This window comes from Brevibacillus sp. RS1.1, from assembly GCF_013284365.1.
Taxonomy (GTDB): Bacteria; Bacillota; Bacilli; order Brevibacillales; family Brevibacillaceae; genus Brevibacillus; species Brevibacillus brevis_D.
Genome location: NZ_JABSVA010000006.1, coordinates 173,014 through 230,684 on the forward strand (window position 1 = coordinate 173,014; position 57,671 = coordinate 230,684).

Sequence of the window (57,671 nt, forward strand, 5' to 3'; positions counted from 1 at the left end):
ATGCTCAAAGGTCAAGAATTAACAGCATTATTGGCAGTTGCACTGGCAGGTGCTGCACTCGCTTTTCTACGCTTCAATTTCTATCCGGCGAAAATTTTTATGGGTGATGCGGGATCGATGTTTTTGGGATTCGCTCTCGGCGTGATCTCGTTGGAAGGAACAATGAAAGGGGCTACGATCATTTCATTAGTCGTGACTGTCCTGGCAGTAGGCTTGCCCGTCGTAGACACCGTGCAGGTCATCATCAGTAGGCTTTTGGCAGGCTCCCCCATGTACCAAGCGGATCGCCGACATGTTCATCATCGGCTCATGTCCCGGGGGTTGTCAACGAAGCAGACGGTCATCATTTTGTATATGGTGAGCTTGCTGTTCTCCGTCATGGCAGTGTTTTTGTTTTACAGTCAATAATCAAATGGGGTCAAAGAAAAAGAAACGATTACGCCCTGTCTTTTTGGCCTGATAAAGTGCTTTGTCTGCATTGCTCAATAGTTGTTCAGCTTCGCTTGCAGATGCCGGATAGAGGGCAATGCCTATGCTTGTCGAAAACGGTATAGTCCGGTCCTCGATCACCCACGGCTCTTGCGTCGCCAGCAGGATACGATTCGCAATTTTTTCAACCTGACGTTCAGAGTGAATGCCGGTCAGGACGATGACAAACTCGTCTCCACCCAGACGTGCGACGATATCGCCATCTCGAACAGATGACTTGAGGCGTGTAGCGAGCATTTGCAAAAACAAATCGCCTGTGTCGTGACCCCATGTATCGTTGATTTCTTTAAAGCGGTCACAGTCCAAATAGAGGGCAGCGACCATCTCCTCTTTTGATTGGGCAGCACGTAGAGCTTGCTGGAGCTTTTCGGAGAGGAGGCGCCTGTTCGGCAATCCCGTAAGCACATCATGATACGCCATGTAGGCCAGCTGTGACTCCAGGTTTGTGCGCTCAGTAACATCGCGGGTAATGGAAAAGACATGCGTGCATACACCATTGCTATCGTAGACAGGAGAAAGAATAGATTCGCCAATGATGTCGCCATTTGCAGTAAAATGGATCGGACTCCCGCTTTTTACTGCTTGTGTGTACATGTGCTGTAATAAGCTGGCTTTTTCATGAGGATACACGTCGTCAAACGTTTTTCCGTAAGCTTCCTCGCTCAATAGGGCGACGTGCATAGCGGATGGATTCATCAAAACATAGCGAAACAGATACTCCCCGTCCGCATCTTGTTCGACAGCCATGAGAAAGAACATGTCCGACATATGATCGAATAGACTGGTTAGGATATCACCATGCTGACTGATAAGTGTAGTAATATCGAATTTCTTCACCATAACCGATATCTCCTGATAAGTGGCTTCTAAGAATGATTATAGTATAGCAAGACTGCCGAAGAAAATGATGAACCTCTGGTAATAGTGCGGGGTTTACTGGCTGTTAGCAGAAGTGGTAAAGTAAGGGTATTGTTGTTTTACGAAGGAGCATATTTTCTTATGGGCAAAAAGCTGCTCCCAGGTCTCATCCATCGCTTGCCACAAAACGCGATGTCACGGACTATGGGCAAAATTACCGCTACTCCCTTTAGTCGATTAGCCATTCAACGATACATAAAGCACTATCAAATTGATACGTCGATCATAGAAAAGCCGGCGTCAGAATACCGTACGCTGAAGGAGTTCTTCTCCCGACGCCTGAAGCCCGCAGCCAGACCGATTGCACCTGGCCCAGATACCATCGTCAGCCCGGTAGATGGAACCGTTTCGCAGCTGGGGGATATTTGCGAAGGTACCTTGATTCAAGCAAAGGGAAAAGATTTCAGTGTGAGTGAGCTGTTGGGCGGTTCGGAGGAAGAGGCCAAGCGTTACTACGGTGGTAAATTTATCACCATTTATTTGAGTCCAAGGGATTACCACCGGATTCATATGCCAGTAACGGGCGATTTGAGCAGTTACTGCTATTTGCCTGGCAGACTCTATCCCGTCAACAAGCTCGGGATTGAAAACGTAGACCGTTTGTTTGCTCGCAATGAACGCTTGGTAACTCACATCAAAACAGATAGCTTGGGCGATATGGCTTTGGTAAAAGTAGGAGCCTTGTTTGTAGGCAGCGTGAAGGTCTGCTACAACACAGCTACGACGAACATCAAGCACGGTCGCCAAACCCACGAGAAGATTGCTGGGACACCTCGTTATGAAAAAGGCTCAGAGCTGGGCTGGTTCGAATTTGGATCCACCGTCATTTTGCTGTTGGAGTCCAACGAGCTCGAATGGGCAACAGGCGTTGAAAAAGGGAAGTCTCTCCTGATGGGGCAGGCGCTCGCGACAAAGAAGGCGGAATAACGTACGAGAAGAAGAGTTCACAGTCCAGGGCAAATGCCTTGGACTTTTTTTCTTAGTTTTCTAATAGATGTAGCTGCGGTGGGGAGAAGAATATTTCCAGTCTAGGCTCAGTGCTCCGTCCCTCTGAGGGATGGGACTGTCCGCTCCGAAGGGATTCGCGGGGAAACGCAAAAGTGGTAGCCGCTACGTCGTATGGGCACGGTTGCGTTTCTTTTGCCCGCGAATCCCTTCTCCGCTCGGTAGGACTCCACAAGTCGCTACGTCTGGAAATATTCTTCTCTGGCGTAACTTCTTACATTCTTCAATCTTTTAAGTCGTGAACTGGAAAGCTCGTAGAGGAAACAGGAGAAAACAGCGAAGATCTTAGGGACACCGCCCGAGGCGCAATGAAAAAAGAGAAACAAGCCCTTAGCGTCCACCTCTGAGATCCCCCTTGAAAGGACGACTTTGGACGCGGGTTTCGCTTTTTTTCATGGAGCCGGGCAGTCAATCCCCAGCGGGTGGCCCTAGAAGCTGAGCGTTTTCTCCTGTTTCCTCCCCAGCACTACAGCAACAGCTCAAGCTCTCTAAATATGTAGCTGCGGTGGGGAGAAGAATATTTCCAGTCTAGGCTCAGTGCTCCGTCCCGCTGAGGGATGGGACTGGCCGCTCCGAAGGAATTCGCGGGGAAACGCAAAAGTGGTAGCCGCTACGTCGCATGGGCACGGTTGCGTTTCTTTTGCCCGCGAATCCCTTCTCCGCTTGGTAGGACTCCACAAGTCGCTACGTCTGGAAATATTCTTCTCTGGCGTAACTACTCACATTCTTTCATCTTTATAAAGCATTAAAAATAAAGCTTTAAAAAATCGAATTACAAGGAAAGCTCGTAGAGGAAACAGGAGAAAACAGCGAAGATCTTAGGGACACCGCCCGAGGCGCAATGAAAAAAAGAGAAACAAGCCCTTAGCGTTCACCTCTGAGATACCCCTTGAATAGACGACTTTGGACGCGTGTTTCGCTTTTTTTCATGGAGCCGGGCAGTCAATCCCCCAGCGGGTGGACCTAGAAGCTAAGCGTTTTCTCCTGTTTCCTCCCCAGCACTACAGCAAGACAAAGTCTTTCTTGGCGAATAATCGATCAATATTTTTTTGCCGAAAACATTATTTGTTTTTCCTGACGAAATCCTCGTGAAAATTGACTGAACCCGCTCTTTTCAAGTAAGATCAAAGTTATGTGATACGATTCGGAGGTGGAAAGAATGAGTGCCATTACTCGCAAAGAAGTGGAACACGTAGCTAATTTGGCCCGTTTGCAGCTCACTGAGGAAGAAGCGGAGCGGTACACAAAAGACCTGAATGCCATTCTCGATTTTGCAGCCAAGCTGAATGAGCTCGATACATCCAATATTGAGCCAACCAGCCATGCGACAGACGTGAAAAACGTCATGCGCGAAGACGTAAACAGACCGTCCCTGCCGCGTGAGGACGTGCTGAAAAACGCACCGGATCACGAAGACGGACAGTTTAAAGTACCGGCTGTATTCGAATAACCTACTGGATAACGAGAAGGGAGGAACCCACTGTGTCGCTGTTTGACAAGCGATTGTCTGAGATACATAGCGCTCTGCGCGCAAAAGAGATTTCGGTAACGGATCTGGTGCAGGCTTCCATCGCTAGCATCAAGGAGCATGACGGAGAAATCAAATCCGTCCTGCATGTAGATGAAGAGGGAGCCTTGGCTCATGCCCGTCAATTGGACGAGCGTCTGGTTAAGGGAAATGAGGAGCTGGGTCTTCTCTACGGCTTGCCAGCCGGACTGAAAGACAACCTGGTTACAAAAGACATTCGCACGACTTGCGCGAGTAAATTTTTGGCGAACTACGATCCTGTCCATGACGGGACGGTTTCCAAAAAGGTGAAGGATGCCGACTCGGTTATCGTTGCGAAGCTGAACATGGACGAGTTTGCGATGGGCGGCTCCAACGAAAATTCCGGCTTTTTCCCAGCGAAAAACCCGTGGAACACCGACTACGTTCCGGGGGGCTCTTCTGGTGGCTCAGCGGCGGCAATGGCTGCACGTCATTTTTACTACACACTTGGCTCTGATACAGGTGGCTCCATCCGTCAGCCAGCTGCTTTTTGTGGCGTTGTCGGCTTGAAGCCTACATATGGACGCGTCTCCCGTTTCGGGCTGGTTGCGTTTGCGTCCTCGCTGGATCAAATCGGGCCTGTGACGAAAAACGTTGAGGATTCCGCCTATGTGCTGCAAGCGATTGCGGGACATGATGAATACGACTCTACCTCTGCCAATGTGGACGTACCGAATTACTTGTCCGCATTGACTGGAGATGTAAAAGGTCTGCGTATCGGGGTACCGAAAGAGTTGATCGGAGAAGGGATTGACCCTGAGGTTCGCGATGCTGTTTTGGCAGCATTGAAGCAGCTGGAGAGCATGGGTGCTACATGGAGCGAGGTTTCCATGCCGCACACGGAATATGCAGTGCCAGCTTACTACCTCTTGTCTTCTTCTGAAGCTTCGTCCAACCTGGCTCGTTTTGACGGCGTTCGATATGGTGTGCGTGCAGACAATGCGGCTAACCTGATCGAGCTGTACAAGGAATCCCGCAGCCAAGGTTTTGGCTCAGAAGTGAAGCGTCGCATCATGCTCGGAACCTACGCGCTCTCGTCTGGTTATTACGATGCTTACTACAAAAAGGCGCAGCAGGTGCGTACCCTGATCATCCAGGACTTCAACAGCATTTTTGCTGACTACGATGTCATCCTGCACCCAACGACGCCTTCTACGGCTTTCAAAGTAGGCGAAAACGTAGATGATCCGGTGAAAATGTATCTGGAGGATATTTGTACCGTTCCTGTAAACCTGGCTGGTTTGCCAGCTATCAGTGTGCCGTGCGGATTCTCCAAAAACGGTTTGCCAATCGGTTTGCAGATCGTAGGTCGTGCATTTGACGAATCCACCGTATTGCGCGTAGCCCATGCGTATGAGCAAACCGCAGGCTTCTACGGACGCAAACCGGAATGGGTGAGGGGGTAAGAGCATGAGCAAATACGAAACCGTCATCGGCTTGGAGGTTCACGCCGAGCTATCGACCAACAGTAAAATCTTTTGCGGCTGCCCGACTGAGTTTGGTGCACCGCCGAATACACATACATGCCCGATCTGCTTGGGACATCCAGGTGTACTGCCTGTAACGAACAAGCAAGCGGTAGAGTTCGCGATGAAAGCAGCTCTCGCCCTCAACTGCGAGATTTCCCGCGAGACCAAGTTCGACCGCAAGAACTACTTTTATCCGGATTCCCCAAAAGCGTACCAAATCTCGCAGTTTGACCAGCCGATCGGCTACAATGGCTGGATCGACATCGAAGTAAACGGTGAGACGAAGCGCATTGGGATCACTCGTCTGCATCTGGAAGAGGATGCGGGCAAGCTGACGCACAGTGATTTTGGCGGAGAATCTCTCGTAGACTTCAACCGCGTCGGGGTACCGCTCGTCGAGATCGTTTCCGAGCCAGACATCCGCACACCGGAGGAAGCTCGTGCGTATTTGGAAAAGCTGAAAGCGATCATCCAGTACACCGAAGTATCTGACGTTCGCATGGAACAAGGCTCCCTGCGCTGCGACGCCAACGTATCGATTCGTCCGTATGGTCAAGAAGAATTCGGAACCAAGGCCGAGCTGAAAAACATGAACTCCTTCCGCAACGTGCAAATGGGCTTGGAGTACGAGGTACTACGTCAAACAGAGGTAGTTTCTTCCGGTGGCAAGGTCGTTCAGGAAACGCGACGTTGGGATGAAGCGAACAAGAAGACGTTGACGATGCGTTCCAAAGAGGAAGCGCACGACTATCGTTACTTCCCAGACCCGGATCTGGTTCGCATGCAGATTTCCGAGGAGTGGATTGAAGCGGTTCGCGCAACCATTCCAGAGCTGCCAGATGCTCGTCAGGCACGCTATGTGAACGAGTTTGGTTTGTCTAAGGATGATGCAGGAGTCATTACGATCTCCAAGGAGACGGCTGATTTCTTTGATGAGACTGTGAAAACAGGAGCAGAGCCGAAGTCAGTAGCAAACTGGCTGATGGTTGACCTGTTGGCACACCTCAACGCCAACAATCTGGTGTTTGCTGATGTGAAAATGACACCAAAAGGCTTGGGTGAGATGATCAAGCTGATCGAGGACGGAACCATTTCCTCCAAAATCGCCAAAACCGTCTTCAAAGAGATGGTGGAGACCGGCAAAGAGCCGAAGCAGATCGTCGAAGAAAAAGGACTCGTCCAAATCAGCGATGAAGGCGCTCTGCGTCAAGTCGTCGTCGATGCGGTCAATTCCAACCCACAAGCCGTGGCAGACTTCAAGTCCGGAAACGAAAAAGCAGCTGCTTTCTTCGTTGGACAGGTCATGAAGCAAACCAAAGGGAAGGCAAACCCGGGAATGGTTAACAAGTTGATTCAGGAAGTATTGAACAGCCTGTAGGGCAAAACATACGACAGCACTTTCTCTGTAAGGGGAGGGTGCTGTTTTTTTGTGTTTTGATCTATGCTAAATAGTGGGAAAAAAGTAAGATAGAATGCATAGCTATCATCATAATTGATTAGGAGAAATGTTCATGACACAAAAATGGAAAAGTGCGACGGCTGCTTTTGCAGTGACAACCATGCTGTTGGGAATAGGTTCCCAGGCTTTTGCTGCAAGTCCGGAAATGATTTTGAAAAATGCTGAAAACCCATCCAAAGAACAAGTCAAGCTGCCTGCTCGTGCGGTAGAGATTGTCGCTGCACTGGAGAAGCTGGAGCCTGCTTTAAAAGCTCTGACGCTCCGAGAGGTCGTTATTTCTGATTACGATGAAAATCAAGTGGATTTGTATATAAGCCATCCTGACGATACCGAAATGAGTGCATATCTGCTTTTTGATCGCCAGAGCGGTGAATTACTTGGTTACGAGGCTTCCCCATTCATTTGGGAAGAGAATGAAAAAGTAACGGACGAAGCAATCGTGCAAAAAGCTGAGAAAGCTGTGCAAGAGTTGTTCGGAGAAAAGAAGCGAAAAATGACAGATGCGCCTCAATTGTCGAAAACGGTATACGATGAAGAAGAGTTGTTTATATACCCGAATGTGTACTTTCCGATTCTGCTAAATGGTCTGGAAATAGACGAAGCGCGCTACGGTATCGAGGTGGAAATGGATTCAGGCGGGCATTTGTTGGGCCTATCTTTTCAACCGCTAGATTTGACGGGGATACAGGTGGCTGATCCGAAAAAAGCTGTTACAAAAGAAGAGATTCGGAAGCAAATATTTACGCCCGAACGCCTTCGTTATGGCTATGTATGGGAAGGAACAGATGGGAAACCCGGTATCGAATATACCATGAGAACGGCGCCTGTATTTGATGCATTGACGGGAAAGCAGATCGAAATGGAATGGGGAGCAGATGAAGGGGATGGAAAACTCCATACATCTGATATCAAGGACATTTCCTTGAAACCCCAAGGGAAACCATTCATTGCAAAAGACGCAACCGATCAGCAGATTTTAGAGAATTTGTTTGAGGTTGATACCAAGAAGCTGTATACAACCTATCGAAAAGACGAACAGCAGGGTGAAATCACTTATGACTGGTCGAACCCTATCGATTTTAATCGGGCCTCTATTATGGTGAACAAAGTGACTGGCGATATCGGTGGATACGTAAATTTGGCACATATCGAAAATCTCTCAGTGCCTCTAACAAAAGAGCAATCCTTGCAAAAGGCGATTACGTTCCTTGAGCCTCATGCTAAAAAAGCCGAGTGGCAAGTCGAAATGTATGAGGAAATCAAGAAAGAGGACAAGAAATCCGTCGAGCAGTATGGCTTTTTATTTTTCGAAAAACAAAATGGGATACCGCTCATGGAATATTCCTACGGAGTAGCAATTGATCCAAATAAGGGACAAGTCGTTGAATTCGTGGCATCAGTTCCAGCAGAGGATCGTAAATATCCTGTGCTCAAACCATCTGTAACAGCCCAACAGGCAGCAGATATTGTTTCCAAACAGGTACCGGTCAAGTTGACCTATATCTGGCCGAGGTCAGGAGAGAAGAATGCACCCATTCTCGTTTACAAACTCGATACCAGCAAAGGCTGGCCAACTGTAGATGCTGTAAACGGATCGTTTAAATGGGGAGAGTACGAGGATTAAGAAAGAAGGAGGAGATTTTATGAAACGAAATGGAAAACGCACAGCAATCGCATTGACAATAGCAATGATGTTGCCAGGAACAAGTGGAACAGCCCTGGCTGCAAGTCCTGAAATCCATCCTAGCCACATTGCAATTGTTACAAAAAGCGAGGAAAAGCTCCCAGAGCGGGCCACTCAGATCGTAGCTGCTTTAGAAAAACTGGAGCCTGCATTGAAAACGTTGACGAAACGAACGATTGTGAAAAGTGAGATGGATGAAAATCTGTTAAACCTCAATCTGGAAAGTCCCGAATCCAATGACATGAGTGCCATTGTTGTCTTTGACAGAAAAACAGGTGAGTTGATCATGTACAGCGCCAGTTTGCATATTTGGAAGCAAGGGGAAATTGCGACAGACGAGATTATTTTGCAACGGGCAGAAAAAGCAGTGCTCGAGTTATTAGGGGCAGACAAAAGAAAACAAGCAGGCTCGCCTACATTATCCAAAGCTGTTAACAAGGAAGACCCTGAAGATTTAACTGATAACTCCAGAATATACCGCTCCGTTTATTATCCAGTTGAACTAAATGGGCTGGAGATATTGGGGAATAGGATGGGCATATATGTGTCGACGGATTATGCTGGTCATATCTTGGGTGTATCCAGTGAGCTACTTGATTTGAAAGAGACCAAGGTCCCAGATCCGAAAACGGCACTGACACCAGAAGCTGTCAAAAAGCAGTTTTTCACTCCTGATCGTCTTGAATTGGGCTATGTGCTGGAAGGGAAAGATGCCAAGCCGGGCATGCAATACTTATGGATGAATAACGCTTACATCGATGCCGTGACAGGAAAGCAGATTGACTTCACTCATGGAACTGAATTAGCCGGGAATGGAAAAAGAAATCCTGACAACCTGAAGAATATTACGCTATCGCCAAAAGGAGAGCCGCTTATTGTCAAAAGCAGGGCAGATGGAGAAAAAGTCGTCGCGGGCTTGTTTGACGTGGATACGAAGGTGATGTTCACAGAATACTACACAGGAGAAGTTGATGGTGAGATCATATATTCCTGGAGCGATGAGTTTGGGTATGGAGACGTGTCCATTTCGGTGGATGCTTCTACGGGAGCGGTCACTAGTGCGGATATTTTTATGGAAACAAAAAGCTTGCCTGTTCCCTTATCGAAAGAAGAAGCCTTGAAAAAAGCAATTTCCTTCATCGAGCCATATGCCGCTAAATCCTCTACTGAATGGCAGGTTGAGATATTTGATCCATATAAACAGCCGAAATTGGCTGATTGGATGATCGCCTTGAATGAAGGAGAGGGTGAAGAGGAGGAGGACACAGGAACAGGAACGTATACCTTCATTTTTTATGAATTGCACGATGGGTTGCCTGTGTTCGACCGTTACTATTGGATGAAGGTTGATATAGAGAGTGGACAAGTATTTAGTTTCATTGTGAATTTGCCGGAAAAAGAGGGTACTCTTCCCATCCTGAAGCCATCCGTAACGCAGCAACAAGCTGCTGAAATCGTAGCCAAAAATCTCCCTGTAAAGCTGTCCTACTTCTGGCCAACCTACAAAGGCAAACAAGCTCCTTTTCTCACCCTTGTCTATACGGTTGACAAGAGCAAGAGCTGGCCTTACGTAGATGCTGTAAAAGGCACACTTGAATGGGGCGAATACGAGGAATAATTCGAACGAAAAAGAACGCAGCTTTTCTGACTGCGTTCTTTTTTCTATCCCTTTTATGTGGATGCCTGATTTGCAGTGAGTCCCGCCTGTATTTGTTCCAGTACCGATACGGCAGCACGTTCATTTCGCTCAATCGCCTGCAACAACGCAATAGCCTGCTTGCCCTTCTCCGCATCATTCGGCTCGCCCCCAGCCGGGAATGGGAAGAGCTTGCTTAACGTGTCAAAGCCATCGGCAATCGCCCCGTACAAGCCAGCTGCTTCTTTCATCAGCGGACGAACCTCATCAAATACAGAATCTGTCCACGTATCGGCGATTTCGGTCCAGAAAAGAGAGGCGTAGCGACGTGCATCCCCGTTCACCACGGTCGTATACGCGTTGCCATTTGGCTCTACCGTTCCCTTTTCATAGGCCTCCTGCCAAGCAGCATAGGCGGCTAGACCATTGACACAGCTCGGGTCCTGCGGCTCTTCTCCACGATAATGAACGAGTGAAGATTGGAGAGCATTTGCGAGCATAGTACGTTGATCGATCGGAATCGCACGGTCGATGGCAAGGACAAATAACTCCTCGACGATACCCCGCCCCAAGTTTTCATAGGGAATGGTACTGTCGTTTCGGCAGTTGTCCCCTGCGTAAAACACTCTTTTTTCATCATCATAGCCGTAGATCAATCCGAACTCCGGCATGAACAGATCCCAAGCAAGCACAGGATGCCCTTTGTCGATGGAGCGGTGAACCAGCTCCAATGCTTCTGGCAAGAGGACAGACAGCTGGCGCTTCTGGCGTGCTTCCTGACTGAGTAGCGAAGGTTCTACTTGATTGGCATTCATGCTTGGTTCGCAGGAAAGGTGATAAGAGGTGACGGCACGAGATTCAAAGCCCATGTTTTTCAAACCCTGCTGCAAGACTCGCTGGAAGTGAAACATCGTCGGGCCAGCAATATGAATATTTTCAGGAACGATCGTCAAGCGAAAGGCATGGCCGCTCAGGCCAAGTATCATCGGCAAAGACATTTTTCGTTCGGTCGATTCTACCATTCCGTATAGTGCCGCTGCGCAAGTAACCCAAGTAGGCATCGTGAATGCTTCTGGTTTATTCAATACTGCTTGTTTCATACTCCCCGCAACCTTTCTCGTCTTCATGTATTGATCAACAACGACACGAGTTTTTTCCTGAATCAGTTTTTTGCGAGAACGCGATAGCACTTGGTAGACATTCGCCTGGGACATCTGGAACATGTGGGCGATCTCATGAGGGGCCAAATGATCAAAAAAATGAGATTCCACAATGCGTCTCTCCCGAGGATTGAGGCAGTACAGCAGGCTCCTGATCGTCTCAAACAGCTCACGCCGCACCATGACCTCTTCGGGATTGGTGTTCTGCGCAGAGTGTGACCAAGACCGTCCCAGCCTGTGCAGAATACTGTCGAGGTCCTCCCAGTCAGTCGGTTCCTGCTCATGCGTTTGTTTGCCCATACTCGAGAAGACTGTTTCCCTTTTTTGCGGCCCCTTCGAAAGCCGTGTGTACGCCTGATTGCGCACAATCCGATGTAGCCAAGGAAGGAAACGTCGGCTGTCCACAAGCGTTCCCAGGTGCAAAAAAGCGCGAATGAGAGCATCCTGAACGATGTCTTCGGCGAGAAAGGCTTCTTGTGTGTACGACCGAGCATAGCCGTATACTTTGGAGCGATGACGCCTGACCAGCTCGCTAAACGCCTCCTGATCTCCGGCTTTTGCCTGCTCTACCAGAGTCTCGTCTTCTATCTGGGGGTGTTCCTCATGAGTCTTGGGCCTGATTATCAAGTGATCCATCGCAAAAACTCCTCGTGATTTGTTGATTTACTGTGTAGACTTCGGGTTCACGGATTTTCTGACACGGGATGCGAAAAAATTTCGGAGTTTTTTAAATCGTTCTGTCTAGTGTATCAGACAAATAAAGGCAGTGGTTTTTCCAATGGCAGATGACAAAGCAATTTGTAACAATTTCCACTCTCCCCTATAATGAACGTACAGGAAGAAAAAGGAGGATGGGAGTACATGAAGCTCATTTCTGTTGCAGGAGAAAGCGTGGCACCTGGAAAGGGTGGTTCACCGTCTGATACATTTGATCGTTCCATTGCTACGTGGCAAGAAAACGGTCAAGAAAAAACAATAACAGTCACCTACGTACGTTATTTTGGCAAAGTGCTCGCTGAACGGGGCATTTACGATCAAGAGGCAGAAGGTGTTCCTGTCAGCCATTTGGTAGCGACGCTGTTTTTAGAAAAGCACCCTGAGGCAAAAGAAACTCGTCATTATATTAACGATACGGAGGCTTTCGTCGCGCTGTTTGAAGGCTTTTCCCTGACCAAGTGGAAAGAGCGTTATCCTCTGTAGGATACGAGAGTTACCGTTTTTAAAGTCGAAAGATTCTGATTCGCCTAAGACACATACGGGTAACTTTTGAAAGGGCATGCTAAGGGCAACCAATTATTGGAGGGAATTAGCATGTTTTCTATTTGGTTGCCACTGGTGATGACGTCTTCTGCACTTGTGTTTGGTGCAATACCTTCGCATGTCCCTGCGACTATGATTTCCTCTGCGGCGTGGATGGTTGCTGTGCAGGAGTTTGACGCGTTTTTGCAGGACTGGAAAAAAGGGCAGACGCTTGCGAACCTGCGTCACCCGCTTTTTGACCTCACGGGAGTGTCAGCGGTGTCAGGAATGATGGAGATCATCCGTTTTTCGGGAGAGGCCCACGGGCAAAAGGGAGAAATCACTCTTTCGTTTTACACACTGGAAGGCGACAAGGTCTTTTCGCCCCCAGGCTCCGTGTCTGTCGCGCGAGTCGATGAGAAGCGGCGGGAATTTCAGGTCACTGGCGCCATCCCCCGGGTTTTGCGCGGGCGGACGGGTGTCGTACAGGTGACGTTTGCAGGAGAAAAGCGGGCGTCGTACTTACTGAAGGTACGATTCTAGTGAAAATACGGGAGAGGAGGGGCTGCTGTTGATTGAGGTCAAGGATGTTAGCAAGCGATTTAAGGAAATCGCAGCGGTCCAGCATGTATCGTTTCGGGTCGAGGCAGGCGAGGTTTACGGACTTCTCGGCGAAAACGGTGCGGGTAAGACAACGACGATGCGCATGATGGCGACGGTTTTGAGCCCGACCGAGGGAGATATCGAGATTAGCGGGTTTTCCGTTCGGCAGCAACCGCTTGAAGTGCGCCGCAGAATCGGCATTTTGTTCGGGGGAGATGTGGGTCTCTACAGCCGTTTGACAGCGCGGGAAAATATCGCGTATTTTGGTCGTCTATACGGTTTGGAGCAAGCGAGGCTTGAGGAGCGGATTGGGAGTCTGAGCCGGATGCTTGAGATGGACGCTTTTTTAGACAGGCGAGTGGGTGCCTTTTCTCGGGGAATGAAGCAAAAGGTAGCGATTGCCCGGACGCTCGTTCACGATCCCGATGTCATTTTGTTGGATGAACCGACGACAGGACTGGATGTAACGGCTGCCACAATCTTTCGAAGAATGGTCGGAAAGCTGCAAGAAGAGGGGAAGACGATTCTGTTTTCCAGTCACAACATGGGCGAGATTAACAAGCTGTGCAAAAGAGTTGCGCTCATGCACAAGGGCAAGCTGCGGTTCGCTGGGGGCTTGGATGCTTTACGTGAGGAGTTTGGGACAAAGGATCTGGACGACATTTTCATGGCTGTCGTGGAAGGGAGCGAGGGCTGATGGGCTGGCATGTCGTTTGGACCGTATTGAAAAAAGAGCTGATGGACTTGTTTCGCGATCGCAAGGCGTGGATGGGGACGCTCCTGGTGCCATTGCTCGTCATTCCGTTCGTCTTCTTTTTACTGGGGACGTCGTATAGCAATGTAGAAAAAGAAGCGAGGGAGTACATCCCGTTAGCCGTTCAAGGATCATCTTCGTTGATTACTGTTTTGCAAAAGAATCCTGCCGTTCAAATCCTGGAGCCGTCCGATCCGAAACAAGCACTGCAAGCAGGTCAGCTGCGCGCTATTTTGACGATTCCGGCTGGCTTCGATGAAGAGATCGCGGCGGGAAAAACAGCACAGTTATCGGTTGCTTATGACTCGACCAATCAAAAATCTGTCTATGCCCGTACGCTGATCGAGCAGACAGTAGAGGCTTACAGCAAGGAAGTCGTAGCGAAAAGGTTGAACCAAGCTGGCTTGTCTGAGCAGACGATTCAGCCGATTGTCTCCACCTTTCAAAATACAGCCTCTGAGGAAAGGAAGTCAGGAGGGATGCTGGCTGGCATTATTCCGTTGATGTTGGTAGTCTCACTCGCATCCGCAGGAATGGCCGCAGCGAATGATCTCGTCGCTGGTGAGAAAGAGCGGGGAACGCTCGAATCGCTGTTGACGGCGCCGATTGCAGCCCAGCACATCCTCACGGCAAAGCTGTTGGCTGTCATGACGATGAGTACCATGGGGGCAGTAGCATCGCTAATTTCTGTCACCTTGGCCATGCGTCTGGGACCGATGGCGACGGAAGGAGAGCATTTTACACTCGCGTTCTTCTCGCCTGTCACTTTGTTGGTGCTGATCGTGACTATTTTGTTGTTGGCGGCGCTTTTTGCAGGGTTGGAGCTAGTTTTGAGTACGATTGCCAAGTCTTTTAAAGAAGGACAGACGTACATGAGTGCTGTCCTGTTTTTGGCGATGGTTCCCTCGTACATGCTGATGCCAGTCAGTCCGGTCGACATCCCTGCACATTATTACGTGATGCCTGTGTTCAACGGCGTCGCATTGTCCAAGGAAGTGTTTTACGGCAAGGTCGACCCGATGCATGCGCTTCTGGGGATTGGCTCCCTGCTTGTCTATGTCGTTTTTACTATTTTTCTCGCGTCGCGCATATTCCGCAGAGAAGGAGCGGGGTTAAAGCACTGAACACGGAAATGAACCTGTCCTGTTGCTTCTTTTGTCGCTGTCATTTCGAGAAAGCTGGTGAAATGTTGTGAATCCGCGGTATGTCGGTGTGTTATATATTTTCGGATCGGCGGCTGGCTTTGGCGTCATGTCTATTTTTGCTGTGTACGCCTACGAAGCGGGTGTGTCAGTTTCTACGCTCTTGTTTTTGCGGTTTTTATTGGCGACTGCCCTGTTTTTTGGTTTGTTGCTCTGGCGCAAGGAGTCACTTCGCTTGGACAAAAGACAGGTGCTCGCGATGTTTTGTCTCGGCGGGATTTTGTACACGCTGCAATCCCTTAGCTTTTTCTCGGCGGTACAGTACATCCCGACCTCAATGGCTGCCTTGCTGCTGTATACATTTCCGGTGTTTGTTGCCATATTGAGCTACTTCGTCGAGAAAGAGCGGCTGACGAAAAAGACTGTCATCGCCATGCTGATTACACTTGTCGGACTTGGACTGGTGCTCGGCTTGTCATTTGGCGGGATTCAGCCGATTGGCGTATCGTTGGCTCTTGCTGCGGCGCTGTTTTATTCCGTTTATATTGTGGTGGGGAATCGGGTGGTAAAAGGTGTTTCGTCCTATGTAACATCTGCGTACATCGCCCTGTTTGCTACCATTTCTACCTTTTTCATTGCGCTAAAAGACGGAGGGGTCGATCTGACTTTTGCGGTGCAAGGGTGGTGGGCGCTTTTGGGGATCGTCGTTTTTTCCACGGTAGTCGCCATCAGTTTTTTCTTCCGCGGCTTGCAACTGATCGGGTCAACCAAAGCGTCCGTGCTAAGCACGCTGGAGCCTGTTGTCACGTTTGGGTTTTCGGCGTTGTTGTTTGGCGAATCGTTTAGCTTGCTTCAATTGTTGGGGGGATGTGCAGTGCTTGTCGGTGCTGCGCTGATTGTTTCGGGGAAAGGCGGGGAGCCAGAGCTGGCACCCAGGCAGGCTTCTTCATAAAGCTATACCAAAAAGACGCTCTTGCTGTGAGGCTTCACGTGCAGGAGCGTCTATTCATTTTATGTGACCCGATCAGGATTCGTGCAGCTGTGAGCGGATTAACCAGCCCGCACCGTACACACCCGCATCATTGCCGAGTTTGGCCGGAACGACCTCTGTGGACTCGACGACATAGCTGAATGGAACGAAGCGTTTGAATGATTCGCGGATTCGGGAAAAGAGGAAGTCACCTGCTGCAGCCACGCCTCCACCGATCATAAACTTCGCCGGATTGAGAACATTCGCCAAATGAGAGAGCGCGAGACCGAGATAGAGCGCCACTTGATCGATAATCGCGAGAGCTGCTGTGTCTCCTGCTACGGCTGCCTCGAGGACATCCTTGGCGGCAATTTTTCCTTTGGCGGCTAGTACAGCGGCAAGCGCCGGGCTTGATCCATTGGTAGCCGCAAAGTGCCCTTCACGAATGATGGCAGTCGCCGACGTATATGTTTCGAGACAACCTGTTTTGCCGCAATTGCAAGGGGCGCCGCTATCTGGAGTCATCGTGATGTGACCGATTTCGCCGCCCACACCATTGATGCCATGGATGACCTTTCCATTCAAAATGACGCCTCCACCTACACCAGTGCCGAGTGTAATGAGAACGAGGTCTTGTGCACCTTGGCCTGCACCTTGCCACATTTCCCCGAGGGCTGCGACATTGGCATCGTTGTCTACCGCGACTGGCAGACCTGTAAGGGCTTCCAATTTTTCCTTCAATAAAACGGGTTGGCGCCAGTGAAGATTCACCGCTTGGAAGACGATTCCCTTCTTGCCATCGACGGGTCCGGGTACGCCTACACCGATTCCGCAGACTTGTGAAAGAGAATAGGCATGCTGCGTAAGAAGATCATGAGACATGTCTACGATTTTTTGCAAAATGCCATCCTCGCCGTCCGCAACTGGCGTCGGTTCTTGCATTTTTGTAACCAGCTCGCCGTCTGGCGTAATCAAAGCCATCTTGATTGCAGTGCCACCCACATCTACTCCCACGATGATCTTCTTCACAAGCGTCTCCCCTATCCCTTGTTTTCCATCTTTTTCTATCTTATCACGCTATATGGAGCATAGCGATTCCCAAAAATGGCTATACAGGATATGATGGAAGAGAGTACCCCCGTGAGCGAGGGAAGGAAGAAGGGATCTGCCTTGAAACGAGCCAGATTAATCTACAATCCAAGCTCCGGCCGGGAGATCGTGCGTCGGCGATTGCCGGAAATCCTCGATTTAATGGAGTCGGCCGGATATGAAACTTCATGCTATGCGACCAAAGGGGAAGATGATGCGACAGAAGAAGCTGCTCGTGCAGTAGCTCGCGGTTTTGACGTCATCCTGGCCGCTGGTGGAGATGGAACCATATATGAAGTAGTCAATGGGATGGCAGAGCATAAAGCACGCCCATCTCTTGGAATAATCCCCTGCGGAACGAGCAACGATTTTGCCCGGGCGGTCGGTATACCGAAATCGATCACGCGTGCAACAGAGATTGTCGCCAAGGGCAAGAAGAAACGCATTGACCTAGGACGAATTAATAACCGCTATTTTATGAATATCGCAGGTGGCGGCTCGCTGACGAATTTGACCTACGAGGTCCCAAGCAAGCTGAAAACGCTAATCGGCCAAATGGCGTATTACGTCAAAGGTTTGGAGAAGCTGCCGTCGCTGCACCCGATCCGTGTTCGTTTGGAGAGCCGCAGAGAGGTGCTGTTGGATGAAGAAATCATGGTGTTCCTCATCGCCAATAGCCGATCCGTAGGCGGCTTCGACAGGCTCGCCCCAGATGCGGACTTGTCAGACGGCAAGCTGGATGTCATCGTCGTGAAAAAGATGAATATTGCGGAGTTTATCCGTCTGGCGACACAGGCAGTTCGCGGCGAGCACTTAAAGGACCCGAACATCCTGTATTTCCAGGCAGATTATATCAAAGCCACCTCGCCGGGCGGAGAGAAGGTTCAGCTCAATCTGGACGGTGAGCTGGGCGGACAGCTGCCTTGCGTGGTGGAAGCATTGCCGGGGCATATCGAGTTGTTCGTCCCGTAAGAAGATAGTAAAATGAATAGCAATAGCCGTGGGGGATGCCGCTTTTCGCTGTGCATCCCTGCATGTTTCCAGGAGCGAAAACGAAAACCTATAGAGCAAGATAAAAGGAGCAATAGATAGTGGCGAAGACAACAAAGAAGCGGCGCGGTCCGCACCCGACAGCCAAAGTGGAGCTGGACGTCCCTGTACGTGTCGGACAAACCGTGGAAGTGGAGATAACCGGACTGAACCACGAAGGAGCAGGAGTCGGCCGGATTGAAGGATATACGCTGTTCGTGGATGGCGCACTTGCAGGAGAGCGAGTTCATGCGCGTGTCGATCATGTGAAGAAAAACTTCGGCTTTGCCAAGATGACAGAAGTAGTAGAAGCAAGTACCCATCGCTTCCAGCCGCCCTGCCCGCTGTACGACCGTTGCGGAGGCTGTTCGTTGCAGCATCTCGCATACGAGGAGCAGCTGCGACACAAGCAGCAAATCGTGCGGGACAACCTGCGGCGCATTGGCGGTTTCCAAGTTGAAGGGGAAGGGGCCATTACCGTACATCCAACACTCGGCATGAGCGATCCATGGCGCTACCGCAACAAAGCACAGGTACCAATCGGCGAGGAAAACGGGGCGTTGGTCGGCGGTTTTTACGCGGAGAAATCCCACTCGATCATCGACATGAACGAATGTCTCATCCAGCATCAGGTGAATGATGAAGCAGTGGCAGTCGTGAAGCAGTCGGCGACCAAGCTGAATATCACGGCCTATGACGAGGTGCGCCATTCAGGTTTGCTGCGTCATGTGGTTGTAAAGGTTGGCGTCAAGACGGGGGAAGTCATGGTCGTGCTCGTAACGACGGAGGAGCAGATTCCGCAACGAGATGAGCTGGTGGAAGCGATTCGTGCACAAGTCGCAGGCGTGACGAGTATCGTGCAGAACATCAACCCGGACAAGACCAATGTTATTTTTGGCAAAAAGACCGTGACGCTATGGGGCAGCGATGTGATTTACGATTATATCGGCCCGATCAAGTTTGCCATTTCGGCGCGTTCGTTTTATCAGGTGAATCCTGCTCAGACCGAGGTACTGTACAACAAGACGTTGGAGTACGCGGGTGCGACTGGTACGGAGACGGTGATTGATGCGTATTGCGGTATCGGGACGATTTCGCTGTTTTTGGCGCAGAAGTCCAAGCATGTGTATGGGGTAGAGATTGTGCCGGAAGCGATTGCGGATGCGAATCGGAATGCGCAGTTGAATGGCGTGGAGAATGCGACGTTTGAGGCAGGGCCTGCGGAGGTTGTCATTCCTGCTTGGAAAGAGAAGGGCATACGGGCGGATGTGATTGTCGTCGACCCGCCGCGCAAAGGCTGTGATGAGGCGTTGTTGACGACGATTTTGGAGATGCAGCCGGAGAGAGTGGTTTATGTTTCTTGTAATCCTTCTACGTTGGCGAGGGATTTGAAGGTGCTTTCTGAAAAGTACGAGGTGAAGGAAGTGCAGCCGGTGGATATGTTTCCGCATACGGGGCACGTTGAAAGCGTTGCGTTGTTGGTATATAAGGGTTTTTAGAGGATGAAATACTCAATTGGGGACGCAGTGGGGACGAAAAAACGGCACTTTGGATAATCCAGGTGTCGTTCTTTTTATGCGTTCGCCTTTCGATTTTTAAAGGGTATGATGTTATCGTATTTGTTAGCGGCTTCTTTATCAGCTGATTGTAGTGCGTGACCATATACGTTCATCGTTGTGGTAATACTAGCGTGCCCAAGACGTTCGGATATGATTTTGGCATGAACGCCTTGACTTATTAGCAAAGTAGCAGCCGTATGTCTAAGGTCGTGGAAACGGATATAGCGAAGGCCATGCTTTTTCAGGAATGATCGAAAGTGTAGATAAGGTGTTTCTGGATAGAAAGGTTTTCCGTCTGGGTTGCAAAACACAAAGAAGTGATTCCCACCTTTCCAGGCGTCCCCTATTTTATCTAATTGATCGTGTATGTGCTTCTTGTACTCTTTTAATTCCTCAACCATAGAGTCGGATAGCGAAAGTGTTCGCTTGGACTTTTCTGTTTTCGGTTCGGTAATGATAGGTTCGCCATTCTTGAACATAGAAATAGTCTGTTCAACTTTTAGTGTACCTTTGTCAAGGTTGATATGCTTCCATTCAAGACCTACAAGTTCACCACGTCGTAGCCCGGTCGTTATTGCTAGGGTAATCATAATACGCCAGTGGATTGGCTCATTTTCCAGTGCTTGAAATAGCGTATTAATTTCTTCTGTTTCGTAAACTTCTATTTCCTTATGCTTTACTTTTGGTTTTGTAACATCGTTAAACGGATTATCTTTTTTACTAATTAGTTTCATCTTTACGGCATAGGATATGACATTTTTTAATACTCGGTATAAATAGTACACTGTACCAGAAGAAAGGCGGCCCTCTTTTCCATCGTGACGCCGCCCTTCTTCACTTATGTCATGAAGGAAATTTTCGATATGGTACGTTGTTATTTGATCAAGACGCATATGCCCAAATACAGGTAGGATACGGTTTTTCAGAAATCGCAGGTAGATATCTAAAGTTCGCGGGCTAATTGTCTTTGATCCATGTTTCTTTCGCCACTCCTCTACAAAATCTTCGAATTTCATCTTCTCCGGTGATATATATTCTCCAACTTCTACCTCAGTTTGAAACTCTGCAAGTAGCTTTCTAGCCTCCCTTATCCCCTCAGCCTTCACAGTTTTCGTCTTCTTAATTCGCTTGCCGCTGGCGTCGTAACCCGCTTCTACAATTAGTCGGTAAGAGTTTTTTCCACGTTTCTCAATACTCGCCATTTATTGTGGCCTCCTTTGAAATGATGTTATTTGTAATCTGGAAACATAATCGCAAGCATGTCTAGTATGCGCTGCCGCTCCTTATCGGTTAGTGCTTTTTCTTTGTAGGTGATGAATGGGAAATTTAGAAAGTCAATTAAATCAAGAGGTGGGTTTTGTCCAAAGTCTTCTAATGCTTTTAATTCATGTTCAGCTTGTTCCAATTCATTTGTTGCTTTTTCGTATGCATCGTTTGCAGCCAAAAGATTATGGCTAGCTTTTTCATACTCCGAATACGTAGCCTTTATTTCGTCCATTGTTTTAGCTGTTTCCTCCAGTTCAGAAGGAAGAATTCCGGCTTGTTTCAACAATTGCGGATAACCCACACCTAATGGTTCGGCCATCTTTTTTAGTAATTCTGGGGACGGGATTCCTTTCTTGCCATTTTCAATTTGAGACAAATATGGGTTGGAATAACCAATTATTTCTCCTAGTTGTGAGAGGGTCAGTTCCTGGGCAGTTCTTAATGATTTCAGATATGAACCAAATTCAGCAGCGTTCAATAAAAACACTCTCCTTTCTTGCAGATATTATATACATACTTGCTAATAGCAAACAAGATAGAAATATTTACTTGCTAACAGCAAGAATAGAGTGTAAAGTTTGCTTATAGCAAGAGAAGCAAAAAAGAGGGGTGCCTACGTGAAAATCAAGATAAAGGACTATACCTATCTCAATGAGTTGATAGTCAAAAAAGGGTTTAATAAAACCGATTTCAGTAAACAAATTCCACTCTCTCAACCTATGACAATTCAAATCTGCAATGGTGACCGGAATCCTAGCCCGCGTACAGCGAAAAGGATTTCGGAAGTGTTAGAGGTTAATTTTGACGACGTGTTTGTGATCGAGAAATCACATAAGAAAAAGTGTAAGGAAGAAAGAATAAATGGAGAAAAGTGAGGTGGATACTGGTGGAGCGTTTAACTGTCAAAGAGGCTGCTGTATACATCAGGATTTCTGAGTATACGTTACGGGAAGCAGTTCGGAAGAAACAAATACCCCATTACCGGATAGGAAGCCGAATTTTGTTTCGAAAAGCGGCTCTGGATGAATGGATTGAACAGCAAGAAAAGGCTAACTGCAAGGCGACATAGCATATCAAAACTATCCAGCATTTTGAAGGAGGACTGACAGGTGAATCTGGTGACAATCAAACAAGCGGCTGAACGACTGGATAAGGCAAAGCAAGCTGCCGAAAAAGTGAAAAGAGAAACCCGGGCAGAAACCGAAAAAAGGCGTCTAATAAGACAACAAATTCGGACAATGGGGGTTGATCCAGACAGATTGGATGAAGCTATCAAGCAGTTGGAACAAGAGCTAGAAGAATCACTAGCCCAAGGCGCTTAGTGTATAGTCAATTGAAAGGAGTTTTTGGGGAATTCGAACAGAACAAACCCTCAAGGTATAACGGGGTACGTTTCCCGGCCGTGTTGGAGGGCTAGATAAGGCAAATAGGCGGGCTTTCTACCGTGAGCTGTGTGTATGCACTGTAGGAAGCCCATTTTTAATTTTTCGGGTAAATAATAGTCAAGCCCCTGTTCAACGCAAAAATCGGCAATTCTAGTCCGTCCGGTGAAATGGTAGACATGTGGTACAGGAATAGTTTACAGGCTGGAGAACTGTGCAAGAGGCGCTACAAGAGGCGAAATCTGAAAAACGGAGTAAATAGAAGCTACAGCGAGAAAGTCAAAGGTCAAATCACTAGTAAAGTATGTCTCATAAAATGCCCGAATTTGCCTGAATACGGCTTAATTCAGGAATAAGAACGTTTGTTCTGTGCATATATTTTTTCGACCAAAACGGTAGGGGGTACTAAAGAAACTAAAATCCATTGGTGCAAGAGAAACGCAAAAGTACCCCCCTTTCAAAATTGCAGGTGTCATTATATTTATCTCTTCTAGTAGTAATATACTTATTACTACTAATTATTAATAATACTATATATAATTTATATTTATTGAATATTATTATATATTATATATAGTGTTTTTGGGATTCAGGTACTTACAAAAAAAGGAATTCATAAACCCAGCTTTTAGTCCTCAAAAGGCTCCTTGACAGCTGAAGTGTCGCATGATAGCTTGAACATAAACAGTTTAATAAGTGGTCGGTTTCATCGTTACGACCCTGCTAAAAGAAACGATCGGCGGAGAGGTGTGCAAAGGCTCCCCAGCATTTAGGAAGCGGCTTTAGAAAGGCTTCCAGTGCTGGGGAGCCTTTTTATTTTTGGGGTAAAGGAGCGGTACACATGGAAAGTATCTCCAAGAAAAAGAAGAACCGACGGGAATATCTGAGAGAATATGCTCGTCAGTGGCGTAAGGCAAATCCAGAAAAGGAACGGGCAAACCAGGAGCGTTACAGGCGTCGGCGTTTAGAAAGGCAGCAACTGGAGGAATGCATTCCAGATGCTTCTTCTTGAGGGAGAAGACCGAGGCTATTCCGGCGGTATACCCTAAATTTACGGAACGAAACTATGAATAACGAAAGGCAGAATCGCTAATGGATACTGGATTACCTATTTTCAAAGACGGCAGACTTGATACTAAATCATTACGGGCTATGGGCGCTGCCTATAAACAATTTCGAAAAGTAATGGATAAACAGCTAGAAGAAGCAAGCGCATTTTTTGACGATGAGCGTTTATACGCATGGGATGAGTTACAAGCAGAAGGTCTTCTTTCATTGGTTCATAACGTTCAAGTGAACCCGGATTACTGGCTTGCGAGGCGCTGGGCTGAACGTGTAAGAAAGAACAACTATGAAATAGCCAGCATTATTGACTTTATCGAATATTGTTTAGACCGGGTAATGGTGTGTTATGAGAAAAAATCAATACAGATTATGGCTCTAAATATCACCACCTGGGCTGGGTACGTAGATGACCTTATTCGTGCCTGGAAACAGGCGAGCGCTTAAATATTTACGACTATTGATTATTTGGGAGGGAGGAACTATAGGTGGATGAATTGGTCGAAAAACAGAAGTTTCATGCTCTGGCTGATGAAAAAAATTATATTGGAGAGCGACGTGGGAGGAAAGCGCTATTGTGCGGGGCGCGTCGAAAAAGAGTAGATGCGAGGTGTCGGCAGTATGCAGGTGCTGGAACCTCCCATCCAGGGTATGGACGGTACAAGTTTTGCGGTGGAAATAATACTGGGCCGAAGACCGCAGCAGGAAAGAGCACAGCTGCGCAAAATAGCCGGGTGCATGGTCTGTACGCTTCCGCACTGGACGAAGAAGAGCTGGAAATATACCAAGAATTGGCCCAACAAAAAGACCTGGGGTTGGAACATGCAATTTATGTTCTAAAGGCTAAAGTCATACGTTATCTTCGCCAATGGAAGGGTACGAACGAGAGACGGCGCGAAAAGACCACGCTTGAAACAGGAGAATATGACTATTCCTGGTACAGAGCTGGAACGATTGAGGATCGACCCCTTCTACGTGCACTGGCTGAACTGGGCCGACTTGTGGAGAAACAATCCAGGCTTAATCCCGATCAAGGTACAGACTTGTTGAGTCAGATTAACGCCGAGCTGCGGGCAGCTTCTCAAGGCAAGGTAAGCATTTCGTGGGGCGGCGCAGCTCAGCAGCGCATTAATCCAGATGAGCAACAAATGCCGCGAAATCCGTAAAAAGGGCGTCTAAAAAGCTGGGAAATAACGTAAAACCACCTTCATTAAAATGAATATAGGTGAACCCATGAAAGAGTGGATAGATTTGGGTGACTCTGACCTAGATACCGAAGTCTCCCGGAATTACACAGGTACTACTACCGCTTTTTGTCGCAGATGCAGAGAAACGGAGATATTCGACTATTACTTAGTAACGACAAAACACGAGATAAGCGGAGACTTGGAAGCCCAACATATACGGGTATGCCAGGGCTGTGATTTCGAAGAACTTAGGAGGGGATTTCTTTGATTCGTTTAGAGGGATACATTTCCAAGAAAATCGTTAAACGTTGGTTGGAGGATTATGCGGCTTTGGTAGTTAGCGACAGACCAATCGATGCAATACCAAGTAACTCCAGCCCGAAAGCTTACGACGGTGTAAGTGGTGGGCAGATTAACAAGATCATGGTAGATCAGGCGCTAGAGCAGTTACGCCAACAGAAGCCCCTCACCTATCGTTGCGCGCAAGCACGTTGGATTCTCCAACTAAGAACGGATGAAGCCTTACAGCGGTTAAAAGTCACAAAAACGGAGTACATAAAAAGCTGCACCGCCGCTGTTGATTATATCTACAAAAGTATTAACGGTAAGGCGCTGGGCGTCAAAATGTTGGTTGAGTTAATTATTAAGTAACAAGTAAAGCAATCAAGAAATAAAGAAGTCTTTATTTCTTGAACTTCACACAAAAATAAACAATCGACTTCTAGTTTATAAAGATAAAACTAAAAAGTTTACCTGAAGGGGAAAGGGTATAATGTCTGAATTCGTAATGGGGGCACGGCTGGAGCTGAACGACCAGTTTACAGGGCAGCTGCGTAACGTCATCCAGGCAACCGAAGGATACAGCGACGCAGTACGGGACTCGAATCAGCGTACTGGTTACTGGATAGACAGCCAAGGGCGGTTGCGGGACGAAATGGGACGTTATGCAAGACAAGCGGAGGAAGCCCAGGCTGTTACACAGGCTTTTAATATAGGCTTGCGGGCCGTAGCTCCCTTCTTAAGCGCGGTAGCTGCTGGACTAGGGGCAGTCGCTGTAGCGGCTGGTATCATGGCCGACGAAACAGAAGGAGCGACAGGCCGTATACAGGCGCAGACGGGCGTAACAAGAGTTCATGCAGAAGAACTAATAGAGTCCGCGAAAGATGTTTACCGGGTAGGCTGGGGCGAATCTCTGTCAATGGTTAGCGACGACCTGGCAAAAGTGCAGCAGAATATGAAGGGCTTAACACAGGCTGCTCAGGCTGAATTCCTAGAAGGAAGCTACGTTATTCGGGATGCATTTGGGGCCGAGATTGCGGAGACTTCTAAGGTAGTAAAAACCCTAAAGGCAAATTTCGACGGATTGAGTGAAACGGATGCCCTGGACTTGATTACAACGGGCTTCCAGCGTGGAGGAAATTATGCCGATGACTTCATGGATACACTCAATGAGTATTCAGTACACTTCGCGGGATTGGGTATGTCTGCTGACCAAATGATGGCGACGCTCATAGCGGGCAGCGAAGAAGGCGCATTTATGCTGGATAAAGTCGGGGATAGCGTAAAGGAAGCTTTTATACGCCTGCAAGACATGAGTACGGGCAGTATGGACGCCTTCAAGTCCCTTGGGCTGAATGGCGAAGAAATGGCCGCAAAAATTGCGGCAGGCGGTAAGGATGCTAACCAGGCCTTTCAGACTGTCCTAATGTCCTTGGGGGCCATGGACAGCGACCTAAAACGTAATACGGTAGGGGTGGCCCTGTTCGGTTCACAATGGGAGGATATGGAGGATAACGTAATTCTGGCTATGCAGAAAGGCCAGAAAGGCCTGCAAGGCTTCCAAGGAGCTACAGAACGAGCAGGAGACGCTTTGCATACCAGCTTTGGAGACCGCGCCAAGATATTATGGCGGAATGTTCAAATGGAACTGGCCGAAGCTGCGAAGCCATTGTACGGGGAGTTTACAGCGGGGCTTAACCAAGTTATTAACATGATGCCGCAGATATCTGTCGCTATCCAAACTATGGGCGAAATCGCGCTGGCTGCATTTCATGGTGCAATTGATACAGCGCAGTTTCTGGGGGGCGCGATAAGTGCGCTTAGTCCATATATAGCGGGCGTAACAGCGGCCTTTGCTGCGTACTATGGGCGTATCCTCCTTATTCAATGGGCAACGAAAGCCTGGGCAGCAGCGCAGATAGCCTTAAACGCGATTATGGCTATGAATCCGGTTACGCTTATCCTACTGGGCATAGGGCTACTTATCGGGGCGATTATCGAGCTAATGGGCGGATGGGACGCCGTACGTGAAAGCCTGGCGAAATTGTGGCCGTATATGGTACAAGCCTGGGAAGGTATCAAAGCAGCGATCCTACCGATTTTGCAGACGATCTGGCAAACTGTTACGCAAGTCTGGGCAAGTATCCAGGCGACAATTTTACCCGTAGTACAGAAAATCTTTAACGACGTGGTAGCCGCCTTTACTGCGATCCTAAATTTTATCCGTCCGTACTGGCCTACGATCCTGGCAATTATTCAGGTAGCGTGGGCGGGGATATCGTCGTATATCACTTCGTACCTGGGCCTTATTAAAACATTAATTACGGGAGCGTTTAACGCTATTGCAGCCATTGTACGGGGCGTCTGGGGTGTCATTAGCGGTATTATACAGACCGCCTGGGCTATCATTACAGGCATCTTCAAAACAAGCCTGGCGTTGTTACAGGGAGACTGGCAGGGAGCCTGGAACGCTATGACGGGAATGCTGGACGGCGTAATGGGCGGTATTACTACCTTCTTCGGTGGGTTGAAAGACTTGTTTTATGAAAGCGGAAAGGCGATCATTACAACCCTTGTAGACGGCATTAGGTCTATGGCTTCGGCCCCTGTAGAAGCGGTAAAGGAAATGCTGGAGAAGGTGCGCGAGTATCTGCCGTTTTCGGACGCGAAGAAAGGGCCACTGTCGGAGCTGACATACAGCGGCGGGGCTATTATGACCACCCTAGCGACGGGAGTAGACCAGAAGGGCGGCGTACTGTCCGACAGCATGGCAGCTGCGTTTAGTAATACACCGACGTTTACGGCAAGCTACCAGGGTGTGACAGCTTTTGATACGCCACCAGTTATGGAATCACAGTATCAGGGTGTAGCAGCTTTTGACGAGGGCTATCAGGTTAACGCCAAAGGAGTAAACCCAGCGGGTAACGTACAAGGAGGCACTAGCCGCAGTACGTCAATCGACAAGCTGGTAGACAAAATAGAGTTGCACGCTGCACCTGGTGTAGACGTAGACAGTTTAATAGACGAATTCATAGAGAAGCTGTACGAAAGGATAGCCGGGGCTGATGATGTACTGGGAACGGCCGATATGGGGGCGTTGCTGTGATTAAAAAGGGGGAATTAAAGATGAAGATAACAGACCAACTGGCGATTGAAAATGCTGTACTTAAACATGCAGTAAAATTGCACCCGTTTAATAATAGACAAGTGGTTTTAGCACTATCTACTGACTATGCTTGCATGTTAGATTTCGACGACGAAACTGGCCAACTGGATGCGAGCAGCGTGACCCGTGCCTTGAAAAGCTTGGCTGTAGAAGAACCGAACCTCTTCTATACCCCCGAAGCTGCTAAAGACTTGGACGAAGACAATCTCAAAGGTACAGCACCTGGAGGAAGCTTGCCGAGTTACAGCACCCTAAAATCAAAAGAACAGCGTATGGTAACTGACGCGCTTGAACGTATGGGTATTAAGAGACAAACAGAAAAAGGGGGAGAGTAAGCTTGAAAATTAAAATGTACGAAGAAATGCTGGAAAGCATTAAGCAGTTCGAAGCTGAGCAGCAGGGGAAAGCCGAACAACTAGGTACCGTAGTTACGGAAGTCGAAAACGCCCGGCAGAGGCTAAATGACCTGATTGAACAGGCTACAGACCTGGAGAATCCCGAAGAACTGGCTGTCGAAGTTGGCAAGGCTCAGGGAATGCTTACAATCGCGGAATCGAAACTTAATCGACTGAAAGCAGTGCTGGAAGTTGAAAGGAACAGGCCAGGTAAGCAGTTCCCCAATGGGATTACCGTAGCGTTCCAGAACGTTCAAAGCGAAATTCGAAAAAGAATTAATGACGGAAGCCTGCTACAGGAAGAATTCCAGCCAATCCTGGATGAACTGGATGAGCATAGACAAACATACATGGCAAAGCTGGAAGCGGTCTTTATCAAAATGCACCAGCTTAATAAAAACCTGAGCCATATCCAGCACAGTACGGCTAGCGCGGTCACCAGATATACCGGGAAAGAACAACGCTTTGGTATGCTTGGCCCTGAGCAACTTAGTGAATCAGACTTTAATAAATGGGCCTGGGTTGAGAAGTACTCATACGATAATGACTTAGCTAGTGCTCGAAAAGCGGCTTTAAAAGCTGTACACCCGGAAGTTATACTACCACCGCCTCCTACACCGCCAAACGTAGTTTACCCGTCCAGTAACGTGGCCCCAAATGCAAGGATTGTGTAAATAAAGAAAGCCGCTGGGGGATGTCCCTCTAACGGCTTTTGTTTTGCTTGTTTAGTGCTTCGGTTAGTTCATCCCATAAAGGTGTGACTTGTTTTCGGCCTTCTGCCCATGCCCGAAGGTACTCCAGGGCTGCGTCTGGATCGCTGTAGGACAGGTCGCTAATTTTCTTGTGTAGCATAGCCCGTTTGTAGATATACTCTCTATCAATCGGTAGTTGCACGTTATTCTCCTGCATGTAACTCGTCCTTCCTGGTCTTCTTTTTACGCCTTTTTGTGATTTGGAGGATATTTCTATCATCCCAATTTCAAAGCGTCTATAAACGGTACCCAGGACAGTCTAGAGCTGTTCACTCAAAAGAAATTTGCAATGATCTACCCTATAGCTCCGTCTGGTAAGGAGTGTCTTCCAGGAGGTTTATCACCTGTATAGCTGATGATAGAAGTAAATACCCGCGTCATAAGGATGTAAGCTGCCACAGGGTCTTTCAAGTAGGGCGGTTTTGCGTATGGCCCGCCTATGGGGCCTATGGCTTCGCCTTCAGCTTCGGCCAAGCATGCTTTATACTGGAGAATAGTCAGTGCAAGGGGGCTGCCTGTAATTTCGCCATCTTGGAAAGTGAGAACGTATTCTATGCTACGAATCGTTCCTTTGATGCTGAATTTCATTTCCCTGTCACCCGCTTTTAATAGGGAGTTTTTTGGGGACGAGGTGGGGACAAAAACCGTCCCCACGTACCAACATTAAGCAATATAGAACAACATGCGAACAGTTTAATCCCTTAATAGACAAGGCTTTTACTCACTTTAGCCATATTCAGCAACAACGCCTATTTTCCCGCATACGGGGCATGTGGAGTCGGTGGCTTTGTTGGTTAGTACAGTTGCCCAAGAACCATATAAATAGAGAGCATTTTCATTAGGACAGCTTGTTGATTTGATTGGCACAGAGGTAGTTAATGGGTATTGGTGATAAATTGGTGTTAAACATAGCAAGGACTAGCCTAATTAAGCATAGTTCTGCAGATTATTACAGTGGCCAAAACAACAACGACGTACCTTTACTTCAGAATTCAAAAAGCAAATGGTAGGACTCTATGAAAAGGGAAATTCAGAGCAGCGATTGTGGCGGAATATGACCTCACAGCCTCCGCTTTAGACCGCTGGATCAAGTAGGCTCAAACAACAGGCTCCTTCAATGAGAAGAACAATCGCTCTTCAGAAGAAAATGAGCTGATCGCTTTGCGAAAAGAGAACCAGCGTTTGAAAATGGAGAACGATATTTTAAAGCAAGCCGCGATGATCATGGGGCGAAAGTAGCTATCATCCAGAACAACCTTGATAAATACTCGGTATCAGCAATGTGCCACGTCCTGCAAATCGCAAGAAGTACGTTTTACTATGAAGCGAAAGAACAACCGAACGAAGACGCTCTAGCGATCTGACGTATGTAAAGGTCCAGAACCGATGGCATTACATTTGTGTGCTGGTTGATTTGTTCAATCGAGAGATCATTGGGCATAGTGCGGGTCGAAACAAGGACGCTGCACTGATTTCCCGCGCTTTTGCGACGGTACAAGGCAATTTACGCCAGATTGAGTGGTTTCATACCGACCGTGGCAGCGAGTTCAAAAATCAAAAGATGGATGAGCTCTTGGAGTCGTTTGAAATCGGCCGATCACTAAGTATGAAAGGCTGTCCGTACGACAACGCTGTGGCTGAAGCCACCTACAAGGTCATGAAAACAGAGTTTGTGAACCAGATGAACTTCCAGAGTCTTCGTCATCTGGAGCTGGAATTATACGATTACGTGAACTGATTTAACAAGCATCATATTCATGGGACATTAGGCTATATGACGCCTGTTCAGTATCGCCAAGAAGCCCTTAAAATAGTTGTCTGATTTACTATTGACAATCCATTAATAATTGCACATGGAACAGAGTTTTGGACTTGGTAAGTGGAAATAAAGAAGGGGCTGTTTCAAAAGTCGATTTTTCCGACTGAGAGACACCCCATTTTTAATATCGAAAATCATGATACATCAGCGTCTCAGAGGGACTTCTCTAGTTGTATAGTTGAAAGGAAGATGTGGAAGCATTCATTCAATCTTACTCTAAACAGATTGAATCTGCCCCCTACTTTCACATAGAGTACAATGCCAACGGGAAAAGCAAATTTTATAGAAGTTACCTCTGATACAGAAAATTGTTATACGTGCTCATTTAAAGGGTTGGATGTTTTTAATATCAAGGTAGAAAAATTGGTCGAAGAGATTCATAAAATATCCCCATATGACCGAGATCACTGGGAACTGAGGGGACTGTATATATTTCCGCAAATTGGTATGCGTCTCTGGAGACCTATTATTCGAAAGGAAGAGGATTTCGAACAAGAATGGTTTAGGATATGTCTCTTAGCTGCTGGCAGTATTAAGTTTTGGCGTGCTACTCTCAAGTAGTTTCAGTCAGCCGTGGACGTCTACAGGCCGAAGAGATAGGGACAGGACGGATAGTAAACTTAGACGATCAGAAACTTGTCAGAGCAGCTCTTGATGGGACGATAAAGTGCGGTGACGTCACATCCATTGTTAATGGCGTTATGCAACGCTACATATCCTCTCGTGACAGCGTAGTGGTCTCTCGGTGTGCAGTGTACTGAATGATGTTTAATTTTCGGGCGATTTTGAATTGAGATCAGGAGGGAAACGCACGTGGAGCTGCCGCGAGTGGCATCGACTCATTCCCGGGGCATGTATGGAACCTTGATACAGATTGCGGATAATCTCGACTTCCGGAATCCGATATTTCATGGAAGGGGGAAACGGAATCGGTCATTAGGGAGTGCTCAAGCGTTTGTTGTTGAGTTGGCTTGTTTCGCGAGAAGCTGAAACGGTACATGATCCCAGGGGGAACTCAGTTTATTTATACTTCGGATTACATGGATAGGTATTTGAAATGAAGAAAATTCCTCCCCTCGGGATCGCGGATTTTCTCATAGATTGGCACTGATTAATAAATTCGTAGCCTCGACAGCCAGCGCGCGACGCATTGAGATGATTTCTGACCATCACTGGGTGCTTTAATCCAAGCAATTTTTCAATTCAATCAGCTTATTCTCAATTGGTGTTCCATTTACTACCATTTATGCAAATTTATTTGTTAAATAATGGGATTAATGGTAATTTAATTTCAGGAAAGAATTCCAAAATTATCAAGGAGTGATGTATAATGAAAAAGGTAACTAAATCGATTTGTGTTTCAATGAGTGCGCTATTAATCATGACTTCAGTGCCGGTGGCGGGTTTTGCAGCTGAGCAAAATGCAAATGTGTCTTTCCAAGAAGTTGAAGAAGCCTTTATCAAAAAGGTCGATAAATATGTAAAAATCGACTCCAAAACGAAGAAATTTTCACTATCAGCTAAGGCAAAGGAAAATTTGAATAGAGAGGAATTAGGAAAGGCAGAAGCTCTTATCAAACAAGCAAATTTTGCCGTTGATCAACACGGAAAAGACTTGAAAATAAAAGGTAATACCTTAGTTTTAAGTGAAGATGTAAAAAAACAATCTTTAGCTGCAATTGACACTAGTGAATATTGGGATTATGAATTGTTTTGGTGGGGTTACCGGATATACTTCTCTGACGAACTATGTGAAGATATTAGACGTCGTGCGATGGAAGTTGGGGCTAGTGGAACGATAACTGCTGGTGTTTTAACATATCTTGGTGTACCTGGATGGGCTGCTGGTATTATTGTCGGTTTTGGGGTTCTTACATTGGCAAAGATTAACAGAACCAATGAAGGTAATGGAATATACCTTGATGCATTTCATGGAACTAACCCATCAAATTTTCATACCATAAAAATATATCCAGCATAATATTTTAAAATCGAAAATAATCGGATGGGTGTGTAAGATATTTCCATCCGATTATTTATTGATTTAGTGAAGGGGAGGAAAACAATGTTCTTACTTTTCCGTTTCATTATTCATGGCATCTTAGGAGTTGCGTTGATGGTTGCAATAAGGAATAACACATTTGTGAATACAATGGAGGTAGCATTGATAGCGCTTCTACTATCTTTTTCCGCTATCTCTCTATTTTTAGACTATAGACAAGAAAAAGGCATGACAGGAAAATTCCAAACAGCTTTGTATACGCATATAGGCGTGAATGCGTTTGTTATTTTTCAATACTTCCTTTTTTAACTATCAATGGGATGCTAAAATATCCTGCAAAAGTCCACTTTTTTTAGAACACCTAAACAATCAGTGAAAAACGAGCCTAGATTCGCTTCTAAGGCTCGTTTCACGTTTAGGGAGACATATATTTGTCCCCCTAAAATCATTGGTTTTTCGAAAACCACCATTTTTGCAGCAGTCTCTGTGAACGCTCGCTAAATTGTTGACCACATTGCTCAACAAAAAGTTACCCACCTGACAGGCTGAACACACATCATCATTTTCTCACCTATTAGCTATTTTTTTACTGAGCCGAGGAGAGTCAAGGACTCACGTAGCAAGGGGGGTTAACGCAGGTGATCAACTCGGAGATGAGCGTTTTCCCCAAAAATGGTCAACTTTTTGATGAGCGTTTACATAAGGAAAACGAAACGGTTTTCCCCACCTTCTTTACTTTTTTAGGGACTTTTTAGACAGCCCCCTTTTTTCTTACTCTTCTTCCTCATGGAACGGAATCCAGAATTCCTTGCCCTCGTGTTCGATGAGTTGATCTAACCACTCAGTAAACGTCAGGTCTATGTCTATCGAGTTGTCGGGGTCAATCGTTTGAATCCGTGTGAGGTATCCGCGCCCGCTGTGGAGTCTGTCCTGATCAACGCATACACAGCCTACTGAGTGGCTGCTCAAACGATTTCAGTTTCGCCTTTATGTCGGTGATAGATTCGTTCGATGGGTAAAGCACAGATTTATGTTCTTCGTTTGTAATGTGCACGTTTCCATCTATAGATGTCCTACTCCCCTTGATCTTACTAATGAAGACTTCAAAAGGATTACTCACGCGATCACATCCTCCAGTGAAAATTAAGGACTGCCAGTTGAATGACAGTCCTTTTTTACGGTTATCTTCGGTAATTCAACCACCAATCCTCGACTTCCCTAACTTACTGCCAAAAAGCCGAGAGCTTAGCCCCAGCTTTTTGGCAGTCATGCATTAGTCGTCCGATTCATCCTGAAGACACACTATAAAAGGCGTCCTTTTTTCTTACTTTTCCTCCTCAATAGGTCGATCCCAAAACTCAATTCCGTCATGCTCAATAAGTTGTTCCAGCAACTCTGTGAATGTCAGGTCTATGTCGATAGTATCGTCTGGTAGTATCGATCCAACCCATGTGAGGTAACCTTTGCCACTATGTATTCTGTCTTGATCCACACATATACAGCTATTTGAGATATCACTCCAAACGATAGGATAGTAAGGATGGTCGATGCTGTAGGCTTTCCAGTACCCAATGACGAGTTCGGTACTTAGCACATCATAACCCCCAGAGTTATGCTTGGCGCTCTTGAATAGGGTTGCACTTTTGTAGCGGCTTAAAAAACTGACGTAATCCTCTGGTAACTCAAACGATTTTAATTTCTCCTTTGTGTCTGTGATAGACTCGTTCGAGAAGTAGAATGTAAATTGATATTCCTCGTTTTTGATATGAACGTTCCCGTCTACACTTGTCTTACTTCCCCTGATCTTACTAATGAGGGCTTCAAAAGGATTATTCACAGGATCACATCCTTCAATGAGAATAGGGACTGTCAATTGAATGACAGCCCAATTTTACGTTAATTTCTGAGATAACTTCTCCACCAGTCAGTGACATCATCATGATACAGGATGTTAGAGTTGCTGTTCGGATATCTGAGAAGAGGAATCAACTTACTCATATCATTCGATCCATAGTATTCTAGCGGGATCATATGATGGAGAAACCTCATCCCAAGCCAAAGTGTTGAGCGACACCATAGTTTTTTTCGTAGTTATCTATAAAATTATTTCTAAAGTTATTATCGCTCACACAGTTGTTCGCAAGCTTGCGAGGATATATACTCTGCTTTTCCTCTAAACTGCAATTAGTTTTAAAAAGGTTGGGAGATTTTTGTGATGTCAAAAGAGCAGATCAAGCAGTGGATCAAAGAGAAGAATATGAAGTCGGTAGACGCCGTGAAATCAGGGTTAAAGGAATTGTTTGCAGAAACGATCCAAGAAATGCTCGAAGGAGAGATTGAGTCCACTCTTGGGTATGCCAAGCATGTCGCCAAAAATAAGCGGAGATGGATTGGCGGACTGAAAAAGTGGGGCGGAGAACCTCGCTTTTCTGTACTAATATGTTACCTACTACAAATGAAACATTATCCGTTGAAAGTAGAGAGTGGGTCATGGCTGCTACTAAGTAACTGAATAGGTGCATCTATTCGGTATGTCTTGTATGTATCTGGTTTATCACCAGACATGTTCCCCTAACCAAAAATAAGATTCACCAACGATTTAATAATCCAAATGCCTATAACAATAGCAAAGTATTCAAGAATAATAAACTTCCAAGTGGCATTATGCTTACTTAATCCATACCTAAACAAACTGAAAAAGAATATGCCTCCAGCAATTTCAAGCAGCTCTATGAAACTAAAGACAGATTCGCTCATATACCTTTACCACCCCCATGACCTAAATTATACCAAATATGAAAAGGATGCCTAGAAGACATCCCTTCATATTCTTCAAATCTACTAATCCACTACCCAATGATCTACTTTAACTGTTCCATCCTTCTCAACCTCAAAACGGGCACGATACTTCCAGCTATAATCTTTCCCAGTTTCGCTAATGTAAATGAGGGAAATCTCTGTACCACTTTTCGGGACTGACGCTGAAATAATATCACCCCAAAGAGGTACTTTTTCTTGTTGCATCCATGCTAATGCTCCCAGTGCATAGTCTCCATACTGAAACGGTTTTTCAAAGCGGTCTTTTAGCTTCAATAATCTTGCCATATATGGCATTTTTCCTCCGATTCTGAAACTGACATAAGTCCCTGCTCCTTCTGCTGCTTTTTGTGCAAACTTTCCACTGTACTGATTCCACCAGGTTTGTGTGAAGTTCTGGGTGTAATAGTGGAGATCAGGTCTTTTCAAAAGAACTAATTTTCCTTTGTGGATGGTGTACTCTATGGGCATTGTGTCGTCAATGTAAATCATGTTTGTCCTTTTTTTAATAACTTCATCACAACCGCAGTCTTCCCTGGTTGGTACAACCATGTTATTAGCTGAATCTTCTAGAATGTCAGGGCTATTCTTCCACGTAGTGTCTACTATGGTTTCTACGTTTTTGGCGTTTGCGTCAACGGGATACTTTGCGGCGGATTGAGCCTGAGATTCCTTTGCAAAAGAGACAGAGGGGACAAATAGTATGACTGTGCATAGGAGAGAAAGTATAAACTTTTTCATCGACTTACCTCCAATGGGATTTTTTTACTTACGTTGTCATATTATCAAGAAGTGTTTAATTCGGTACATCGGTCAACTATCTTAATTATTCATTGTAATACTTGTAAAACTTGTAAAAAAGGTCGGGAATTAGCATCCCGGCCTTTTTAGCTGATGTATTTATGTGAATCTACTTTGTCAGGAGGGTATATCTTATCTTCCTGCCAATCTTTTCTTTCTTTACGTCACTTAAATAAGGCAACGTATTTTTGAACATAACATGTGCATTACTAAACGTAATACCTCTTTTCAGAAGTTCATTACATAGAACATTCTGCCAAATCATACCATCCTCAGTTTTGCTCAATATTTCTCTAATAAGTTGGGCGATCTCTGAATAATCGTAGTGAGAGTGAGTTTTCCTACTCTTGAACGAAAAATCTTTTTTAACAGACGAGGTACAGTCTAATTCCTTAATTCGGTTTAACACTTTTTTCGTTTCTAACATCAAGGCTTTTTCTTGTTCTTGCAATAATAATCTTTCAAGTAAAATTTTGTTCAATTTCTCGTTTAATTTATTTCGCTCTCTCAAGTTGGTATCCAATTTCTTTTTCATAGGATTCCCTTACCTTAAAAGATTGTCTTTACCCTACCACAGTATTCTTTGAACAAAGATTATTGGGTCTTTTCTTTCACCTAACTCGATGGTACTCTTGCGGATAAGGGGCGTAGGCTTCTTATTTATGGGACGTTCCATTGAATGGAAGCAGAGGAGCGTCCTTCTTTTTGTAGGAAAACTACGCTGCTGAGTACCAAGATTGCTCAATTCGATATTATCCCCCTTTTCGATTGATATTCTTTCTACGTTGCCACTCTACGATATAGTTATCTAGCTCCTGACTCACCTCCACCACAGTCTTGTCTGTTAACCTGCCATTTTTCTTTATAACCTCACTGAGTTTCTGTCGAAGACCAGCGATGATCTGGAGTAGGTCTTCATTACTGACTTTATGCCATTCATTCATTGCTACTTGGCCCCCATAGCCTCACCCCTCATTTGCAATATAACATTGATATCATAAGAACTATGGAAAAATTTACCTTGATACATTTGACGTATTTCGCTATTTTTCGCCAAAATAAAATCATATTTTGTCGATCAATTTTTGTTGATTCATGTTTGGTGCCTTGTTACAATGCTGTTCGATTGGTTTGTAAGAAAAAGGAAGTTTTTGTATTGGGGGGAATATAGTGCAAAAGAAAACGATCGGGGATATGCTGGCTGAATACCGGAGAAATAGCGGCCTGTCTTTTGCTCAGTTGGAGGATAGAACTGGTTTAAGCAGGGGTGTCCTACAGAAAATAGAGAGTGGAGAAACAAAACGCCCTGAATTTAAAACAGTGAAGTCGTTAACCACTTTATTTCCGTTTCCGTATGAAGAAATTATTGAAGGATACCTTGAGGATGAGACTAGGAGTGAAACGTTATTTGAAATTCTTCAGGAAATCATTCAATGTGACTATACTTCATTAGTCGAAAGAGTATCATTGAAATTTCTTCAATCTCCTAATGAGAAGACTGAGAAGGCATTAGAGCGACTTTATTGCTTCGCAGACTCCAATGCTATAGTTGAAGCAAATAACGAAATTTGTTTAGCTCTCTATAAGGTCATCGCAAATTATGCACGACAATCTGGTGAGCCGATATACATTGCAAAAGCTTTATTTAAGAAATATCTGATTGAACGAGATGATTTTACTAAATTACCTCAAACATATCAGTCTGGGGAGCAAATCTTGCATTATGCGGAGTTTTTATCTCCTGATGAACGAATACTTTTGCATTATAAACTGGGAGTCCATGCCTATAATCTCGGATTATTTGATGATTGCATCAAACTTTGTCAACATGTTTTAAAAGAAGATGGGACTGAAAGCAGAATCAAAGCTGATTCAACATTGGCAATATGCAACTCGCATTATTATTTGGGGGATTATGGGCTGTCAGAAAAATACCTTGAATTGTTTAGTCATTATTCATACCCACACGTAACTGAAACCGTAAAAGTAATGGAAGGGGCTATTAATGGGAAGAAGGGCAATCTTAACTTAGCTATCACGAAGCTACAAGCTTGTCTTTCAGAGGCTACGGACAATAATATCATTCACATTGTTAATGAATTATTTGAGTTATACCTAAAAAGCAATGATTTTCATTCTATAGAAAATCTTCTAAAGTATGAAGGTCAGATGAACAATGTAAATATACGAACTCCATTCAAGAAAACAGAATTAGCCTATTATTTTAGGTTAAAAGGAGATTATAAAATGCGTCTCGGTCTAATTAGAGATGCCGTAGATAGTTATTTAAAAGCTACCTTAGAGTACGCTAAAGTTAGCGCTCACGAAAAAGGATACGAATGTGTAAATCGAATTTTGAATTATTACACAAAAAACAAGAAAGAGATGGATTATTTCGTAATAAATGATATCCAAAAAGTGTATAATGAGCTTATAATATCCAGATAACTAGGAGGGGAAAGTGATGAACAAGCTTCTCTTGCGTATAATAATGACGGTGTTTTTAGTTGCTATACCTCAGACTATTCAAGCAACTGAGGTACAAGCCATTCCAAACCATTCTATGATAGTTTCCTACGGAACTGACCCAGGGTGGTAAAAGTTAGAAGCTTTACTCTTGTGTTGACAGATGCACTTTGACAACTATTGGTAAGGTGCTTTTTATTCATTTTATCTACACAAATATCTACAATACTTGCTGAAATGAAAAGGATGCCACCGCAGGTAATTTTGGAAAATAAGGAGGGTGCCCAGATGAAAAAGGTAATGACTTTGCTGGTATTATCGTTGTCCATGGCTGTGTGTGTCAATTGGCTGCCTACAGACGTGACTAACACTAATACGGCACATATATTTAAAGTAAAGCAGAACGTTGCTGACCCTGGGCATTAATTAGGTGACATATTCCTATAGAAAAGTGAACTCCTTTTGTACCTTGATTAAAATAATCAGGGTGCTTTTTATTTTGACTTGTCCGAGTCCTATCTTCATTCTAAGTACGAAGTGGTGCCTCTGTTGCGTAAATTACTTAGCGAATACTGCCACATCGGAAGCTTGTCTATTTTACGCAATCCACACATGTGGAGTGTACAGTGTTACTTAAATTAAAAGGGGCTTCCGATTAAGCCCCTTGCAAGAGTTCGCTCATTTCCTGAGGGTGAGCAATATTGTAATGAATTGATAGAGCCATCTTGATGGACTTCTATCTTTTCAATTACCTGATGGAGCAACGAATTTTTTAGACCCCACCCAATGCCGAATGATTTACATTTTAATGTTGCGGCAGAGTTTACCCTCGTTTGCTCCGTACCAAATTATTTAAGAATTTGTTGTACGCACAAGGTCCTTTCTTAAAGTTACGGGCAGGATAGTTCAAAAGTTTTCGAGAATAGCCTACATATGGGATTATTTACGAAGTTCCTGAATAAGACGTTATGCGCCATTACCGGTAAATAGTAAAGATAATATTTAAGGAGATAATTTATGAAAGGTAAGATACTCTTATTACTTTTTATTACAATACTGTTTTCATCTTGTCAAAATATTAGTCAATCGACTACTTTGAACGGCGAAACTAAATCAATAATTAATTCTGAACTGCCTCCTGATGTAGTGAGTACAGGTAATGGAACAGAATCGAAAGAAATCACTGAAGGTCGATCAGATCCTTCTAACAATGAAGTGTTATCCATGAACATTGGGAACTATGAATTGAAAGGAGAATTTTATGATGAAATGCTTCGAAATCCGATAGATCATGATTATGAAGTGGAATTTAATGAATATCAAAATTCCAAAGAGATTATTACAACATTGCAATGGGGGGCTTTGGAAAGCAGATATACAGAGATTTGGGATAAAGAGTTGAATCAAATATATAAAAAGCTTCTTTCTAAGTTGGATAGAGAACCAAGAGAAGCACTAATTGAATCGCAGAAAGAATGGTTACAGTATCACTTAAGGGAAACAAAATTTGTAGAGAAGACATTTATTGATAATCGTTACCTTGGATCACAAGGATCAGTAAGCCTAGGCAGGGCTATACGGGAGAGAATTAGGGAAAGAACAATGCAATTATTTGAATATCGATATTTGCTAGATCGTGAAGTTGAGTTTTTATACCAAAGTAAAAAATAGAGTTGGAATCTTGATCAAAGGTTTCTAGGTGATGCTTCGAAGACAGTAACGGCGCATAACACTGTGGGGCTACCACCCCTACTGTCTACTGGTCACATATGGAGTGCTGTACACTGTTAGTACGGAAAAATGAAAGCAAGAATCATTGGTGTCTAGACCCTTCCGAAATGTGGAAGGGTTATTTCGTAATAAATTTAATTCATCATGGAAGCGATAAGACTCTTAAGATATAACGGGTGGAGTAATGTGGGAGATTGGAAAGGAATCATAATTTACCTACCTTCGTTTTCTTATATTTTTCCAGAAAATATTTTATTTTCAAAAAAGTCAAAAGATTATTGACAGTCAGAAAAATACAAGCTATCATTACCAGTATATACCATACATTCGCGAATATGGTATAAATAACAATTTATCGGAGGCTATTATTATGAAAAAAATTACTGTGCAAAAAACCGAGCCTGTAAAATTGACTTCAGTAGCTAACACAATGTACGACTGCACATGTGAGCAGGCATAAAATATTTGTCAGTAACATGGAAAAGTGGGGCATTTGCCCCTCTTTTTCAATTATGAAGATAGCATGACAACATCCGGGAGGAAAGTCATGAACGAAAATCGCATGATCCAATTACACCCGTTAACATTTCTGGAGGATAAGCAAGGAGTCCTGATTGGGCGGTTTGGAACGGATACGTTTGCTGTTTTTCCTGAGGATGGAGCAGCACTTGTACGAAAACTGCAAGAGGGCATGGGGGTTGCCGAAGCGCATTCCTGGTATCAAGATACCTATCACGATGAAGTGGACATGGATGATTTTTTGCAGACATTACGTGACCTGACATTTATTTGTGATGTTGAGGAAAAGGAAACGAAAGCGCAGAAAGTATCGGGGCAATGGTTGGGTAAGCTAGCTTTTTCTCCACTTGGTTGGCTGATTTATGGTGCCATCATAACCTGTGCCTTGTGGTTGTTATTCCAATATCCACAGATTCGTCCGGGTCGATTAAGCATCTTATTTTCCGAATACGCCATGGTGGTTTTTCTTGGCATGACGATCGGTCAGATTCCAGGGATCTTGTTTCATGAATTGATGCACATGCTTGCCGGACGAAGACTGGGTATCCCCTCAGAACTAAGTATAGGCAGAAGAATGTACTTTTTGGTCTTCACATCTTCCATGCCAGGTATTTGGGGATTCCCAAAACGAAAGCGTGTTCTTCCCTTTTTAGTTGGAATGTTCGGTGATATTTTGTGGTATTCCTTATTGGTGATCGTTGCTGGTGCAATTTGGATAAATACAGGTGAGAAGACAATCATAGCTGCATATTGTATGGGACTAGCATTTACAACACTGTTGCGTTTCTTCTGGCAATTTTATTTTCATCTTCAAACAGATATCTATTATTTAATGATTACGATGTTGGGGTGTGTAAATCTTCAGGAGGCTACACGTTCCTATTTGAAAAATAGATGGTATGGACTAATTGGAAAAAAGAACAAGATGGTCGATATGTCCAAGTATACGGAACGGGATCATCAGGTAGCAAGATGGTACAGTTTTTTTTACGCAACTGGCTGGCTGATGATGACAGGAATGATGCTCTATATGATTCCGGTCGCTATTCAACTTTTAACGAATATTTTTCTCTCCATATTTACAGGAGAAGATATGAAATTCTGGGATTCCGTTGTTTTCTTGTCTATAACGGGAATCCAGTATGGAATTGTATTTTATCTATACCTAAAAGAGCGTAGAAACAAAAGGGAAATTCGGAATTTATCAATGGAACAGAGGGGATGAGTCGAAATGAAACAATCGATGACACACCAATGGCTGATTGGATCTCGGCGCAGCGACCGAGAAAAGAAGTACTTCGAAGAGCAATACTCCACATGTTATGTCAGCAATTGTCATTGCAATCTCCGAGGACCCTATACAGGTACTGGTGACCTTCTGCGCCAGATTATTCCGGAAGCTTATTCGAAATGGCCAGACCTGATTTTATCACACTGCATCGAGATCTTATCCATAGCACCAGAACTGAAAGCAGTCATTCCTGTTAGTGTAGAAACACTTACCTCTCTTGCTATTCCGAAAGAGAGAACACGTTATTATTCGAAATTGCGTACACTTCGCATGTCGAATGGTTTGATCGATCTTTTATTGGCATTAGCGAATCGGGAACGAATGGGAAAATTGACCCTGGTTTTTGAAAATGTGCAGGCCTGTGATCAACTTGATGCAGAATTTATAAGTACACTTCTGCGTCGTGCGAAGTCTGACCTGATTCAGGTGATCGTAAGTTCAAGTGAAATAGCGGAAAAGGAAGCCCTGAAAAAGGCGTTACAAACGTATACGGAGCCTACTACTATTCTTTCTGACATCGAACAAGATAGGGGGATAGTAAATCTATCTGACGAACAGCGACTTGAGCTAACGAAACGATACATATTTTCTGACTGCACATCAGATTGTGAGCAGGAATTGCTCGCCTATGAAGCAACTCCTATTGAAATTCGTCAGAGCCTTCACGAAGAGCGTGCAGAATCTCTTAGAAAAGAAGAGCAGTGGTCACTGCACTTAGGCGCCATTCCGTTTCATCTGGAGCGCGGTACTTCAGAGAAATCAGCTAGCGAAGCGTTGTTTAAAGCAGTTAGTTATAGCATTAACATGGGTTTTTACGATGCGACTATCGATATGAGCCTACGTGGCCGGAAACTGACGAATTGGAGCAGCGAATTTGATAATAGCCGGTATTTTACAATGAAAATGGCTACGTCTCTGGCTGCATTGGGTGAAACTGATGATATACCGACGCTTTTAGGAGAAGTGTACGCAAACACTGATGATTTTAGAGTTCATATGCAAATTTCATATGGATTTTCGATGTACTATACGAGGCATCACCGAGAACGAGAACACGAGAAGGCGAAAGAATGGATACAAAAAGCCATTGATTTGGCAGAATGGATTGAAGATGAAAAAGAGCGTGCATTTCAACAAGTATTTAACCAAAATGGATTGGCTTTAGTAGAGTTACATATGGATAATCCTGAAGAAGCGCTTCGATTGGTTACGGAAGGATGGCAAAGGTTAAATCAGACTCTTGCTCCTGATGAACATATGTTGCATCGTTCGGTGTTGCTTCATAATAAAGGGCTGATTTACGTAGCTTTAAAAAGGTTTGAAGAAGCAGCTGAAACATTTAGCCAAGTGATACAGATTGATTCCAATTATCCAGAATATTACTTTGATCGTGGAAACCTTTATAGCCGAATGGGGCGACTGGATGAAGCCATTGAAGATTATAACCAAGCGATAAAGCTTAGTCCTCCGTTTCCAGAGGTTTATTTCAATCGAGCTACTGCCTTCAATCGTCTTGGAGATGTGGAGAAAGCAATGGCGGACTATGACTACTTGCTTGATATAGAACCCGAAAATCTTGATGGATTACTTAACAGAGCTACATTATTGTATCAAATGGAGAAATTCGAAATGGCCCGAAAAGATGCTGAATTCGGTTTAGAAATAGAGCCTGATCATGCGCGGCTCCTGTGTACACTGGGTTTAATTGAAATGTCGGATGGTAATAATGATCAAGCACTAAAAACGTTTACCGCTGCCCTAAACAAGGATAGGGAAATGATGGCCGCTTGGACAAATAGGGCTGTCCTGTACTATGAGATGGGGGAGTATGACAGGGCCATAGCTGATCTAACTGAAGCTATTGCACTAGAGAAAAATGCAACCGTCCTTTACAACCGTGCATGGGTCTATGAAGCACAGGAGGAGTGGCAATTATCCATTTCCGATTATACAGAGGCCTTAGCGTTTTCTGATGCAGACCAACAAGATATTTACTATCGGAGAGGTTTGTGTTTTATCAAAATGGGTGATAGGGAACTTGGCACGGAAGATTGGAACAAGCATCTCATGTTTGGAGAATCACCGCATGTGAATGAAATGATGCAACTGTTACCTTCCCTGTTCGTTTCGAAATAATGAAATTTTTTGTGAGATGATAAGTGACTTACATTTGCGGCACAAAACGGTGTTAGGACTGTTTAGGAATAAGAAAAAGAAAAACGGCTGAAGTCCTCGATAAAAGGATTTCAGCCGTTTCTCTTCACAACTACTTAAATGTAATACCACCCGTTGGGTTTAATGTCGTTCCGCCAATTTCAACCTTAATCTCACTCGATAATGGAATGTTGTACTCATCAATAACGGTTCTCCACCATTCCCAAGCAAGGCCGGTACATTCTTTCGCAAAAATCCTTATGTTTTTTGCATTAGGTGGCAGAGGAATCACTGTAGTGAAAGGAGCTGTTCTATCTTGGTTGCTTCCTTCCCACGTTTTATGTGTGAGTACTTCTTCCCCATTTTTATCATAGGAAACTTCATCCCAGGAAACATCAAATTGAGCGACATACCAGCCATAATGGCCAAGCGATATTTTACCTTTCGAATATTCGGTAGCGGTAGTCTCAATATAATCTGTATTGTTATGAACGGCAGCAATGGCATTATCTTTTAAGAAAACACTGGTATAGGAGATTGGATATGCTGGGTTCTTCAGGCTAAATTCCGCATTATCTTTGATGATATTCCGGATTTCACTAAAGTCTTTCGTAACGACCTTGTTATGCTCTTGTGAATCTCCGCCTAATACTACAGCTGTAAAGGAACTGTCTTCAAAAATATCCTTGTACTCGGCATTCGTTTCTACATTGGCAGTATTCTGAAGCAAGGCTTTAAATGCTGCTTTTACGTCTTTGCTCTTAGAGGTTGTTTCTAATTTCACATAAATGGTTCTACCATATGCGACATTGGATACCATAACAGGTGGGGATTGATCACTTACCCCTTTGCGTTTCAAATCTTTAAAAGTAACACTATCATCAAAAAGATCGGATGGATCGTTAGGCAGCTCCGCATTTACCGTATAAAATATTTGTTTATAGGCCGCGACCATTACTTTTTTCTCTCCATTAGCAATCGCATTAAAGTCAATTCCTAATGTAGAATCAAGATATTTCGCGTTAACATTCAGAGCACTTCCGATTTGAGATTTGCTATAAACCATTGATTCTGCATACTGCAATCGTGCAGGTAAAGTATGTGTTGCTGAATACTCATCGCTCCATTTAGATACAAGCTCATCTACTGCTCCAGACACATTCCCGTATGTTGGATTATCCACAGTAATGGAGTTTTCTTTTTTCAAACCTGGTAAATCAATACTAATCGTCAAAGGTTTTCTTGGTACCAGTAATACACTCGGTTTATTTTCTGCAAAAGCTTGATTGGCAAGCTGTAATGCACCCGGGTACGTGCGATTAGCCATAGAATCAATAATGGAAATATCTACTGGAGAAGTGGAAAGTGACTTTTTCTTGCGTTCTACGACGATAAACTTACCATGTGGGTTGAGTGCTTCTTTTGGAACAAAACTATCTATCTCATCTCCACTTACTGCTAATACTTCGACATTATCATAGTCCAAGTCTGCTATACCGGTATTAATGTCATCGGCGTTACTTGTTTCACTGACTTCACTAGAATCAACCGCTTCGGCAAAGGAGATAACTGGATAATTTACAGTAGCGAAAATAACAGATAAACTAGCGATTACTTTTAAAAATCTAGTATGATTTCGAATCCTCATAATGTATCCTCCTTTAAGATGTAAGCATAACTTCAATTAGATATGCTCACAGTAAATATTTTCCGGAATACTAACTATATCGGTAGTTTCTGAAAAAACCATTAGATTTAACCAAAAAAAGTATATGGTGGGGCAAATCTTACAGCTTGTTCATACTGTAAAAATATCTCTACCAAAGTTGCTGACTCCAGCAATTTCAAGTAGCTCTATGTAACGAAAGACAGATTCGCTCATATACCTTTACCACCCCTCCATCCCCAAATTATACCAAATGGAATTCGCGACTCCTTACGTTTTCTAATCCCGTTCAAGGAAGCAATTTAACAAATAGCGTACAAAAAAATACCGTTCGATTAGAACGGCAATATGGTGAGTAGTTACGGTCATCTCTATATGTACGATTGGGAGCTTGATTTTGAATTAGTTATGGAGATAAAGGGTTGATGAATCGTATGAAGCGAGAGTGAAGGCCAGGGAGATTACAAAAGCTCAATTATTGTACGCAGCATAAATAGGCTGCACATTAACGACAAAGATCGTGCAGCCCATGAAATCGCGCGCAGGCTGAATCTATTTGGGGCTTGTGCTCCTAAATTCAAAGTCTGCGTATCTTGTGCATCGAATCGGTGCAAAGGAGAAGAGAGTTGCGCCTTAGCATGTAAATGCAATAATTAACCGTAAATCAAATCCAGTTCGTCTCCAAGTCCTCCCCGTCCATCTAAAGCCTGCAATTGATCTAGAACCTACAAAAACGGGGAAAAACCAGAACTGCTCTCCATTTGCAAGCCAAAGATACGTAAAACGGAACAAACAACCTTCAATTGCCCCTGGATCAATTCTAAAGGGAGCGGGTTGTGGGGGGATGAACGACGGAGGAGGAGTTAGCGGCTGTGGTACTTGCTGTGTTCCTGGCGGCTGGCCCGGAGGTGGCCCTAGAGGTGGTCTAAATGCCATTAAAAATCACTCCTTTTACAATGAATTCTCAACATTGTATGTTCAACCGAAAAACAATGATTGGGCAGACGACATAGCCAATATTTATAGTGATCCGCACGAGCATATAAAAAAACTGCCCCTTTCTTCGCTTGGGGCAGTGTAATGTCTGGGCTATTTTCGTCCATAACACTAAAAAGTATTATATACATTTTGACATTCTTTCGCGGTCGGCTCATAAAAACAATGAAGCCTGTATCTTCCCACGTTCGGCTGATTATACCAGGTCGGCGGACAAGGCAGGGGATTTTGCGCCGTTCCCGGACGAAAATACCAGAGGGAGAATTTACCAGGCCAATGGCGCTCCCCATTCACAGCCCGTCGCGCCAGACGGCGTTCTTTATCTCTAGACCTTTGGTAGAACATACCATGTTGTAGAGCTTCAAACGCATGCGGCTGGTTGATCATTTGAGGAATTGTCCGTAGTCCTTTAAAATCGGAGCAATTCGCTCTTATTCGATTGATTCCAACATTCCCCACAAGGAGCATACCCATTTCGCCTTCACCTACAGCTTCGGCTCGAAGCAACCTTGCCAACATGTCAATATCACTGCTCCTGGCTTTTACGACTGCCATCGGCTCACCTCTTTAGATTGTTCTAGGCACATCATATTGTAAATGTAGCGAAAATGTTACGCTTCAAATCGGTCTATAGAGAAATACTAATCGGTGGACATATTTCCCGACCCTTTCACTGTGGAGGATGATGAAGAGTGAAGAGGGTCCATAACAGCCTCATCGAAAATTTTTCTGTAATGGTGCAAATCAAATTGAGAGGCTAATGCGCCGACTGAAGCCCAAAATTCATCTTCATTGAAGCCAACGAAATCTACAACGATAAACTCTGCGAGATTATGGAATGCATGGGCTATGCGGAGATTTCTGTCAAAGGTAACTTTGTCATAAGTACCACTGTTTTTTAGGTCTAGGAAAGCTTGATGAATTAATTTCTTATAAGCGATCTTCTTTACTTCATTCATTAGATCATCTCCTATACCTGATTAAATAGGGAGGGGATTGTATAGCCGGCTATTCAGCTAGGCAGAAGCCTCTGATCCAAAGCATGGGCTGATCATGTGGAATACACCAACGACGATGTACAAGAAGAGCCAAAAAAACTGCGTGGTCTATATTTAACAAATTGTGAGGCATGTTTACTTATGGTTATAAACACCGGCCTCATCTAGCTCTGACCAAAGCCCCTTTAAGCCAAAGTGTTGCATGAACACTTTGAAATTAAGGCAATTCTCAGCAAGAATCTCATGGGTGTCCCACATAGTGTCACATTCATCGCAAATAAAAATTACTGAGCTAGTTGAGATTACCTTTGCTTTGTAAATAATGCCGTAACCATCACAAAAAGGACAGAAAACCATTTGCCAAACTCCCTTACTACTGATTTTTAAGTAACTTCTCACATTAGTTACGATGTTAGATCCTTAATGTGAGGAGGGTGGAACAATGTTGCTCTTGATGTAAAAGCTTCAAGCTGATCAAGAGCGATCGAAGGGAGTACGTGATGGAAGCATGATGGCCTTATCTTCGTTCGACGTAAGGGTTACCTTCAAAAATGTATTTGTGGAAGTATATTACAACAAGCTCAGGTAAAAATCATTAGCTCTTGAAAAATCTTGGAAGGGTTGGATTCAGCAATGCATTTGATAAAGTGGTTAGAAAATTATTACTCCTCCAATTGTGATGGAAACTGGGAGCATAGTTATGGAATAACGATCTGTACGATTGATAATCCAGGATGGTCGATAAAGATTAACCTAAAAGAAACGCCCTTGGAGAACAAGCGACCCTTTGAGAATTATGTTGTAGATAGAACCGAGAATGATTGGGTACATTGCAGATTGAAAGACGGATGTTTTGAGGCATTTGGTGGTCCGAAAAACCTGAATGAAATACTTGCGTTTTTTAAGCAATGGGCAGAGAGCTAGCGAATGAAGTGTACGTAAGTGATTACAGAACAGCGCGGAAGTAAGAGGACTGTCTTAAGTAGAAATTAATCTTCTACCTAAGACAGTCCTCCTTGTTTGCTTCAAAGTCATCCGCCCTTATGTCCAAAGGAGCTATACGGCGTCAAGCGCAGGAGATCTTCCTGTCTTTTTGCCAATTTCGATAGCGGGATCCGGTATGCCATTTCGATAATTTTGCTTGCGACCTCAGCGCCGTTGGTAGGGATAAGGCTAAATCTATTTTGAATGACCTCTTTATTTGCTAACACATACTCAATCTTTGGTACAATCTCTTCCGGTTCCTGGATCGATACCTTATCACTGTTGACTATTTCTCTTAGCATATCTATTTTTTGCTCGCGTTCTGCATCATCCGGCGGAAGGAAAAGCAATGGGGTTCCTGTAGAGATGCAATCTCCTAAAATGCCCATGCCCGGTTTGCTGATGACCAGACTGGCCGCCTGTACAAGATTTTTGCCATTCGGAATGAGCGGGGCTTTGATGATTCTTTCATCGAACTGGTAATCTTCATCTGCCAATTGCCCAGCGACAACAAATCGATAGCGGCCAGCAAGTGAGTTTATTTGATCATACCACTTCACGATCTGTTCATAACGGTTAGCGAGTCCGCCGCCCATGTGAACCAGAATAAACGGCTCGTTCTGCTGAAGGCCTAACATGCGTCGCACTTCTTGAGGGGATTGGCTGATTTCCCTGGTGATTAAAGGAATAGGGATATAGATGCAGTTCATTTGCGGATGGGTCTGCTTAGGCGGTATAAGGTTCATGTGCAAAAAGATATCGGATTGATTGGCGATTTCTACAATGCGATTTTTGTATTCCCGCATCGGAGCTGAGTCATTAGTACCGATAATAAAGTCACTGTGGTAGAGGGTCACGAGCTTTGTGTTTCCACCGACTTTCCCCTCACTGCGAAATCGAGGCACATCGGAGCGCCAATCATTTATTAATAGTGTGGTTTGTTTACCATCCTCGAATTTTTTAGATTTAAAGGCTTTCAATTCGATGTCATTGTGCAGGTTTTTCGATAAATAGCCATGTGTTTCACGAAAAGCAAACACGTGAATAGGAAGATGGTGCTGCTGCAATTTTTCCGATATGCTAATGCATCTACCGAGATGGCCCATCCCTCTGCCAACCACAAAGGAGATCATATTTCATCACCCTTTTAAATAGGTACTTTCTTTGTGCCCAGTCTGAAGCTTGGACAAATTACCCTCATACCGCCACTTATGGGATAAGGTCATTGCCGAATTCGAGTCGCTCTTACAGCTTATATATTTTATGGGGATGGATGGAACATGCTCTAGTCGTATAACGGTTTTCTGATCGAACACAGAAAAAAGCGGCATCAGCGGAGGGGTGCAGCTGTGAATTGTGCTCCCATCTAGAAATAATTAGGTATTTTCATCACACAAACCAACGCTGTCCATGAATAGTGTGTATATATAGCTCAATTAGGATATGGGGTGGGAGAATAGTGGGCACGATTCATATTGTAACAGCCGTTAATGATGGTTTTGCTGTACATCTCGCAGTCATGTTATATTCCCTTTTTGAAAATAAGGTTTCGAAAAACCCAGTCATCGTTCACGTTATTGACAGTCAAGTCTCTGGGAAAAATAAATCCATCTTAACGAAAACTGTGAAACGATTCCATGCTCAAATTAAATATGTCACTATTGATCCGACCCTATATGATGGATTCCTCGTCCGTGATCATCTAACGCAGGAAACCTATCATCGAATTTCTATTCCAGACCTGCTGGACAAAGATGTTGAAAAAGTGATTTATTTGGACAGTGATATCGTTATTAAAAAAGACATCACTCCATTATGGAACACAAAGGTTGATCAATATTACCTTGCAGCGGTGATGGATTCTTGGCAAGGATTAAACAAGCTGAGACATGCCGATCTGGCTATTCCGGATGACTGTGATTACTTTAATGCGGGAGTATTAGTCATGAATTTGAAAAAATGGAGAGAGCATAACATCACAAAAAAGATTATGGATTACATGAAAAAGAACCAAGGGATTATTCGTTATCCCAGTCAAGATCCGATGAATGCGATTCTTCATGATAATTGGCTTCAACTTGACACAAAGTGGAATTATCAGTCCAAGCATCTTTATAAAAGCAACCTGCGAATAGATCCGGCCATTATTCACTACACAGGGGAAGATAGCAAACCGTGGTTGAGTAAAAAGCACCCGCTTCGAGAGGAGTATTTTAAATATCTTGAAAAAGTAAAGAAGTTAAACTCCTTGTAGGACCGGGCTTTCGGGGCTTTGTTAATTAAATAATATGGATGGAAATCCCTTCACATGGAGAAATGATGGCTGGAGGGATTTTTGCGTTTAAAAAACTCTTGGGTGTACAAGCCGCTTCCTGAAATCATTTGGAATATAAGGGCTTATGTACAATACTAAACATCTTCATATAAAATATTGAACAAATTATGAAATATTTGGATTTTAACCATTTTTACCAACCATCTGACCTATAATGAAATGGAAACATTTTCTAATTAGATATTCTTTTGGAGGTGGAGTGAGTGGCACGCGTATTGTATGTTACGATTCCAGCAGATGGTCACGTAAATCCTACATTGGGTTTAGTGAAGCAGCTAGTCGACAACGGAGAAGAAGTCGTCTATATGTGTTCAGAAGAATATCGGGATAGGCTTGCCCAGACTGGGGCGCAATTCCGCGCTTATCAAAAGGATGAACAAGTATCCCGTGATTTAGGTTTTAACCCAACAGAATTCAGACACCCTCTTCATTTCAACGATTTTATGCTGCGAGGTATTATTGAACCCCACATTCCCGAGATTCTCAGGCAGATCGAAAACGAATCATTTGATTACCTGATTTTTGACTCCTTGTTTGGGTGGGGAGGGGCGATTTTAGGGGAGAAGTTAGGAATCCCGACGATCTGCTCCGTGACCAATTTCGCCTTTGCTGAACCGCTCAGCCAAATTGTCGAAGTGCTTGAGGCAAGTGATGATGTCGATGTGGATGCACTTTATGAACGAGTGACGCAGACTGCACAGAGCATCGCCCGTGTATGCAACGTAGCCGTCCCTGCCATTGAAGATATTACCCGTCAGTATGGGGACATGAAGATTGTCTTTACCAGCCGTGATTTCCAGCCAGATGCTGACAAGCTGGACGATAGCTACATTTTTACAGGACCGTCGATTACTTCGCGCCCTGATTCTCCTTCGTTTCCGTTTGAAAAGCTACGTGCTTCATACGATAAGGTCGTGTACATTTCCATGGGCAGTATTTTGACCAAAGATGTGGAATTGTACAAACTGTGCTTTGCAGCCTTCCAAGATATTCCGGCTCAATTCGTACTGTCTTGCGGGAGAGATACGGAGCTGGAGTCTCTTGGAGAACATATTCCACCCAACTTCATCATTGAGCCGTACGTTCCGCAACTGGAAGTGCTCCAGCAGGCCGATGCTTTTATTACACATGCTGGCATGAACAGTACGAGTGAGGCTCTCTATTTTTATGTGCCCCTCGTCATGATTCCATTAAGCTCTGATCAGCCGATTGTGGCAAAGCGGGTGGAGGAGCTGGGAGCGGGTATTATGTTAGATAGGGGAAAGCTCACACCGACAGCATTGAAGGATGCTTTGCTGCAAGTGTTGAACGAATCGACCTATAAACAGCACGCGATACAGGTAGGGGACTCTTTGCGTAATGCTGGCGGATACCAAGAAGCGGCAAGATGTATCATGTCTTTGTATTCCGTGCCGAATTAAAAATGAAAAGCTTCTTGCCTCATCATCATGAGCGGCAAGAAGCTTTTTTACTATAATTTTTTCGCTCTCCACACTTTTTTCGAGGAATTTATATGTGAGAAGGGGGTGTTATTCATATGATGTAGTGCCATAATAGAAGGATGATAGTCAGAAGGAGATAGATTTGATGAATAATATTGTAATCAAAAATGAGTTTCCTCCGAATTTTGAGGAATTAAAAAAAGCTGCCAATCGAACGTCTAATTGGAGAGAGCGTTTAGAGGCTGTTGAAGAATTGGGTCAGTGGAAGCATGAAGAAACAATGAGATTACTGACGAGAATCATGGAAAACGATACGGTATACAAAGTGCAAGAGGCTGCTTTTCAAAAACTGAAAGCATTTGGGGAAGGTGCTCGGTTACCTGCTCAGAAAAAAGGCGACTTGATCAAAGGAGCAACGAAAGCCTTGGTAAGAATTAAGAAGAGCTTGCCAAAAGGTCATACGCTCGAGGAATTCAAAGAGAAACTGCAAAAAATGAGAAGCGATATCTATGATACGTACGAGGGAGAAAAAGGTGCTGATTTTGATCAGTGGCTGGAAAACACCTGGGCCTCGTTATAGAAGCAGCAATAGAAGTAACATAGGCTTGAGAGGGGCTGCTCCACTGTAGTGGGACGGACTTTTTTACGTATTAGTTAGAACAACCTTGCGGACGAATGAACGCTCAAAAACAGATCCATAAAATTCTGGATCTGTTTTTTTATGCTTATTGATCAAACACAGGAACTTCAACATCAGGAACATCAAGTGTTTCAGCTAAACTATGGTCCTTGCCAGTGCGTTCGTCTCCAGCTGTAAGTCTACTTGGAGTCCTTCTAATTCTTCCCGTAATGTTCTGATTTGACTGACCAGACCACTGAGGGCGAATGAGAGGGCGATGAGAATATCTTCTTTTTCGCTGTCCTCTTTATTGGGATTACTCAGTGTAGAGAGTAGCACCGCGAAACCGAAAGTAGCTTGCCTTTCTAAAGCGATAATCGCTCTTTGTGTTGCCCGAATGCTTGTTGTTGTATTAAAAATGTCTACCAAAAGGCTTTTTTGAAAATCAGTCAGCAAAATGTTTTCCCCCCTTATGTCAACAGCTGTCGAATGACGGCTAGTGTTTGTCGTAATTGTTCGTTAATATCCTCGAAGTCATCTTCTATTTCGTCTGCCTCATGCAGGAATTCATGCGTGAGTGTTTTAATGTTTTTCTTTATTGCTTCTAATTCTTTGCAAAGACTGGAACTCATGGGCCGTACCTCCTTTTCTTATCTACGTAAGCAATGCTTGTTCGATTAATGCCTGGATCTCATTGATAAGAGAGTTTGATTCTTCTGCTTCTTCTTCGCTCTCTTTTCTTACATGTTTTAGGCGGGATTGGAATTTTTCAAGAATCTCAGTGGTTTCCTCAATTGCTTTTTGTGCACACTTGTTATTACTCATCGCATTCCCTCCTTTCATTTTCATGTTCTATATATAATGCTGAAAGAAAGAGAAAGGTAATAGACAAGTATCAAGCGAGGTGGTCCATTTTTTGAGAGTCCTAGATTTACGACAAAAAGAAGCCCTGCCACTTTCTGAAAGTGCAGGACTTCTTCTTATGTTTCTTATGTTTCTTATTTCAAATCCTTACCCACTTTAATCACATACATCTGCGTTGGATTGCTGTTGATTTTAATCTTACCCTTCTCATCATAGCCTTCAACGCCGAAATCGTTGTCATTCACAATGGCAATCGTATTTTTATCCACAATCGCTAGTCCTTCCAGCTTTTCATGCGGATAGTTTAGCTTGGCTACATCCACCAGCAATTCCTTGGAAACAGGCACAATCCCTTTTTCTTTCACTTGGGCGACGGTAAGTTTTTCGAAGTCATGCTCACTTGTTGGTGTACCGAGTAAATTGGTTGCTTTCGAAAAATCTGCTTTGTAAATTCGTTTAATTTGTGCGTTTGCACCGGCATTTTTGTCTCGCTCGTCAATCAGTAAAACATCCTGACTAAGTGCTGCCAAGTCGCTGATGACGACGTCTTTCTGTTTCACTTTTACGAAGTCTTTCGCGTTCTCTGCGATGTACATGTACTCGCCTACGATTTTTTTGGTAGCGAGATCCATCTTTAAAATACGCAGATTACGGGAAGCTTCTCCTGTCTTTTTATCAGGGAGTGCCATCGGGCTTTGGATCGAAGTATACAAGAACTTGCCGTCTGGCGAGATGGTGACACCTTCGAAGCCACGGTTTGCAATGCGCTTGGAATAGACGGCTGGCAAAGTATCAAAAATCTCCATCTTTGCACCTGCTGCAACCAAGGCTTCTTTGGAGCCTTTTGGTACATAGCGGCCCAGGATCGTGCCGTCACGCTTTACTTGAATGATGGATGGGCGGTATTCGTCGGATAACCAAAACGTATCGTCCACCGGGTTGTAAGCGATGCCTTCCAAATCCAAACCGTCTGGATCGTAACTAATCTTTTTTGTTCCTGTCGCATCGTAGGGAACTTCATCAGGGCCAGCGAGGTTTGGCAATCCACTGATATAGGCAGTCTTCGTAAAAACATCGATTTTGCCCTGTGGCAAATGCAGCTTGATGGTTTCCAAAACATGAATGCTTCCGTTCTCTACTTTGATTTTGTACAAGCGTGGTGTGTAGTTTTGGTCAGGGAACGTACGCAGCTCGTCCTTGCCGTATTGCCCATTTGGTCCACGGTCAGCCAATGTATAAAAGATAGAAGGAGGATCATTAGGGAGATGCACGAGACCGGAGAAACCGCCTTCTTTAATACCTTCAGCGAGAACAGGGGGATTTTTCCACTCATGAATTTCGGCTACAACGGGTGCTTCCGTTACATTTTGAGTTGCACCTGCCCCTTGTGTTCCGATCAAGGATAGAGCCGTGATTGTTGCGATCAGCAAGCTTTTCTTTTGAAAGTGAATCTTCATCAATATCCCTCCGAATGAAAAAACGACGTAGTAAACCGCTTTTGTTAGACTACCCGAACTATATTGGGAAAATATGAAGATAAAATATTTGTTTTGTAAAAAGTACCAATATAAGATGCTGCTATCAGGTTCGGAATAGTCGAAAATATGGAGTTTCCACCGACGGTTTGCGCGATGTTTGGCATGGAATGCGTGATCTATATGGGCGCGGAGGATAGGAAAAGACAGGCCCTGAATGTATTTCGGATGGAGCTTCAGGCACCTACCTTGACCAAAGGGGTTTCAGCCGTCATACATGGAGGCCGTCCGGAAGGGATAGCCCCATGATCGGGGTTCCATGGGAGGAAGCGCTAAAGGCCGGTTCTTTCATCGGGCAAAAGATTGTCCTCAACGAATTTGTTGCGTACACGGCTTTTGCCCCTGAGATTGCAAATTTGTCGCAAAAAAGTGTGGTGATCATCAGCTTCGCCCTTTGCGGCTTTGCCAATTTGGCTGCGCTGGCTATGGTCATTGGCGGCTTTGGTGGTTTTGCTCCGTCAAGAAGATCAGACCTTGCAGAGATGGGCTTGCGTGCGGTAGTTGCAGCAACCTTGGCGAATCTGTTGAGCGCGGCGATTGCAGGGATGTTCATTTAGATGAGTGGGTAAAAATATGGACGAGGGCTAGAGTGATCCATGCCCTCGTTTTTTTTGGTACTACGCGAAGTTGGTACTACTCGCTTTTATTGTTCCTCGCTACAATCTTGTTAGTTAAAACAAGCCATGATTTGGTGGGGATACGATGAAGCATGTTCTGTTATTTCTAGGGCCAACGATCATGATCTTTTTGGGATTACAAGTCATGAGTAGCGTCCCAGTCACGTTTTTGCTGTTTTACGGGTGGCTGTTTGCGGTTCCGTTTGTAGACATGATCGTTTTGAAAGGAAACACATGGCGGGACACATTCAGGCAAATGGGATTGGGAATCAACCGCCTCAATATGTATCACGGCATTTGGACTGGACTTCTTTTCTTTCTCACCATGATTGTTGCAGGATATTTCTTTCACAGCTTTTTGTTTGATAAGGATGATCTGCAAAATTTATTGGTACAATGGGATTTCTCAGGCAATCTTGTCGTTTGGCTCATCCTTGTTTTGCTCGTGATCAATCCGTTTCTTGAGGAAATCTACTGGAGAGGATATTTATTTAAAAAGCTGGAAGGAAGACGAACAAAGCGAACCATGATTTTGCTGACGTCATTGTTTTACAGCCTGTATCATTTCCTCTCCATCATTCCTTTGTTTAGCTGGCCGTATAATATCGCGATGATTTTGCCAGTCTTTTTAGCGGGAATGATTTGGGGATATATGCGAGACAAGAGCAACTCACTGATGGGTTCAATCGTCAGTCATATCCTTGCAGATTCGGGGATTATGGCTGTCTATCTACTATTCTTGAAATGAATGACGCGGGTATGGAGGCGAGCT

Annotated in this window: 54 protein-coding genes and 3 pseudogenes (1 of these 57 running past the window's edge); 37 read left to right on the top strand and 20 right to left on the bottom strand. The window is 44.6% G+C overall.

The annotated features are described in order from the left end of the window. Nucleotides 1–408: the end of an MraY family glycosyltransferase gene (locus tag HP570_RS20230; RefSeq protein ID WP_253721218.1), read on the top strand. 498 nt of this gene lie to the left of the window's left edge; only the last 408 of its 906 coding nucleotides appear in the window; its start codon lies beyond the left edge, outside the window; its stop codon occupies nucleotides 406–408. Here the strand turns inward: HP570_RS20230 and HP570_RS20235 are convergent, their stop codons facing one another. Beyond that, nucleotides 409–1,329, bottom strand: coding sequence for a diguanylate cyclase domain-containing protein (locus HP570_RS20235; RefSeq protein ID WP_173626906.1), 921 nt, complete (start codon nucleotides 1,327–1,329; stop codon nucleotides 409–411). It abuts the gene before it with no gap. Nucleotides 1,330–1,488: 159 nt separating this feature from the next. Here HP570_RS20235 and asd point away from each other — a divergent pair, with 159 nt between their 5' ends. The 6 genes from asd (at nucleotide 1,489) to HP570_RS20265 (ending at nucleotide 10,191) form a co-directional block, all read left to right on the top strand. Next, on the top strand, nucleotides 1,489–2,334 hold the full coding sequence (gene asd / locus HP570_RS20240) for an archaetidylserine decarboxylase (RefSeq protein WP_016741205.1): 846 nt from the start codon (nucleotides 1,489–1,491) through the stop codon (nucleotides 2,332–2,334). Between the two features lie 1,237 nt (nucleotides 2,335–3,571). Continuing rightward, entirely contained in the window at nucleotides 3,572–3,862 is a 291-nt protein-coding gene (gene gatC / locus HP570_RS20245) for an Asp-tRNA(Asn)/Glu-tRNA(Gln) amidotransferase subunit GatC (RefSeq protein WP_007717539.1), read from the top strand. A 32-nt stretch (nucleotides 3,863–3,894) separates the two neighbouring features. Then, nucleotides 3,895–5,367 carry an Asp-tRNA(Asn)/Glu-tRNA(Gln) amidotransferase subunit GatA gene (gene gatA / locus HP570_RS20250; RefSeq protein WP_173626907.1) on the top strand — a complete coding sequence of 491 codons (1,473 nt, stop codon included), beginning with the start codon at nucleotides 3,895–3,897 and terminating at the stop codon, nucleotides 5,365–5,367. Between the two features lie 4 nt (nucleotides 5,368–5,371). After that, nucleotides 5,372–6,808, top strand: a complete 1,437-nt coding sequence (gene gatB, locus HP570_RS20255) for an Asp-tRNA(Asn)/Glu-tRNA(Gln) amidotransferase subunit GatB (RefSeq protein ID WP_012684435.1) — start codon at nucleotides 5,372–5,374, stop codon at nucleotides 6,806–6,808. Between the two features lie 133 nt (nucleotides 6,809–6,941). Continuing rightward, the gene (locus tag HP570_RS20260) at nucleotides 6,942–8,513 is read left to right on the top strand and encodes a YcdB/YcdC domain-containing protein (RefSeq protein WP_173626908.1); all 1,572 of its coding nucleotides are present in this window, start codon (nucleotides 6,942–6,944) and stop codon (nucleotides 8,511–8,513) included. 19 nt (nucleotides 8,514–8,532) lie between these two features. Further along, nucleotides 8,533–10,191, top strand: a complete 1,659-nt coding sequence (locus HP570_RS20265; protein ID WP_173626909.1) for a YcdB/YcdC domain-containing protein — start codon at nucleotides 8,533–8,535, stop codon at nucleotides 10,189–10,191. Between the two features lie 53 nt (nucleotides 10,192–10,244). Here HP570_RS20265 and HP570_RS20270 read toward each other — a convergent pair whose 3' ends face one another. Beyond that, nucleotides 10,245–12,005, bottom strand: coding sequence for an RNA polymerase sigma factor (locus HP570_RS20270; RefSeq protein ID WP_064202952.1), 1,761 nt, complete (start codon nucleotides 12,003–12,005; stop codon nucleotides 10,245–10,247). A 225-nt stretch (nucleotides 12,006–12,230) separates the two neighbouring features. Between HP570_RS20270 and HP570_RS20275 the strand changes: the two genes are divergently transcribed. The 5 genes from HP570_RS20275 to HP570_RS29965 all read left to right on the top strand — a co-directional run bounded on the left by HP570_RS20275 (nucleotide 12,231) and on the right by HP570_RS29965 (nucleotide 16,059). After that, entirely contained in the window at nucleotides 12,231–12,569 is a 339-nt protein-coding gene (locus tag HP570_RS20275; RefSeq protein ID WP_173626910.1) for a hypothetical protein, read from the top strand. Nucleotides 12,570–12,680: 111 nt separating this feature from the next. Next, the gene (locus tag HP570_RS20280; RefSeq protein ID WP_064202953.1) at nucleotides 12,681–13,151 is read left to right on the top strand and encodes a hypothetical protein; all 471 of its coding nucleotides are present in this window, start codon (nucleotides 12,681–12,683) and stop codon (nucleotides 13,149–13,151) included. A gap of 28 nt (nucleotides 13,152–13,179) precedes the next feature. Beyond that, complete coding sequence (locus tag HP570_RS20285; RefSeq protein ID WP_064202954.1) at nucleotides 13,180–13,908, top strand: ABC transporter ATP-binding protein; 729 nt, start codon at nucleotides 13,180–13,182, stop codon at nucleotides 13,906–13,908. Further along, nucleotides 13,908–15,089, top strand: coding sequence for an ABC transporter permease (locus HP570_RS20290; protein WP_173626911.1), 1,182 nt, complete (start codon nucleotides 13,908–13,910; stop codon nucleotides 15,087–15,089). The genes HP570_RS20285 and HP570_RS20290 overlap by 1 nt, the downstream gene beginning before the upstream one ends. Before the next feature lie 67 nt (nucleotides 15,090–15,156). Further along, the gene (locus HP570_RS29965; RefSeq protein ID WP_173626912.1) at nucleotides 15,157–16,059 is read left to right on the top strand and encodes a DMT family transporter; all 903 of its coding nucleotides are present in this window, start codon (nucleotides 15,157–15,159) and stop codon (nucleotides 16,057–16,059) included. 72 nt (nucleotides 16,060–16,131) lie between these two features. Here the strand turns inward: HP570_RS29965 and HP570_RS20300 are convergent, their stop codons facing one another. Next, complete coding sequence (locus HP570_RS20300; RefSeq protein ID WP_173626913.1) at nucleotides 16,132–17,106, bottom strand: ROK family glucokinase; 975 nt, start codon at nucleotides 17,104–17,106, stop codon at nucleotides 16,132–16,134. A gap of 141 nt (nucleotides 17,107–17,247) precedes the next feature. Here HP570_RS20300 and HP570_RS20305 point away from each other — a divergent pair, with 141 nt between their 5' ends. Both HP570_RS20305 and rlmD read left to right on the top strand, forming a co-directional pair. Beyond that, nucleotides 17,248–18,138 (top strand): diacylglycerol kinase, encoded by an 891-nt coding sequence (locus HP570_RS20305; RefSeq protein WP_173626914.1) that lies wholly within the window; start codon nucleotides 17,248–17,250, stop codon nucleotides 18,136–18,138. A 119-nt stretch (nucleotides 18,139–18,257) separates the two neighbouring features. Beyond that, the gene (rlmD, locus tag HP570_RS20310; RefSeq protein ID WP_173626915.1) at nucleotides 18,258–19,694 is read left to right on the top strand and encodes a 23S rRNA (uracil(1939)-C(5))-methyltransferase RlmD; all 1,437 of its coding nucleotides are present in this window, start codon (nucleotides 18,258–18,260) and stop codon (nucleotides 19,692–19,694) included. A gap of 74 nt (nucleotides 19,695–19,768) precedes the next feature. Here the strand turns inward: rlmD and HP570_RS20315 are convergent, their stop codons facing one another. Both HP570_RS20315 and HP570_RS20320 read right to left on the bottom strand, forming a co-directional pair. Then, the gene (locus HP570_RS20315; protein ID WP_173626916.1) at nucleotides 19,769–20,956 is read right to left on the bottom strand and encodes a tyrosine-type recombinase/integrase; all 1,188 of its coding nucleotides are present in this window, start codon (nucleotides 20,954–20,956) and stop codon (nucleotides 19,769–19,771) included. A 26-nt stretch (nucleotides 20,957–20,982) separates the two neighbouring features. After that, entirely contained in the window at nucleotides 20,983–21,498 is a 516-nt protein-coding gene (locus tag HP570_RS20320; protein WP_173626917.1) for a helix-turn-helix domain-containing protein, read from the bottom strand. 139 nt (nucleotides 21,499–21,637) lie between these two features. Here HP570_RS20320 and HP570_RS20325 point away from each other — a divergent pair, with 139 nt between their 5' ends. The 10 genes from HP570_RS20325 to HP570_RS20370 all read left to right on the top strand — a co-directional run bounded on the left by HP570_RS20325 (nucleotide 21,638) and on the right by HP570_RS20370 (nucleotide 29,165). Next, nucleotides 21,638–21,895 (top strand): helix-turn-helix transcriptional regulator, encoded by a 258-nt coding sequence (locus tag HP570_RS20325; RefSeq protein WP_173626918.1) that lies wholly within the window; start codon nucleotides 21,638–21,640, stop codon nucleotides 21,893–21,895. Nucleotides 21,896–21,906: 11 nt separating this feature from the next. Beyond that, a complete protein-coding gene (locus HP570_RS20330; protein WP_173626919.1) occupies nucleotides 21,907–22,089 on the top strand; it encodes a helix-turn-helix domain-containing protein in 183 nt (60 codons plus the stop codon). A 40-nt stretch (nucleotides 22,090–22,129) separates the two neighbouring features. Next, on the top strand, nucleotides 22,130–22,342 hold the full coding sequence (locus HP570_RS20335; protein ID WP_173626920.1) for a hypothetical protein: 213 nt from the start codon (nucleotides 22,130–22,132) through the stop codon (nucleotides 22,340–22,342). Nucleotides 22,343–23,243: 901 nt separating this feature from the next. Continuing rightward, entirely contained in the window at nucleotides 23,244–23,414 is a 171-nt protein-coding gene (locus HP570_RS20340; protein WP_173626921.1) for a hypothetical protein, read from the top strand. 80 nt (nucleotides 23,415–23,494) lie between these two features. Continuing rightward, a complete protein-coding gene (locus tag HP570_RS20345) occupies nucleotides 23,495–23,911 on the top strand; it encodes a hypothetical protein (RefSeq protein ID WP_173626922.1) in 417 nt (138 codons plus the stop codon). 41 nt (nucleotides 23,912–23,952) lie between these two features. Then, a complete protein-coding gene (locus tag HP570_RS20350) occupies nucleotides 23,953–24,630 on the top strand; it encodes a hypothetical protein (RefSeq protein ID WP_173626923.1) in 678 nt (225 codons plus the stop codon). 285 nt (nucleotides 24,631–24,915) lie between these two features. Beyond that, a complete protein-coding gene (locus HP570_RS20355; protein WP_173626924.1) occupies nucleotides 24,916–25,302 on the top strand; it encodes a hypothetical protein in 387 nt (128 codons plus the stop codon). A 121-nt stretch (nucleotides 25,303–25,423) separates the two neighbouring features. After that, the gene (locus HP570_RS20360; protein ID WP_173626925.1) at nucleotides 25,424–28,036 is read left to right on the top strand and encodes a phage tail tape measure protein; all 2,613 of its coding nucleotides are present in this window, start codon (nucleotides 25,424–25,426) and stop codon (nucleotides 28,034–28,036) included. 20 nt (nucleotides 28,037–28,056) lie between these two features. Further along, nucleotides 28,057–28,431: a hypothetical protein gene (locus HP570_RS20365; protein ID WP_173626926.1), complete on the top strand. Its 375-nt coding sequence runs from the start codon at nucleotides 28,057–28,059 to the stop codon at nucleotides 28,429–28,431. A 2-nt stretch (nucleotides 28,432–28,433) separates the two neighbouring features. After that, nucleotides 28,434–29,165: a hypothetical protein gene (locus HP570_RS20370; protein ID WP_173626927.1), complete on the top strand. Its 732-nt coding sequence runs from the start codon at nucleotides 28,434–28,436 to the stop codon at nucleotides 29,163–29,165. A gap of 28 nt (nucleotides 29,166–29,193) precedes the next feature. On the opposite strand, the gene HP570_RS20375 is transcribed toward HP570_RS20370, so the two are convergent. Together HP570_RS20375 and HP570_RS20380 are read right to left on the bottom strand one after the other, a co-directional pair. Continuing rightward, a complete protein-coding gene (locus HP570_RS20375) occupies nucleotides 29,194–29,400 on the bottom strand; it encodes a hypothetical protein (RefSeq protein ID WP_173626928.1) in 207 nt (68 codons plus the stop codon). Nucleotides 29,401–29,537: 137 nt separating this feature from the next. After that, complete coding sequence (locus HP570_RS20380) at nucleotides 29,538–29,831, bottom strand: hypothetical protein (RefSeq protein ID WP_173626929.1); 294 nt, start codon at nucleotides 29,829–29,831, stop codon at nucleotides 29,538–29,540. A gap of 415 nt (nucleotides 29,832–30,246) precedes the next feature. Here HP570_RS20380 and HP570_RS20385 point away from each other — a divergent pair. Both HP570_RS20385 and HP570_RS20390 read left to right on the top strand, forming a co-directional pair. After that, nucleotides 30,247–31,065, top strand: a pseudogene (locus HP570_RS20385) (IS3 family transposase). Nucleotides 31,066–32,392: 1,327 nt separating this feature from the next. Next, nucleotides 32,393–33,043, top strand: coding sequence for a hypothetical protein (locus tag HP570_RS20390; RefSeq protein ID WP_012684459.1), 651 nt, complete (start codon nucleotides 32,393–32,395; stop codon nucleotides 33,041–33,043). Between the two features lie 1,345 nt (nucleotides 33,044–34,388). Here the strand turns inward: HP570_RS20390 and HP570_RS20395 are convergent. Then, nucleotides 34,389–34,901, bottom strand: coding sequence for an SMI1/KNR4 family protein (locus tag HP570_RS20395; protein ID WP_173626930.1), 513 nt, complete (start codon nucleotides 34,899–34,901; stop codon nucleotides 34,389–34,391). A gap of 369 nt (nucleotides 34,902–35,270) precedes the next feature. On the opposite strand from HP570_RS20395, the pseudogene HP570_RS30125 reads away from it, so the two are divergent. After that, nucleotides 35,271–35,447 (top strand): annotated as a pseudogene (locus tag HP570_RS30125) (IS256 family transposase); the annotation flags it as partial. Nucleotides 35,448–35,905: 458 nt separating this feature from the next. On the opposite strand, the gene HP570_RS20405 reads toward HP570_RS30125, so the two are convergent. The 3 genes from HP570_RS20405 to HP570_RS20415 all read right to left on the bottom strand — a co-directional run bounded on the left by HP570_RS20405 (nucleotide 35,906) and on the right by HP570_RS20415 (nucleotide 37,626). Next, nucleotides 35,906–36,622, bottom strand: a complete 717-nt coding sequence (locus tag HP570_RS20405; protein ID WP_088910652.1) for a hypothetical protein — start codon at nucleotides 36,620–36,622, stop codon at nucleotides 35,906–35,908. Between the two features lie 169 nt (nucleotides 36,623–36,791). Next, nucleotides 36,792–37,217, bottom strand: a complete 426-nt coding sequence (locus HP570_RS20410) for a hypothetical protein (protein ID WP_173626932.1) — start codon at nucleotides 37,215–37,217, stop codon at nucleotides 36,792–36,794. A 217-nt stretch (nucleotides 37,218–37,434) separates the two neighbouring features. Beyond that, a complete protein-coding gene (locus HP570_RS20415; protein ID WP_173626933.1) occupies nucleotides 37,435–37,626 on the bottom strand; it encodes an aspartyl-phosphate phosphatase Spo0E family protein in 192 nt (63 codons plus the stop codon). Between the two features lie 226 nt (nucleotides 37,627–37,852). Here HP570_RS20415 and HP570_RS20420 point away from each other — a divergent pair, with 226 nt between their 5' ends. The 4 genes from HP570_RS20420 (at nucleotide 37,853) to HP570_RS20435 (ending at nucleotide 44,825) form a co-directional block, all read left to right on the top strand. After that, nucleotides 37,853–39,130: a helix-turn-helix domain-containing protein gene (locus tag HP570_RS20420; protein WP_173626934.1), complete on the top strand. Its 1,278-nt coding sequence runs from the start codon at nucleotides 37,853–37,855 to the stop codon at nucleotides 39,128–39,130. Between the two features lie 1,035 nt (nucleotides 39,131–40,165). After that, nucleotides 40,166–40,819, top strand: a complete 654-nt coding sequence (locus tag HP570_RS20425) for a lysozyme inhibitor LprI family protein (protein ID WP_173626935.1) — start codon at nucleotides 40,166–40,168, stop codon at nucleotides 40,817–40,819. A 751-nt stretch (nucleotides 40,820–41,570) separates the two neighbouring features. Further along, nucleotides 41,571–42,623, top strand: coding sequence for a hypothetical protein (locus HP570_RS20430; protein WP_254495387.1), 1,053 nt, complete (start codon nucleotides 41,571–41,573; stop codon nucleotides 42,621–42,623). A gap of 6 nt (nucleotides 42,624–42,629) precedes the next feature. After that, on the top strand, nucleotides 42,630–44,825 hold the full coding sequence (locus HP570_RS20435; RefSeq protein WP_173626937.1) for a tetratricopeptide repeat protein: 2,196 nt from the start codon (nucleotides 42,630–42,632) through the stop codon (nucleotides 44,823–44,825). A 130-nt stretch (nucleotides 44,826–44,955) separates the two neighbouring features. On the opposite strand, the gene HP570_RS20440 is transcribed toward HP570_RS20435, so the two are convergent. From HP570_RS20440 to HP570_RS20450, 4 genes are all read right to left on the bottom strand, one after another. After that, the gene (locus HP570_RS20440) at nucleotides 44,956–46,491 is read right to left on the bottom strand and encodes a thiol-activated cytolysin family protein (protein WP_173626938.1); all 1,536 of its coding nucleotides are present in this window, start codon (nucleotides 46,489–46,491) and stop codon (nucleotides 44,956–44,958) included. 651 nt (nucleotides 46,492–47,142) lie between these two features. Continuing rightward, the gene (locus HP570_RS29970) at nucleotides 47,143–47,445 is read right to left on the bottom strand and encodes a hypothetical protein (RefSeq protein ID WP_012684471.1); all 303 of its coding nucleotides are present in this window, start codon (nucleotides 47,443–47,445) and stop codon (nucleotides 47,143–47,145) included. 171 nt (nucleotides 47,446–47,616) lie between these two features. Then, nucleotides 47,617–48,060 carry a cell wall hydrolase gene (locus tag HP570_RS20445; protein ID WP_012684472.1) on the bottom strand — a complete coding sequence of 148 codons (444 nt, stop codon included), beginning with the start codon at nucleotides 48,058–48,060 and terminating at the stop codon, nucleotides 47,617–47,619. 86 nt (nucleotides 48,061–48,146) lie between these two features. After that, nucleotides 48,147–48,464: a hypothetical protein gene (locus HP570_RS20450; RefSeq protein ID WP_173626939.1), complete on the bottom strand. Its 318-nt coding sequence runs from the start codon at nucleotides 48,462–48,464 to the stop codon at nucleotides 48,147–48,149. A gap of 672 nt (nucleotides 48,465–49,136) precedes the next feature. Here HP570_RS20450 and HP570_RS20455 point away from each other — a divergent pair. Beyond that, nucleotides 49,137–49,427, top strand: a complete 291-nt coding sequence (locus HP570_RS20455) for an immunity 53 family protein (RefSeq protein WP_173626940.1) — start codon at nucleotides 49,137–49,139, stop codon at nucleotides 49,425–49,427. A 107-nt stretch (nucleotides 49,428–49,534) separates the two neighbouring features. Here HP570_RS20455 and HP570_RS20460 read toward each other — a convergent pair whose 3' ends face one another. After that, nucleotides 49,535–50,620, bottom strand: a complete 1,086-nt coding sequence (locus tag HP570_RS20460; RefSeq protein ID WP_173626941.1) for a glycosyltransferase family 28 protein — start codon at nucleotides 50,618–50,620, stop codon at nucleotides 49,535–49,537. Between the two features lie 326 nt (nucleotides 50,621–50,946). Here HP570_RS20460 and HP570_RS20465 point away from each other — a divergent pair, with 326 nt between their 5' ends. From HP570_RS20465 to HP570_RS20475, 3 genes are all read left to right on the top strand, one after another. Beyond that, the gene (locus HP570_RS20465; protein ID WP_173626942.1) at nucleotides 50,947–51,741 is read left to right on the top strand and encodes a glycosyltransferase family 8 protein; all 795 of its coding nucleotides are present in this window, start codon (nucleotides 50,947–50,949) and stop codon (nucleotides 51,739–51,741) included. A gap of 284 nt (nucleotides 51,742–52,025) precedes the next feature. After that, a complete protein-coding gene (locus HP570_RS20470; RefSeq protein WP_173626943.1) occupies nucleotides 52,026–53,243 on the top strand; it encodes a macrolide family glycosyltransferase in 1,218 nt (405 codons plus the stop codon). Between the two features lie 166 nt (nucleotides 53,244–53,409). Further along, nucleotides 53,410–53,844, top strand: a complete 435-nt coding sequence (locus HP570_RS20475) for a HEAT repeat domain-containing protein (protein WP_087349319.1) — start codon at nucleotides 53,410–53,412, stop codon at nucleotides 53,842–53,844. 195 nt (nucleotides 53,845–54,039) lie between these two features. On the opposite strand, the gene HP570_RS20480 is transcribed toward HP570_RS20475, so the two are convergent. From HP570_RS20480 to HP570_RS20495, 4 genes are all read right to left on the bottom strand, one after another. Beyond that, nucleotides 54,040–54,339, bottom strand: coding sequence for a hypothetical protein (locus HP570_RS20480; protein WP_173626944.1), 300 nt, complete (start codon nucleotides 54,337–54,339; stop codon nucleotides 54,040–54,042). Nucleotides 54,340–54,353: 14 nt separating this feature from the next. Further along, on the bottom strand, nucleotides 54,354–54,515 hold the full coding sequence (locus tag HP570_RS20485) for a hypothetical protein (RefSeq protein WP_172801930.1): 162 nt from the start codon (nucleotides 54,513–54,515) through the stop codon (nucleotides 54,354–54,356). A 22-nt stretch (nucleotides 54,516–54,537) separates the two neighbouring features. Further along, nucleotides 54,538–54,708 carry a hypothetical protein gene (locus HP570_RS20490; protein ID WP_173626945.1) on the bottom strand — a complete coding sequence of 57 codons (171 nt, stop codon included), beginning with the start codon at nucleotides 54,706–54,708 and terminating at the stop codon, nucleotides 54,538–54,540. Nucleotides 54,709–54,881: 173 nt separating this feature from the next. Next, complete coding sequence (locus HP570_RS20495; protein WP_173626946.1) at nucleotides 54,882–56,204, bottom strand: esterase-like activity of phytase family protein; 1,323 nt, start codon at nucleotides 56,202–56,204, stop codon at nucleotides 54,882–54,884. A gap of 323 nt (nucleotides 56,205–56,527) precedes the next feature. Here HP570_RS20495 and HP570_RS20500 point away from each other — a divergent pair. Together HP570_RS20500 and HP570_RS20505 are read left to right on the top strand one after the other, a co-directional pair. Then, nucleotides 56,528–56,839, top strand: a pseudogene (locus HP570_RS20500) (nucleoside transporter C-terminal domain-containing protein); the annotation flags it as partial. A 145-nt stretch (nucleotides 56,840–56,984) separates the two neighbouring features. Then, the gene (locus HP570_RS20505; RefSeq protein ID WP_173626947.1) at nucleotides 56,985–57,647 is read left to right on the top strand and encodes a CPBP family intramembrane glutamic endopeptidase; all 663 of its coding nucleotides are present in this window, start codon (nucleotides 56,985–56,987) and stop codon (nucleotides 57,645–57,647) included. Nucleotides 57,648–57,671: the final 24 nt, after the last annotated feature.

Excerpts from the sequence above, each read along its gene's own strand:
- HP570_RS20235 (WP_173626906.1), bottom strand. The coding sequence starts at position 1,329 with ATGGTGAAGAAATTCGATATTACTACACTTATCAGTCAGCATGGTGAT.
- asd (WP_016741205.1), top strand. The coding sequence starts at position 1,489 with ATGGGCAAAAAGCTGCTCCCAGGTCTCATCCATCGCTTGCCACAAAAC.
- gatC (WP_007717539.1), top strand. The coding sequence starts at position 3,572 with ATGAGTGCCATTACTCGCAAAGAAGTGGAACACGTAGCTAATTTGGCC.
- gatB (WP_012684435.1), top strand. The coding sequence starts at position 5,372 with ATGAGCAAATACGAAACCGTCATCGGCTTGGAGGTTCACGCCGAGCTA.
- HP570_RS20260 (WP_173626908.1), top strand. The coding sequence starts at position 6,942 with ATGACACAAAAATGGAAAAGTGCGACGGCTGCTTTTGCAGTGACAACC.
- HP570_RS20265 (WP_173626909.1), top strand. The coding sequence starts at position 8,533 with ATGAAACGAAATGGAAAACGCACAGCAATCGCATTGACAATAGCAATG.
- HP570_RS20270 (WP_064202952.1), bottom strand. The coding sequence starts at position 12,005 with ATGGATCACTTGATAATCAGGCCCAAGACTCATGAGGAACACCCCCAG.
- HP570_RS20275 (WP_173626910.1), top strand. The coding sequence starts at position 12,231 with ATGAAGCTCATTTCTGTTGCAGGAGAAAGCGTGGCACCTGGAAAGGGT.
- HP570_RS20280 (WP_064202953.1), top strand. The coding sequence starts at position 12,681 with ATGTTTTCTATTTGGTTGCCACTGGTGATGACGTCTTCTGCACTTGTG.
- HP570_RS20290 (WP_173626911.1), top strand. The coding sequence starts at position 13,908 with ATGGGCTGGCATGTCGTTTGGACCGTATTGAAAAAAGAGCTGATGGAC.
- HP570_RS20315 (WP_173626916.1), bottom strand. The coding sequence starts at position 20,956 with ATGGCGAGTATTGAGAAACGTGGAAAAAACTCTTACCGACTAATTGTA.
- HP570_RS20340 (WP_173626921.1), top strand. The coding sequence starts at position 23,244 with ATGGAAAGTATCTCCAAGAAAAAGAAGAACCGACGGGAATATCTGAGA.
- HP570_RS20345 (WP_173626922.1), top strand. The coding sequence starts at position 23,495 with ATGGATACTGGATTACCTATTTTCAAAGACGGCAGACTTGATACTAAA.
- HP570_RS20360 (WP_173626925.1), top strand. The coding sequence starts at position 25,424 with ATGTCTGAATTCGTAATGGGGGCACGGCTGGAGCTGAACGACCAGTTT.
- HP570_RS20365 (WP_173626926.1), top strand. The coding sequence starts at position 28,057 with ATGAAGATAACAGACCAACTGGCGATTGAAAATGCTGTACTTAAACAT.
- HP570_RS20375 (WP_173626928.1), bottom strand. The coding sequence starts at position 29,400 with ATGCAGGAGAATAACGTGCAACTACCGATTGATAGAGAGTATATCTAC.
- HP570_RS20380 (WP_173626929.1), bottom strand. The coding sequence starts at position 29,831 with ATGAAATTCAGCATCAAAGGAACGATTCGTAGCATAGAATACGTTCTC.
- HP570_RS20390 (WP_012684459.1), top strand. The coding sequence starts at position 32,393 with ATGAAAAAGGTAACTAAATCGATTTGTGTTTCAATGAGTGCGCTATTA.
- HP570_RS20405 (WP_088910652.1), bottom strand. The coding sequence starts at position 36,622 with ATGAAAAAGTTTATACTTTCTCTCCTATGCACAGTCATACTATTTGTC.
- HP570_RS20410 (WP_173626932.1), bottom strand. The coding sequence starts at position 37,217 with ATGAAAAAGAAATTGGATACCAACTTGAGAGAGCGAAATAAATTAAAC.
- HP570_RS20415 (WP_173626933.1), bottom strand. The coding sequence starts at position 37,626 with ATGAATGAATGGCATAAAGTCAGTAATGAAGACCTACTCCAGATCATC.
- HP570_RS20425 (WP_173626935.1), top strand. The coding sequence starts at position 40,166 with ATGAAAGGTAAGATACTCTTATTACTTTTTATTACAATACTGTTTTCA.
- HP570_RS20430 (WP_254495387.1), top strand. The coding sequence starts at position 41,571 with ATGGGGGTTGCCGAAGCGCATTCCTGGTATCAAGATACCTATCACGAT.
- HP570_RS20435 (WP_173626937.1), top strand. The coding sequence starts at position 42,630 with ATGAAACAATCGATGACACACCAATGGCTGATTGGATCTCGGCGCAGC.
- HP570_RS20440 (WP_173626938.1), bottom strand. The coding sequence starts at position 46,491 with ATGAGGATTCGAAATCATACTAGATTTTTAAAAGTAATCGCTAGTTTA.
- HP570_RS29970 (WP_012684471.1), bottom strand. The coding sequence starts at position 47,445 with ATGGCATTTAGACCACCTCTAGGGCCACCTCCGGGCCAGCCGCCAGGA.
- HP570_RS20445 (WP_012684472.1), bottom strand. The coding sequence starts at position 48,060 with ATGGCAGTCGTAAAAGCCAGGAGCAGTGATATTGACATGTTGGCAAGG.
- HP570_RS20450 (WP_173626939.1), bottom strand. The coding sequence starts at position 48,464 with ATGAATGAAGTAAAGAAGATCGCTTATAAGAAATTAATTCATCAAGCT.
- HP570_RS20455 (WP_173626940.1), top strand. The coding sequence starts at position 49,137 with ATGCATTTGATAAAGTGGTTAGAAAATTATTACTCCTCCAATTGTGAT.
- HP570_RS20460 (WP_173626941.1), bottom strand. The coding sequence starts at position 50,620 with ATGATCTCCTTTGTGGTTGGCAGAGGGATGGGCCATCTCGGTAGATGC.
- HP570_RS20475 (WP_087349319.1), top strand. The coding sequence starts at position 53,410 with ATGAATAATATTGTAATCAAAAATGAGTTTCCTCCGAATTTTGAGGAA.
- HP570_RS20485 (WP_172801930.1), bottom strand. The coding sequence starts at position 54,515 with ATGAGTTCCAGTCTTTGCAAAGAATTAGAAGCAATAAAGAAAAACATT.
- HP570_RS20490 (WP_173626945.1), bottom strand. The coding sequence starts at position 54,708 with ATGAGTAATAACAAGTGTGCACAAAAAGCAATTGAGGAAACCACTGAG.
- HP570_RS20495 (WP_173626946.1), bottom strand. The coding sequence starts at position 56,204 with ATGAAGATTCACTTTCAAAAGAAAAGCTTGCTGATCGCAACAATCACG.
- HP570_RS20505 (WP_173626947.1), top strand. The coding sequence starts at position 56,985 with ATGAAGCATGTTCTGTTATTTCTAGGGCCAACGATCATGATCTTTTTG.